The sequence below is a fragment of the Pseudomonadota bacterium genome, from assembly GCA_026388275.1.
Taxonomy (GTDB): Bacteria; Desulfobacterota; Syntrophorhabdia; order Syntrophorhabdales; family Syntrophorhabdaceae; genus JAPLKB01.
In genome coordinates, this window is sequence record JAPLKB010000015.1 from 57,672 (window position 1) to 98,919 (window position 41,248).

A 41,248-nucleotide genomic window follows, 5' to 3' on the forward strand; every position below is an offset into this window, starting at 1 on the left:
CCCTCAGGCAAAACCTCGGGGACAAATTTTGGCGTAACCTTTTCCCTGAATTCAAGACAGAAAGGGCAAAAGCCCTTAACCTCCGGAGTCGAGTACAGATCAAGGGGGAGACGCTGCGGTTTTATGGCTCCGAAATGGCAGAAGTGCCCAGATCTGTTGGTAAGGGGATCAAAACGCACCTGAAAACATTCTGTATGCGGCGCAAACTTTTTTCGCGGATCAAGAAAGGTGCTTTCAGATTCAACAATCCGGAATGGAATTTCAGAAGACATGCTTTAATACCTCTTTTATTGATGTATTTATGCTGGGATAACTATAACAAAAATTCATGAATCATTCATTATATAATGTTCTATCAAAGTCTCCTGAGTTTTTTCATGCAATATGTGTTATTGGCCGGAACACTTTTCTGTTCGCTGCTCAGTTGCGCTTCCCTACCCTTGCAACGGCTCACATCCATTCGGCCTTCGAACTTGCCTCTGGGCTTCGGACAGCTCAGGCCGGTCTGAACGCGGCACTGGCCGCAGTGCCACCCGCTGTCGCAGGTACCCGGCTCGAAGCAGGGGACCCAAGGAATGCTCAAATTCGCGTCTCACAGAAAGTTTTTCCGGCCTGTAAATGTTGTCATGGATAACAATAATATTCTGTTGCAAAAATATCCTGTTTTGCTATATAGTTATGAAAAACCATGGGGGGTTCAATAATTCAATCGGCACTTCCCGGAATACAAATACTTCTCGTTCATCATATTAAAACTGACCCATTGAAACCTAATAGAAGGCGGAGCGGCATAGTTAACCCATTACTATCTGAAAAGCCGGACTATAGCATCAGAAAAAAGCTTATATGTTGGATAGGTAAAAATGACTGATAATTTTACAGATCGTAAGAATTTTGTAAAACTCGATTCATACGGGAGTATACAAAAAAATTTCTGTATAACTTAATTGAGGTAGACGTCATAACACGTAAAGGAGCATTTGATGGTAGATGACATTGTTAGCAGCGAAGAACAGTTAATAACAGAGATTCGGAAGAATGCCCAGTATATTGAGTTTTATAATTCGCGCTTCAAGAATAAAATCGAGAGAGAACAGCAAACATGGGCTCTCATAGAAACGAATAAAGGCAAATACTCTACAGAACTGCTAAAGACTATTTTTCGTCTTGTTGATTATGAAAAAGGCAAAGGCTTTTGGTTCGGTACCATGCTTAACTCGAACATACCAAAAATACTCAAGAATACACCCATTGAACAACTCATAAAATTTATTGACTACGTATGCTTTTCTGGAGATGCCCCATCCATTATTATGGATCGTTGTGTTAATGGGGATATGCATATCAAGCATGCCCGTCAAGGTTTGGTGAGTATCTTGTTGTATCTGTCGGATCCTTCTATGCATGCAATCTGGGTCAATGCAACGAATAAAGGCTTGGTTGTCCTTGCAGGGAATAGAGTCTTTTCTTTCGAAGGATTTGGGGCACAATATCATGATTTTTCGAATAGAGCGCTGGAGTTCTGCCGTCATTATTCTTTTGATCCCCGCGAACTTGATTTCGTTTTATGGCTTATCGGCAAGAAAGTTACTTATGAAAAAGATCACTTCGCGATTGGCAAAGGGTTTAAGAACTTTCCTCTAAAGAAAATGGTAAACACAAATACTATAAAAGATAACAATATTATTGAATCGGCAAACGAAACAACTATGAGTATAGGTAAAGACAATGTTCATTTTAGCAATATATATGGCGATTTTATTAATTTCCGTGGTCTTCAACACGCACCCGTTAATGAACAGGGCGTCGTATTTTTATTTGGAATGATATGTCGTGAACTAGGATATGTCGTGGAAAGTGTAAAGTCAGGTTTTCCAGATTGTGAAGCAAAGCGTAACGTCAAAACAAACATGTGGCAACGGGTGCGGATTGAATTTGAGTATCAGGCTAAGTCGTTCAAGAATCATGGCCATGATTCTAAAGGTTGTGATTTGGTTGTGTGCTGGGAGAATGACTGGCCAGAGTGTCCGATCGAGGTGTTGGAACTTCGAACGGTATTAAAGAGGCTTCCAAGCGAGGTTGGCAAATAGGATATCCTTCCAACCATTGCATCCACCGGATCACCGATACATCCGGTTCCTGTTGATACTGTTGCTCGGTGAAGGAAACCAATGCAACTATTTAATATAAAAGGCGCTCTATTGGACCAGCAGGTTGATGCAATTGTTAACCCGTGGAACCGTAACATCATTCCCTGGTGGCTTCTATTGCCAAAGGGGTATAAGAAACCTAGACGGGATATTTTTTAAAAAATAAGAAACCTTTTGATGGCCCTCTTGAAAGCGTAAAGAAGGGAATATTTTCTTAAAACATTAAATAATATTGGGAAGAAATAGTCCTCCCATTCGCTTGGTAATTCTTACTTCCTGGAAACCACGAAGCCGCTTACTTTGGTGAATCTAATAATTTTCATAAAACACATTCTCAACTAACTTACCAGAAACTGGGAGGATGTGTAACGCCTGTCAGCCCATCAGAACGATCGGAAATGTCTTGACACATTGTTCTTAAATATCTACAATAAGTAACATCATCACGGGGAACTTCATAAGACAATTAAAAGAACACCAGGAGAGTGTCCCAAGAGCTAATATTTTACCCGCAGGGTGTGCGAGTTTGCCGGGATGAATCATTCTCTCAATTCCGGCAAAAGTTATATAAAACTCTGCGATCTCTGCGTACTCGAACGACCCTATGGGAGTAGGCGTGAGGATAGCAATAAGTTTTTTTGCAAAACCAATTAAAAGTTGAGGGGGAGATATTATGGCAACTAAGAAAACAAGTGCAAATTCTGAGTTTCTGTACATTCCCGTAGACAAGATTGTAGTGTTGGAACAGGTTCGATCAAATATTGATATTGAAACAGACTCATTCAAGTCGCTCATGCAATCAATCAAAGATAAGGGCATCTTAGAACCACTTATTGTAACCGCACAGGATGACGGGACATATGTCCTCATCTGCGGAGAGAGACGTCTTGTGGCTGCCCGGCAATTAGAGCTTGAATCCGTACCGGTGAGAGTTATTGAAGCAGGTAAAAAATTGGGTGACACTATAGCCATTCAACTTACTGAGAACCTCCAACGGGAAGACCTCAACCCTATTGATCAGGCCAAAGGAATTCTTACATATTTTCAGGCAAAACATCCCGATAAAGGGTATGATGTGGAGGGGGTGATGAGTGAATTAGTAAGGTATAATCTTAAGCCTGAAACCCTCCCGGAAGAAATCGTTCTCACAGTGAGAACGATTTTTGAAATCTCTGCAAAGTCAATACAGACGCTGCATCGCACAATTTCACTTTTAAAACTTTCTCCTGAAATTCAGGCGGCAATTTCGTCGGGAAATCTCCCTGTTTCCCAGGGATATCTCTTTGCCGCGAACCTTGATTGTCCTGATCTAAAAAACATATTCGATGCTGTTATAAGGACACAGGTAACCAATGCTACATTGGAGCGGATACTTACCGCATACAAAAAAGTCAAACCTGCCCCGAATAATACAAAGCCCAAATCCGTTAAGAAGCAAGTTAAAGGCCTTATATCCATAAAAACAGATTTTGATAAAGGCATTGGAACTTATATAAGGGAAGATGTTGAAAAATATCTCTATGAACTTCAGGTTTTCTGTATTTTGTACAGCAACAGATGTTTATAACCCCATACGGCAAGAAAAGACCACCACAGGTGTGAAAGACAGTGAATAGTTAACAGTGAATGGTGTACGGTTTAATCCCGCTTAATGCGGGACATGGCGAACAGTAGATGGATTTAGCAAGAGGGGATGTGTTTCAATAATTCAATAAATGTGCAAACGAAACATATAAAATTACACATGGCATTAAGTAATCGCATCATAACTTTTTACTTGCAAAATATTTTAGATAGCAGGACAATGTAAATAATATCGAACAGTTTGTGCAGTCAATCAGCGAAGTAGCCGACTCCGGTTGAGAGCCATGGTACGAATATCAGGATATACATTATTTTTGAGCGCATATTGGGATATACATAATTATTTCTGTATACTTAATTGTTATACAAAAGGAGGATAAATATGCCGACACATGAAATCTATATGACTATGCCCACTAAAATTGTGCTGAACAAGGATACAGATTTTGAGGTATATTCAGACGACGAGAAATTGGGTACATTAAGAATTAGCAAAGGAACAATTGAATGGGTACCGTCAACATATTCGTATGGGTACCATTTGTCATGGGAAGAGTTCAATGAGATCATGCAAAATCATGGGTATCGATAGGCAAAAAAAGGGCGCCCATGAAGAATGTTACACATTGTAGACACTGTGAAAAAGAGGTCGCAATTTCAGCTGAAAAATGCCCCCATTGTGGAGGCGACAGTCCTGGTCTTACAAAGGAGCAAGCCGATGCAGCAATAGCTATTCAACAGCGCGGCGGATGCCTGGTGTTAGTAGTTGGGATCGTTATGTTGGTGGTAATTATTATGTTTGCAAGGAGTTGTTGGAAGACTGGTGATGAATTAGAGAGGATAGGGAAAGATTTGATGAAATCCACTGAAGAAATGAAAAAATGATTTTAGTCAGTGTATAACGACTGCATGCAGCCGACACGGTTTCCCGTGTGGCTGATGCACATGTTCGACTTCGACAAACAAGATGAAATTCATCAGAGGAAATGGTATTTTTTAACCCTGTGAACGTAATGTGCAGCAAATAGCGCTTATAATTCAGAATACAGCCGAGGAGGATTATGAAAAAAAGCATTGAAAAATCATTTGCCGATTACCGTGAGGAGGGTCATTTGTGGATAACCCTTTCTACCGGTGAATATTATCCTGACGTACTCCCGCTCGCCTGTGAGCTATACAAACCAGTTCTCATAACATTTGGACAGCTTTTGAAAAGCGCCCATTCATCAACTGATCTTTTCCTATCAATAGCGGTCATCAACCAGCAGTGGATGAGAATCCAACTTTGCAGAGTATTCCGCAAATATGTCAGCCCTGAAACACCCGTAGAAATGTTAAAGAAGAAATCTGCTGCTAAGAATATATGTGACCGTTTTGGCAAAGGTTTTCGCACTGTGACTGAAGTGCAGGCGCATTTTAATTCCAGACCAATGCCGGATGAAGCGCTATGCGCTGTACTGTGGGAGTATAAGGACCGGGGACAGAAAGGCTATGACCTTACAGAGCGTTTATTTACAATCATCCGGGAAAAATTTCCTAGCTTACGGATAATCGGGCCTGAACGAGCAGGCAAAGACGTCATTATGGGTGAACTGTTTGACGACTATACGAAACCTGATCGTCCCGTTGACTTTGTTCTTTTTCACAAAGAGGCACCTGTTGCTGTAGGTCTTGCGAGGTATGATTCTGATAGGGGAGGAGCCCAAGAAGACGACAGGACTGGTCAATATCGAGATTGCGCCAACGAGGTTATTCAGTATTCAAAGGCAACGGGAAAGAATCTCAAGGTCATATTCCTTAACGACGGTCCTGGCCTACTATTGGGTTCCATGTGGCGCGATTATGCCTACATTGAGAATCTGTGGCAAGGCATAGTGAAGGTAGTGACCCTCAGGATGTTCCCGGAGCGAATAACAATCCCTTGGCTCTTATCAAAAGGGGCTAAGTAATGGCAACGGGAGTACCGGGCAAGGCCCCAAACAATAGCTATCATACAGTGCTACTTGAGTATGAAGGCAAGCGGTCCGCCGCCGAAATTATAACTACTCCGGCAAAGGGCTTCCAAAAAACCCACCACGGAGCGTCTCGCAATCGACTATATTATGGGGACAACTTCGATGCTCTCCTTTCTCTCGCCGCTGACCCCTTAGTATGCGGCAAAATAACGCTTGTATATATAGATCCCCCTTTCTCCACTCAAGGTGCATTCTTGTCACGAAGCCAACAGAAAGCATATGAAGATGTTATGGTTGGGGGACAGTATGTTGAGTTCCTACGAGAACGTCTATTTTTGCTTCATAAGCTTTTGGCAGACAGTGGTTCCATCTATCTGCATCTGGACGAAAAGATGGTGTTTGAGATGAAGCTGGTTTTGGACGAGATATTTGGCCCCGCTAATTACCGCAATCTAATTGTCAGGAAGAAGTGCAATCCAAAAAATTACACTCGGAAGGCCTACGGCAATATTGCTGACTTCATCCTTTTCTATACCAAGACCGCCAACTATGTCTGGAACCGTCCCGTTGAACAGCTGTCCAACGAAAGTGCCAAAGAATATCAGTACATCGAACCTGGTACCGGTCGCCTGTTCATGAAAGTGCCTATACACGCACCTGGGGTCAGGAATGGCGCGACTGGCGGCGCATGGCGTGGGATGTTGCCTCCTCCTGGGAAGCACTGGCAATACACACCTAAGACGCTTGATGAAATGGATGCCTGTGGGGAAATATTCTGGTCTAAGAACAAAAATCCGAGACGGAAGATATATCTTGATGAGCACCTCGGCGTTGGCGTCCAAGATATCTGGATGGACTTCAGGGACGCGCACAACCAAAATATAAGAATAACGGGATATCCAACCGAAAAGAACCCCGATCTTCTTCGCCGCATAATCGGTGCATCATCAAACCCCGGCGACTTGGTTCTTGACTGTTTCGCTGGGTCTGGAACAACCTTGGCCATAGCCAATGAAATGCAGCGTAACTGGATAGGGGTAGATAGCAGTCCTGAAGCCTTGAAGACGATATTGACGCGGTTCGAGAATGGTCTTTCACTGATGGGCGATTATGTAAAGAAGGCAGAAACATCTACGAGAAACAGCAAAGCCCAACAGACGCTATTTGAAAGCTTGGAGACCGAACACGCTAAAGTGACCAGTTTATCGAAGACTAGTCATGTCCCCATCAGAGATTTCAGTATATATGTTGCATCAAACAGTGATAATCGTGTCCATACTGCAATTCTGTCATGGCAAAAGAGGAATCTGGAATACTCGTTCAAGCAAGAGCAACAAAGCGCCGTTGTGTCTGAACCTCAAAATCTTGCCGATGTATGCTACCAACTCCATACAAGAGACAAGGTATTAGCCAAAATTATTGATACTGTGGGCACATATGTACTTACTCCCAGACGCTCTGGCTTTGAGTTCTTGGCCGATGCCATTATCAGCCAACAGTTGTCGAAGAGCGCGGCTGATACGATAATACGACGTTTCCGTGATTGTTTCTCCTCTGGTCGAGTAACTCCAAAATCATTTCTTTCTTTGCCACCAGATAAAATCTTGAAGTCTGGACTTTCCAGCCGGAAGTACGAGTGTCTCGTTGAACTTGCGAAGGCAATCGAAAACCGAGAGTTACGGTTGTCTGATCTTAGCGAGAAAGACGATGAGACTATCCGTGCGGGGCTTAAAAGAATAAAAGGCATTGGAGACTGGACCGTTGACATGTTTCTTCTATTTGGATTGGCAAAACTGGATGTTCTTCCCGTTCATGACCTCGCTCTTCGGAGGATTATTTCTAACATCTACGGATGTAGCCCAAACGAAACTGATCGCATAGAACACATTGCAGAACATTGGAAACCATTCCGCGGTGTGGCCTGCTGGTATCTATATAAGTATGGAAACATGAAAACCGAACAAGGCGCTGGAGCCAATCGCCCATAAATCTGGCTCAGCTTTTGTGTTGGAAGATGATGAAAAATATCAATTTCAAATCATTTGGTGCGATTACGGACACAGTTTCCATAGCATCTGTTCTCACAGTGAGAACAAAAAGTGAAATCTCTATAAAGCAAATACAGGCTTTGGTTTAAACAATTAAGTATTATTGGTATTCACTCTGAATACAATCTTGGAAACTGTTTGAAATATGTTTTATTTGGAGTACAGGGAAGTATGGAAGAAGGTTTTTGAAAATGGTATGTTTTCTTCTTAATGAACCTCCCCGCAGCAGAGCTGCGAGGTATCAGAGGAATGAGGAACATGATTATTCCCCCCTCGCCCGGCACTATAATTCAGGAGGCAGAAATGGCTGTTAGAATCGTCAGACTTGGCACGGCACGAATTGAAGGCGAAGGCACTCGCATCGGAACTGTGCGCCGGCCGCCAAGGGGGGTGCCAAAGTCCGAGTTCGCATCACAAAACTGGTACGATGTATGGTTTCCAAACCTCGCTCCGAGTGCTGAAACCATAAAGCTTGCACAAACGGCAAGTACACCCGCCCAGTGGGCCGCTTTTGCCAAGAAGTACCGTGCAGAGATGGCAGCTCCGGAAATCAGCCGAACACTTGATCTGTTGGCGGTCCTTTCCCATCAGTGTAATTTCTCTGTCGGATGCTACTGCGAAAATGAAGCACACTGCCATCGGTCTGTGCTAAGAGCACTATTAGCCGAGAGAGGCGCAAAGATTGAATAAGAAGCGCCACGACACTGACCAGTTCATCATTGTCAAAAGTTTGATGAAAAATTGATAAGAAGGTTGAGTAAAGATATGCCCTTACAATTCATAATAAGGGGGGGACAGGAAGTATGGGAAATGAAGAAATCCTTCTTCATTTCCGCCTGATTCACATAAACGTGTATGTGAATCAGGCTTGGGTGGGCAGCGGCATGGCAGGGATGTTTCAGATTCGGATGGGCTGTGAGCCTTGCAGGCCGTAATCGTACTGAACGTACGATGTAGGATCGCAAGTCGAAGCAGAGCGCCGAAGATGAATATCCCAATCATGCCGCTGACCGACCAGGAGAAAAGAACTAAAAATATTCAAGAAACAAAACAATTTGATGAATTTTTTTACAATACCCGATAAAACCAAAAGGGGTGCTTAATGGAAAAATTGAAACCTTATCTTAAAACTGCCCTGAAAAAGGAAGTAACCCATGCAGCTGTCATAGAGACATTTAAAGTTTTTACGGAACCCTGGGTGCGCATGCGTTGCCAATTCGGCTGCTCCATGTACGGCAAAAGTCTTTGCTGTCCTCCCCACACACCTACATACGAAGAGATGAGGAAGATACTCGATTCTTACAAATACGGCATCCTCCTGCACCGCCATATTCAAAAAGGATATAAATATATTGACGAATTCAATAAAATCTTAATCGACCTGGAGCGAACCATTTTCCTTGACGGCTATTACAAAACGTTGTCAATCGGCAGCGGCCCCTGCACGAGATGCAAGAAATGCGATGTTTCCGGCACCTGCCTCCATGCCGATAAGGCAAGACCGTCAATGGAGTCATGCGGGATCGATGTGTTCAGGATAGCAAGGGAGAACGGCCTTCCTATCATGGTAGTCCGGGATCATTCACAGGATAGAGACATATACGGATTGATTCTGGTGGAATAGTTGCTGTACAGGTGAATTGTACACAATCCTTTGAAAACACATATGTTGCGAAGAAGCATAGTTCAACTGTTTTTTTCTGAAACTGCACTGCAGCATCAGAAAAAAGCTTATATGAAAGACAGAAATATTTTTGTATACTTAATTGTTATGCGTACCATCTTTGCAATCGTCGCTTTTATAATAGCTGCCTGGGCGTTCTTTTACGGATTCATCACAGAATGGCGGCAGTCACGAGCTAACGGCCCCATAGCCATTGTCGCCACGCTGCCATTTGCCGTCGAGTCGGCGATGCTGGCCGTCCTGGGGCTGTCGATTAGCCCGTGGATTTTCCCGCTCTGGGTGTACCCGCTCATCTTCGTTGCACTTCTTGTTCTCCTTTGTTCGCTGATCATGCTGGCTGGTGCGCGAAGGAGAGAAGTGCGGTGACTTGTCGCGTGGTTGAGGGCGACCTTCTAAATCAGCAGGTAGATGTCATCGTCAACCCATGGAATCGCAACATCATCCCATGGTGGCTGCTGCTGCCCCAGGGGGTATCTGGTGCCATCAAACGGCGAGGCGGTCTGGCTCCATTTCAGGAGGTTTGGAAAGCAGGGCCGATTCCGCTCGGCGGAGCCGTCAGGACCACGGCTGGCCGGTTACCATTCAGGGCCATCATCCACGTCGCGGGCATTAATATGCTCTGGCGGGCATCCCGGCGTTCTGTGCAGGACTCTGTGCAGAATGCCCTGGCGCTCGCAGAAGAATGCGGCTTCACAAGCATCGCCTTTCCGTTGATCGGAGCAGGAGCAGGAGGCAAGAATGCTGAGGCCGTTGAGGCGTGGATACTGAAAGCAATCGAAGCGGCCGCCTTTCCGGGCGACATTGTTGTTGTCCGATTAAGGTGTGACGGGCAATAACTTCCGTGGTAAAAGAATGATCAGGAGGAAAAGAATGTCAGGAAAATATGGCGTAATTGTCGTTGATATGCAGGGTGATTTTACAAAATGGAAAAAAGGCAGTCTTTCCGTGCCCGGCTCGGACGAGGGTTATGTAAAGAGCGTCGAGGCGGCTACACGGCAGTTAAAGGATCTTGGCGTCCTTATTTTTGGTACCCAGGATTGGCATCCCCCTGATCACGTATCTTTTGCAACCAGCCATCCGGGGAAAAGACCTTTTGAAACAATAATAATCGATGGAAGAACGCAGGCTCTCTGGCCGCCCCATTGCATCCAGGGGACGGAGAACGCCCGGGTACTTATAGATAACAACCTCTTTCTTGCAATCATAAAGATGTCGCAAGACCCGTCTGTCGAAAACTATTCGGCCTTTCAGGATGGGAAAGGCACAAAAACTGAAATGGATGCCATACTGCGGGCAAACGGAGTTGAGGAGGTCATCCTCTACGGTATTGCTATTGAGTACTGCGTGAAGGCAACATCTTTGGATCTGCTTGCGGCCAACTACAAAACAACTGTCATAGAGGGTCTGTGTCGAGGCGTGTCTCCCGACGCTGCCGCGGACGCACTCGATGAGATGAGACATAAGGGTATAAGGGTAGTTTACATGCTCACCGAAATAATTGAGGAAATCCGCCGGAAATAATTAGAAACAAGGAGAGAGATTGAACAATAAAGCACTGGAAGTAAAGACCTCTGTCTCTTTATTTTCGAATTCACATATGCATGATAGAGGCTTATGTGAATTCGTGTTGACTGGGCAATGGCATGGAAGACATGTTCAGAGACGGATGGGCTGTGAGTCTTGCAGGCCGTAGACGTACTGAACGTACGTCGGAGGATCGCAAGGCGAAGCAGAGCGCGGGGTACCCACTTGTGGGTCATGGACATTGCAACATGCCATTGACCGACAAAGGGAAAATCAGAAAAAAGTTTACTAATATTTCAAATACAACAATAAACTTTTTCACAAAAACCAGGAAGGTAAATATGAAGAATAAAATTGGATTATTATTGACCTTAATACTGATGGCTTCTGCTGTTTTGACTGCTCTGGAAGCTCGGGGCGCCGAAACAGATTCCATCAAAATCGCTGCTTTGTATAACATTACCGGAGGCATGTCTTCAATTGATGAACCTGCTTTAAATGGGGCCAAACTTGCCGCAAAACTCATTAACCGGGGCGGCGGTTTGCTCGGAGGCAGATTTCTGGAGATTATTCCTTTTGATACAAAGACCGATGCCAGGAACACAATTGACAGTTCTTTGAAAGCGGCAGGCACAGACATCGCTGCAGGCATAGGATACGGGGACAGTACATACGTTCTGCTTGCAGCGCCCGCATTCCAGTCCAGGGGCATCCCTTTTGTGACTTCAGGAGCTACACTCCCGGATCTCCCGGAAAGGATCGGCGATTGCCTTTTCATGGCAGCTTTCGGCGATGATGCACAGGCTCATGCTATTGCAGATTTTGCATATAAGAACCTGAAGGCAAGGAATGTGGTCGTCTGGACTGATTCCACGATGGATTTCACTAAAGCCCTTTCCCGGTATTTCAAGGATTATTTCGCAAAGCTTGGGGGGCAGGTGCTGCATGAAACCTTTTTTAATGCAGGCGAAAAAGATTATTCAAAACTGGTTGCAACCCTCAGGACAATAAAACCTCAACCTGATACGATTTTCATATCAGCAATTCCATTTGAGGCCGGTCTTATTGTTAAACAAATACGCGAATCGGGTATAAATACCCCTATTATAAGCGGTGATGGTTTTGATACGGACCTTATTGTAACTATCCCGGGAAAAGAGCTTGCCTTCAATGTATATTTTACAACCCATATCTTCAGGGGAGAAAAAAGCAAAGATGTCAAAGACTTTATCCATGCATATACGGAGGAATATGGCCATGCGCCTGAAAACGCATTTGCGGCTCTCGGGTTTGACACTGTAAAGCTCCTTTCGGAATCTATACGGAAGGCTGGTACCATAGAGAAAAAGGCCCTTATTAAGACAATAGGTGATACCAGGGGATTCAAGGGGATTACTGGTAAGATTTCTTTTAAGAACCCGCAGAGGCCTCCTGATAAACCTGTCTCTATTATAGAAGTAAAAAAAGGTGAATACGAGGCAGTGGAAATATGGAGACCTTAAAATGGAAAAATGAAACCTTATCTTAATACTGTCCTGAACAGGGAAGTAACCCATGCATCGGTCGTAGAGACATTTTAAGTTTTTACGGAACCCCGGGTGCATAACCCCCAGGGGGTGTCTCCCTCCGTTTCTTTCCCTTGAATTTCCTTAAAAAAGATATATATTTTGTGATGTATAAAAACTCAAGGAGATCACATCATGTATGAACAGGGAGTTATCAGACCGCCGAGCGAGGCTTCGAGCCTGCTTTTAAGAGTAACCAGAAACTGCCCGTGGAATCAGTGCGTTTTCTGTCCGGCCTATAAAGGTGTAAAATTTTCCAGAAGAACTGTGGAAGAGGTAAAAAGTGATATCGACAGCATGGTCAAGGAATTTGCCGGCTATCCCGTCCGGACTGCATTTCTCCAGGATGCGGACAGCCTCCTGATGAAGACGGAAGCATTGCTGGAAATTATTCAGTATCTCCGTGAGAAGTTCCCTTCCATTGAAAGAATTACATCCTATGCGCGCGCACCGACTCTGAGAAGAAAAAGCGTAGAGGATTTAATAAAACTCAGAGAAGGGGGCATAACAAGAATCCATGCAGGCATGGAAAGCGGTTCTGAAAAGGTTTTAAAAATGATCAAAAAAGGTATTACGCCTGATGATATCGTTGAAGGCGGCAGGCACGTGAAAGAAGCAGGAATCGAGTTATCCGAATATATCATGCCCGGCATAGCAGGACGCACGTTAAGCGAGGAACATGCCCTGGAAACAGCAAGGCTGCTGAACCTCATCGAACCGGATTTCATAAGGGTCCGCACCTTTGCCATGCACCCTCAGTCGCCGATGAGAAAAATGGTTAAAGAGGGTATTTTTGTGCCCATGACTGAAGAGGAGATAGTGGCAGAGATACGCCTTCTCACGGCAACGCTTCGGGAGATGCACAGTTATTTTTCATGCGGCGATTTCAGCCTGAACCTCCTTATGCAGATAGACGGGTATCTCGATAAAAAGAAGGAATATATGCTCAATGAGCTTGATACATACCTTTCGCTGACAAAGGAACAGAAGCAGGCATACTCTTTATTGCGCCGCGGGTCCTTCGGGCATTACGCTCTAAACGTTGTACAGGATGAGGGGGTAATGAAAAAGATCCTTCCGGAGATAGAAAAGCTGGAAAGGGGTGAAGAGGACGGTTTTAATAAATATATTGAAACACTTATGTCATATCAACTCCCCCAGCCACAGACAGATGAATGGAACTAAGCTTTCTGTTAGGAGGATCTGAGTGAACGACAGCACCATGGAAGTTTCCGGAATACTTAAAGCAGGGACTGTAGTTGAAATTGGTATTTTAACGAGAGGCGGCGGGATAGTGGGCAGCTATCCGGGCTATATCAGGCAGTCTACAAAACATGAGCATATTGACATCGGCTTGCCTACTCTAATTGAGCAAGAGTGTCCTTTGATAAAAGGCCACCTTGTCAAAATCAAAATTACTGCACCGGATGGTGTTTACAGTTTTCAGGAAAAGGTACTGGAACGTAAAGAAGGTTTTTTTGCTGTCGGGCGCCCGGCTCAACTCGAATTATTACAGAGGCGTGAATATGCTCGGGTTTCTACGGGGGTACCGGTTGTTTTCCAGGTAAAAAGAGAATCATCGGTCTGCAAAGGATATACGATCAACCTGAGTGGAGGCGGGACTTTGATGAGATCGGACAGCGAGATAAATGTTGGTGATCAACTGGAACTGCAGTTTATTCTGCCGAGCGGAGTATTGGGCAATTCCATTTTCGGTGAAGTAAAGCGCAGAATGGTGATCTATCTTCCCGCGGGAGAAGGACGGAGTTACTTATATGGAGTTAGTTTTGTACAGATCAGCGATTATGAACGGGAGACCATCCTGACATATCTGTCGGAAACGATATGCACCACTCCTTAATACCTTGCGGCATTTAAAAAACACGGCTCACGATTAAACTGTTGCATAAGCAATTGTTACCTTGGGTATGCGGCATTTACGATGATTAACATCTCCTCATCGCCTGTATTTTTCAAACCATGGGGTTCACCCGCAGGCAGCCAGATGGCATCCCACTCCTTAACCTCTCTCTCTTCATTTCCTACCTTCATGATCCCCTTGCCCTTCACAACAAGATATATTTCCTCAACCTCGTCAACGTGTTCCTCAATAGAGTTGCCGGCGGGCAGCATTGCATAGGCAAGGAATTCCATACTCTGGAGAAAGTGGCTTGTCATGACCATCCTCGCCATAGCACCCCTGTGGGCAACATAAGTAGTTGCCAATACTTCCGGATCGTTAAAATTACGAACTATCATGTATTCATCCTCTTTTACTTTTAATTTTCACTCTTTTTGCAGAAGGTCAAAGTATCGGCAGGTAGGTATCCACCTCATACTTTGAAACATGTGTTCTGAACCTATCCCATTCAATTTTTTTGTTTTCTATCAGCTTTTCAAAAACATGGTCGCCGAGGGCATCTTTTATAAGCTTGCTCTTTTCCGCCTCTTCAATCGCTTCGTAGAGGCTTCCCGGTAGAGCCTCTATGCCCAGTTCTCTCCTCCTGCCTTCGGACATTTCATATACATCCTCTTCAATAGGGGCAGGCAACGGATACTTGTTTTTAATTCCTTCAAGGCCGGCTCTCAGCATACATGCAAAGGCAAGGTAGGGATTACAGGCAGGGTCAGGGCTTCGGTATTCCATCCTCGTTGCATTTTCCTTGCCGGGCTTATATAAAGGAACACGGACAAGTGTTGACCTGTTTCTCCTTGCCCAGGCAATATATACGGGCGCTTCGTATCCAGGAACAAGTCTTTTATATGAATTTACCCACTGACTTGTTACAAGGGTAAGCTCTCTCGCATGACGCAGCATACCTGCAATATAATGTTTTGCAATATTCGAGAGGAAATACTTATCTTTAGCATCATAAAAGGCGTTTTTCTTTCCTTTGAAAAGGGACTGATGTACGTGCATACCGCTTCCGTTTACTCCGAACATCGGTTTCGGCATGAAGGTTGCGTATACCCCGTTTTCCCTTGCCACTTCTTTTACTACAATCCTGTATGTGATGGTATTGTCCGCCATTTTCAGGGCATCATTATATCTCAGATCAATTTCATGCTGGGAAGGGGCTACTTCATGGTGACTGTATTCGACCTTTATGCCCATCTCTTCAAGCGTGAGGATCGTATCTCTCCTGAGGTCTGTGGCCTCATCAAGGGTTGTCAGATCGAAATATCCACCTTTATCCAGCGTTTCCGTATCCTGATCTGATTTAAAATAGAAATATTCGAGCTCAGGCCCCACATTGAAGGTGGTAAAACCCATATCTTCGGCAATTTTCAGATTTCTCTTCAGCACATATCTGGGATCTCCCTTATAATGTGTTCCGTCAGGCTCATAGATATCGCAGAACATCTTTGCCACAACTGCACTGTCCTTCGGTCTCCAGGGTAATATCGTGAAGGTTGAAGGATCGGGTTTGGCAATCATATCACTCTCATCTATACGGGCAAATCCCTGGATTGATGAACCGTCAAAACCCATACCTTCCGAAAGGGCACCTTCAAGCTCGGCTTTAGTAATGCTGAAGCTTTTTGCAAATCCAAGGATATCTGTAAACCATAGCTTTATGAATCTTACATTTTTGTCTCTGGCGATTTTTATAACATCATTTGCTGTCATTATATTATTCCCCCTTTTTCTTTACTTTATTGTCTGAACTTCCTGACTCAATTATGTGCCATCCCCTGATAAAAATCAATTTTTTTATAAATAGGCATAGTTGTGAGATACATTTAAGGCGTTGACCCGAATAAAGTTTGCATTGAATTTAAGTTAAGCCTGTGTGATACTTATAAGCAATAGCCTATGGGACTCATTGACCTCTTCTTTAAAAATCCTTTTTACTTTTTGTTGCTGGCCATACCCCTGCTGTACTCGATAATCCTTCATGAGCTTGCCCACGGATGGGTAGCCAATAAGATGGGCGATCCCACTGCAAAAATGCTCGGGAGACTTAGCCTGAACCCGATAAGGCACATTGATCCTATCGGCACAGTGATGCTCTTTGTCTTCGGATTTGGATGGGCGAAACCAGTACCGGTAAATTTTGAAAATTTTCGTGATTTTCGTAAAGGGCTTATATTCGTTTCTGCCGCAGGGATTGTGGCAAACATTATCCTTGCTTTTATCTCCCTTCTCCTTCTGCGGATTTTAGCTCCTTCACCTTTCGGAGCTCTTTCAACCGTGCTTTATAACTTTGCCAATATCAATATCATGCTTGCATCCTTTAATTTAATCCCCATTCCTCCACTTGACGGATCAAAAATCCTTATGGGTTTTGTATCAAGAAGATTTCAGTACACGCTCGCAAGCATAGAACCTTATGGCATGTTCATCATTATCGGGCTATTGTGGCTCAACATCCTAACCCCCCTGATTGTCTTTTTCAGATGGGCAATACTGGCAATAATAGGTCTGTTTATACCATAGTATTGGTTTAAAGCCTACGGCCTTTTCCCGTAATTTTCCGCCAGATAACCTTTTATGATCTTCGCCTCCTCATCAGTGATCTTTGCACCGCGAGATTTTATCATACGCATGACGGTCTTTTCCCATTCCGCAGGGGTCTTATTTTTTGATGTCGTTTTTTCAAGCTTGTGGCAAACACTGCACTTACTTTCAAAAATGGTCCTGGCATCCTTCACATTAATCTTTGTTTCGTTGGCACTATAAACAGGCATACCGGATACTGCCAGAAAAATAATCCCTGAAATACTCGTTGCAATCTTTTTCATAATCTGTGCCTCCCTGACTATAGTGCTGCTGACTTGTCCACACATATCTATCTTAATTGATAGACACACTATTTTCAATAAGATATAATGTTAAGCTACATAATTTTAACAGATTCAAATTACATTTTACAGGCTCATTCATGAAAAAAGACCTTGATATAGTAAATAAATTTTTGGAGCGCAGGCTCCAGCAGGCAGATGTACAAAACATATTGAGCACCCTTGACATCTCAACCCGTGAGGGATTCCTTGCGAAAATTACCGATGTGCTTGTAAAGCTTACAGCGCTTCTTGAAGTATCGAAAAAAGTTTCCGACAGCCTTGAACTCGATATCCTTCTTGACCGGATGATAGCTATTACTACCGAGGCAATAAACACAGACCGCGGCACGCTTTTTCTGAACGATAAAAACACGGAAGAACTTTTTTCAAGGATCGCTCAGGGTAATTTAAAAAACGAAATCAGATTTCCCAATCATCTTGGTATCGCAGGTGCTGTTTTTAAAAGCGGCGAAGGCATTATTATAAACGATGCCTACGCAGATCCGAGATTCAATAAAGAGGTAGACAAGAAAACCGGTTACAGGACAAAAAATATCCTTTGTGCCCCGATTAAGACCAAGCACAATGAGATCATAGGTGTTATCCAGCTTCTCAACAAGCATGACGGGGATTTTTGGGAAGATGATCTGGCTCTTTTAGAGGCCATTACATCCCAGGCATCTGCTGCCCTCCAGAATGCACAGCTTTTCGACGCAGTACAAAAAGCCAAAGCCGAGGAAAAACAGTTACTTGATATAACATCGGCAATCTCGTCAGAGCTTCATCTACAACCATTGCTTATCAAAATAATGGAAACAACAACGGACATCCTGAATGCAGACCGAAGTACTCTTTTTTTACACGACGGAAAGACAAACGAATTATGGTCGCAGGTTGCGCAGGGTCTTGAAATGAAAGAAATACGTTTTCCAAGCCACCTCGGCATCGCAGGCTCGGTATTCACTACAGGCAAAACAATAAATATACCTGATGCCTACGCAGACCCGAGATTCAATAAAGAGGTAGACAAAAAAACCGGATACACAACCAGATCAGTCCTGTGCATGCCTGTTAATAACAAGGCAGGGGAAACCCTCGGTGTTGTACAGGTTTTGAATAAAAAAACAGGGCCTTTCACAAGGACAGATGAGAACCGTCTCAGGGCCTTTTCTGCACAGGCATCCATTTCCATAGAAAATGCAAAGCTTTTCGATGATGTCCTGAACATGAAAAATTATAACGAGAGTATGCTTGAAAGCTTAAGCAACGGGGTAATTACACTTGATGTGGAAAAACGTATTGTTAAGTGTAATTCGGCTGCCCTGAGAATCTTAAACACGAAAGCCTCGAATATTATAGATAAAACTGCTGATGAATTTTTCTCCGACAACAATAAGTGGATTATAGAACATATTGATAGCCTCGTAAAAACCGGAAAACCCTATCTTGCCATGGACGCAGAGATGTTTCTTGCCAATGGCAATCCGGCATCAATAAATCTTATGATCGTCCCCCTCGTCAACATCAAGCAAGTACATATAGGATCGATGCTTATACTGGAAGACATCACAAAAGAGAAGCGCGTAAAAAGCACCATGGCGCGCTATATGACAAAAGAAGTTGCAGATAAGCTGCTTGAAACAGGCGACAACATTTTAGGCGGAAACGCTCAGGTTGCAACAATCCTTTTTTCTGATATAAGGAGTTTTACAACAATTTCTGAAAAACTCGGCGCTAACGAAACTGTGGGCATGCTTAATGAATACTTCACAAGGATGGTCGACATTATCTTCAATTATGGAGGCATCCTGGATAAATATATAGGAGACGCCATTATGGCTGTTTTCGGGACCCCTTTCACATGCCCCGACGATGCAGACCACTCAGTTAAGGCAGCGATCGATATGTTAAGGGCTCTGAGGAAATTGAATAACGAAAGGGCGGTAGCGGGCAAGATAGATATTGACATAGGGATCGGCATTAATACTGATGAGGTTATCGCAGGCAACATCGGCAGCCTGAAAAGAATGGACTATACCGTTATAGGCGACGGGGTCAATCTTGCTTCGCGGCTCGAAGGAGCTACCAAATATTACGGGACAAGAATTCTCATCAGTGAATTCACTTTCAGGCAACTCAAAGACGCTTACACTTACAGGGAGGTAGATAAGATAAGAGTTAAAGGAAAGCTGAAACCTGTTACCGTCTATGGCATAATGGATTATCATGATGATGAATCTTTCCAAAACATGGGAGATGTTGTTAAAGTATACAATGAGGGCATTACATGTTACCGTGAGTGCAGATGGGAAGACAGCATCGACAGGTTCAGAGAAGCTCTTTCATTAAACAAAAACGATAAGCTGTCCGGATTTTATCTTGAGCGCTGTCAGCATTTTGTCAAACACCCGCCCGACAAAGAATGGGACGGCGTCTGGGTAATGAAGGAAAAATAAAATGGGATGTGTGTATCGGTTGCATTTGCCGATAGATTTCATTTCTTGACAAAGGTGATATATATAATTAACTTATTCTATTCTATAAGAAGGTTATGATGGAAGTTCTGACCGAGAGAGAAAGAAAGGTACTTGTTTTAATAATTGAGGGTTATATTAACACTGCAGAGCCCATAGGTTCCAAAACAATATCAAATGCAAAGTCGATCATGGGCAGATGGGGTTCTGCTACGGTCAGAAATACCATGGCAGATCTTGAAAGGCTTGGGCTTTTATTTAAACCCCATGCTGTCGCCGGCAGGATCCCTACACATAAGGCGTTCCGTTATTATCTGGACAGCCTGGATATTCCGGTCTATCCCGGCAAAAGGGCGCTGCATACCCTTGACATCATGCTCAGATCCCGATATCCATATGTGGAAGGCATAATGGAAGATGCTTCCAGAGCCCTTGCTTCATTATCAAAACATACCGGCATTGTAGTTGAGCCAAGTGTAAATACAATGCTTTTTAAAGAAATAGAGTTTGTAAAATTAACAAACAACACCGTTTTAACAGTCTTTGTCACCTCATCGGGTACTGTTCATACAAGGCTCGTTGAAACAGATGAAACACTGGATACTGATACCCTTAACAAAATGAAGGGGTATATGAACGGAAAATTCGGTGGCATACCTTTCTATGCCCTGAAAAACGGAATACTTGAGGATATTGAAAAGGATAAGACAATATTCAATCAACTCCTCAAAAAGGTAAACGATACTCTTGAAACCATTATCGATGGCGAGGACAAGAGGGAGGTCTATCTTGACGGTGTTTCAAAGATTATAGGCGTTCCGGAATTTCTGGATATGGATAAGCTTAAAGAGCTTTTTAAGGCGCTTGAGAGAAAGGAAAAGCTGTTGCACCTTCTCGACAAATGCATGAAAGAAGAAGGCATCCACGTCATCATGGGAGATGAGAGCGACATTAAAGAATTAAGGGATATGAGTATTATAACATCAACATATAAGATCGGGGGAAAAAGCTACGGCATTCTTGGAGTCATAGGCCCTGTAAGGATGAACTATTCAAAGATTATCCCCATCGTTGATTATACGGCAAAAACAGTTACAGATATTTTAAAAATCATGTGAGGAACAAAATGGATCAAAAGGACGAAAAAGATATAAACCATAAAGCGGGGGAAGATAAAGGGACACACGAAGAGCCTAAAAAAAAGAAGAAAAAGGACGAGATCGTTGACGAACTTAATAACGTCCTCCAGGAAAAAGAAGAGGTGATCAAAACACTTCAGGAAAAACTACTCTATCTTCAGGCAGATTTTGATAATTTCAAAAAGCTTAAAATAAAAGAAAAACAGGACACTTTAAAATTCGGCAATGAAGTTCTCATAAAAGAATTACTCCCTGTTCTGGACAATCTTGAGCGGGCTCTTGATCATTCATCCAAAACCAAAGATTTTCAAGGTATTCATGAAGGGGTAAAGATTGTTTTCAATGAATTCCTGAAGGTACTTGAAAGGGCAGGCGTTGAGAGAGTTGATGCCCTTGGTAAAAAATTTGACCCTAACTTTCATGAAGCCTTTTTCCAGGAAGAAAAGGAGAATGTCGAGCCCGACACAGTTGTATCGGAAATGCAAAAAGGTTATATGCTGAACGGGAGACTCATAAGGCCTTCCATGGTTACAATTTCAAAAAAGCCTGAAATACAATAATAAAAAGGAAATACATGAAAAAAGATTATTACGAGATACTCTGTGTTTCGAGAAATGTCACAGATGAAGAACTAAAAAAGGCATACAGAAAACTCGCCTTAAAACACCATCCCGACAGGAACCCGGGCAACAAAGAGGCTGAGGACATGTTTAAGGAGATTAATGAGGCATATGAGGTGCTCAGCAACCCTGAAAAGAAATTGAGGTATGAGAGATTTGGTTCGGCAGATGATTCAGGCACTGTTTTTGATTTCGGATTCGGAGGAAATTTTGACAATGTTTTCAATGATCTTTTCAGCGACTTTTTCGGATCAACAAGGCAGCGACAGCGAACTCAAAAAGGCGATGACCTTCGGTACAACCTTGAAATAGAGTTTGAAGAAGCTGTGTTCGGGGTTGAGAAGGAACTTGAGATTCCCAAAAACGAACGTTGTCCGTCATGTAATGGCTCAAGGATTGAACCCGGACATCAGCCGGTTGGTTGCAGACATTGCGGGGGAAGAGGACAGGTAAGACAAAGTCATGGTTTTTTTACAATAAACCGGACATGCGAGTATTGCAACGGCGAAGGCTATATCATCAAAGACCCCTGTAAAACATGCAGGGGCAAGGGGCAGATTAAAACAAAAAAGAAAGTGAAGATAAAAATACCGCCCGGCGTTGATACAGGTTCACGTTTAAGGGTCAGGGGCGAAGGCATGCAGGGATATGCTGACACCCATCCCGGTGATCTGTATGTGGTTTTAAATGTCAAAGAACATCCTATATTCGAAAGACAAGGTGACGACATTATTGTACGTATCGATGTAAGCTTCCCGCTTTTGTGTCTCGGAGGCGATATATTGTTACCCACCCTCGAAGGGGACATAAAGATCAACATTTCTCCCGGAACACAGCCGGAAAAAATATTCAGGATGAAAGGGCTCGGTGTGACAAAATCTAACGGGTATGGAAAGGGCGATGAACTTGTCTATTTAAAGATTGTAATACCCGCAACACTTACAGAAAAACAGAAATTCCTGATAGAAGGGCTTTCGCAAGAATTTACCCAGGATATCGGGGGTTCGGACAGAGGCTTCAAGGACAAATTCAGACAATTTTTTGAGCGAAAAGAATAAATCTCCACGAACAAGGCGGATTGGTATAAACTACTTTCCCGCCGTAATTTTGAAACTTCCTCTCTTCATAGGTGTTTTGGAGTTTGGTCCGAACCATTTATTGAAAATCTTCTTTGCCTCGCCATTTTTCTCCATATCAAGGAGAGTCTTATTTACAAATTCAAGGAGTTTCTTCTCGCCTTTTCCAATGCCAAATCCATACAATTCATCAGCGATCCGGATATCGGGAATCTCAAACCGTTCCTTATCCGGTATTTCATTGAGTAAATTTACCAAAATCGGCTCATCAGTCGTTATGGCAAAGATATTGTCCTGCCGAAGTGCTAGAAGCGCCTGCGGATAATCATCAAAATACAGGACCTTTGCCCCTGGAAGCATCTTATTGACGCTCTGCCCTGAGGTAGAACCCTTTGCCGTTCCGATCTTCTTGTTGTTAAGGTCGGCAAGTTTCTTCATCGTTCCTTTTTTTACAATAAACTTTTGGCCGGTAAAAAAATATGTATAACTGAAATCAATCTGTTCAGTACGCTCTGCAGTCTTTGACATTGTTGCGGCTATAATATCAATATCGCCTCTATTGAGATACAATATGCGGTTTTCGGGTCTAACGGGCTGAAGTTGGAGCTTCACGCCAAGCTTATTTGCAATTGTCCTGATAAAATCAATATCATAGCCGACAATCTCTCCGGTTTTTTCATCGATGGAACCAAACCCCGGTGCAAATTCCCTGACGCCCGCTATAAGTACACCTTTTTTCTTAACCTCCTCCAATGTGTCGGCTGCGAGCAATGTTGTGCATAAGCCGGAAATAAATATCAACACTAAAATAAATGGTTTGATTTTTTTCATGAGCATTTATCCTTTGAACAATTATTGGTTGTTATAGATTATTATACCATAAGATATTTCTTTTTTACCTCTTCGTTCGTTTCAAGCTCATCAACGGTACCTTCAAAGCGAATCCTTCCGTTATCAATAACATAAACTCTTGAGATCATCTTAAGAGCGGATTTAATATTCTGCTCGGAGAGTAAAATGCTGATACCGGCATCTCTGAGTTTCAATATCTGCTCTTCAAGGTCACGTACAATCAGGGGCGCCAGCCCTTCTGTCGGTTCATCAAGAAGGAGGAGTTCCGGGCTTCCCATAAGGGCCCTTGCGATAGTCAGCATCTGTTGCTCCCCGCCGCTTAGGTTCCCTGCCCTGCGCGATTGTATTTCGCCAAGCGCAGGGAACAGATCGTATATTCTCTTTTTATTCCATCCTTCTGTACGGCGATGAACAATTTCAAGATTATCATCTACGGAAAGGTCTGCAAAAACTCTTCTGTCGTCAGGCACGTACCCGATGCCCTTCCTGAAGAGAAGATATGGCTTTTCCCCGGTAATATTCTCGTTATTGAAATGAATTTTGCCTTCTTTGGGCGGCGTCAGACCCATGATGCTCTTCATGGTTGTGCTCTTCCCTGCACCGTTTCTTCCGAGAAGGCCAACCGCCTCACCCTTTGCAACAGTGAGACTGACATCGAATAATATATGACTTAAGCCATAATATGTATGGATTTTTTTTACATTAAGCACGCGTCGCTCCTGCCAAGGTAGGCGTCCTGAACCGCCTGATTGCACCTCACATCTTCGCAGCACCCCTGTATAATGGTTGCGCCTCGCACCATCACCATGATCCGGTTGGCAATAGCAAATACAAGTTCCATGTCATGTTCACAGAAGAGGATTGTCAAACCCAGTTTTTCCGATAGGTGCCTTACTAAGTCTATGCAACGCGCTGTCTCTTCGGGGGACATTCCTGCAGTAGGTTCGTCAAGGATCAGAAACTCCGGGTCGCCGCCCAGGGCAATAGCAATCTCAAGGACTTTCCTGTCGCCGTGAGAAAGTAGAGCGCTTGTATGGTGCCGCTTTTTGACAAGCCCTACGTTCTCCAGGATCTCATTTGTTTCGTTAATAACCAGTTTTTTTGACGGGGTAAAAAAGTTGTGGGTCTTTTTCGTCTTGGCCAGTACTGCAACCTGGACATTTTCAAAGACATTTAGTCTCTGGAATACATTTACTACCTGAAATGAACGTGCTATGTGCTTTCTGCAAATTTCATAAGGGGGAAGTCCTGTAATGTCTTCGCCTTTAAAAATAACCTGTCCGCTGTCAGGCTTCAGGATTCCGGTAATAAGGTTAAAAAGGGTCGTCTTGCCGGCGCCGTTCGGGCCGATCACTGCGACAATCTCGCCCTTTTTTACATGAAGATTTGCATTACTGACTGCCTTAAATCCATCAAATGTCTTTATTAATGCCTTGACTTCCAGCACCGGCTACTCCTTAATCACAGGTTCAATCATTTTTTTATTCATTTTTTCTTCAATATATCCAAGAACCCCCGTGGGAAGATAGAAGATCGCAAACACCATAATTATGCCGAGCACAAGGGCCCAATAAACGGTGTATGTACTCACAAATGTTCTCAGTGCAATAATGATGGCAGCGCCGAGCATAGGGCCCAGGAAGGTAAACCAGCCGCCGAGCAGACACATGATAACTGCTTCAAGGGACAGTGTCCAGAAAAGCATGTCAGGGAATACCGTATTATCTACAACAACAAAAAGTGCACCCGCTACCCCTGCAAAGAAACCCGCTATGGTAAGCGCCATCACCTGGTGGCGCCTTACATTAATCCCGATCATCTCGCTTCTTATGGGATTGTCCCTGATACCCTGGAGAGCACTGCCAAAGGGTGATTTTATCATTCTGTACATAACAAAAAGGCACAGAAGGGTAACAACAAGGGTAAAATAGTATGCATTACCGTAGGATGAAATTATATCCGGCATAGTGATCCCGTGTATCCCGTCATCGCCTCCGGTAAAAGAATACCAGCGGTAAACAATAACCCATACGAGAGATCCGAGAGAGATCTGGAGCATCCCGAAATAGAGTTTTGAGAGCCTTACGCAGATAATTCCCATAATCAGACCCAATAAGGCAGATACGAATGGACCGACAATGAAGCTGATCCAGAGAGGAAATCCTCCTTTTGTTAACATGAGTGCCGTCCCGTAAGCACCGGCCCCGTAAAAAACACAATGGTGAAACTGGAATACCCCTCCGTAGCCAAGAACGAAGTTAAGGCTCGTTGCAAGCAATCCTGTAAGGAGGATAATGGATGCCATATACACATAAAACCGGGGCATAATTAATGGGAGGAAAAAAAGAAAAACGAGAAGCACGATGCCGGCAATGCGGCTCCTTCCTCCCAACATGTCTTTTATCATAACCAGCTCCTTGTCACCATGTTGACTTGAGAAGCCCTGTGGGCCTGAACAATAATACAATAATTACTGCAAGATAGGGAAATATAATGCCGAATTGTGGCCAGATAAGGATACCGAGAGACTGTGATAGACCAAAAATAAGTGCGCCCAGGAGGGCGCCCCAGATATTGCCCAGTCCGCCAATAATAACGATGAGGAACGCCTCCATAATGAGCGTATGATCCATGCCTAACGTTACGCTCACTGTCGGTGCAACAAGGGCTCCGCCCAGGCCTGCCAGAAGACAACCTATCATGAACACAACAGCGAAGACCCAGCTGACATTGATGCCCACTGCCCCGACCATTTCCCTGTCTACTGCGGCTGCTCGTGCAATCTTGCCTATTTTCGTCTTATTCACTATCAGCCAGAGTATAACCGCAACAACAGGGCCGACAATCAGAAGGAACATGTTGTACAGTGGGAAGGGTATGCCCCCGAAGAGCGGTACAAACCCCTGAAACATATGGGGCACCGGCACAGATTTATACTCAGCACCCCACACGAGTTTAACAAGATCGCCAAAAACAAGGGAACAAGCAAAAGTGAGCAAAAGGAGCATCAGATGCTCCCGCTCGTAAAGAAACTGGAAAAGACCGCGTTCCACGATAAGACTCAATACTGCAACCGCCACAGGAACCAAAACAAGGGCCATCCAGAACCCTGTGGCTCCGCCACCGAAAACCTTTGCAATCGTAAAAGACATAAAGGCGCCTATCATGTAAAGAGATCCGTGGGCAACATTGGGTATCCTGAGCACGCCCAGAATAAGGCTCATGCCGGAAGAAACGATGAAAAGGATCGTCGTCCTGCTTAAACCAACAAATATCTGATTTAAGACCTGAGGCGGTACTACGGCATATATGAAATCCAATCACTACCCCCGCTATTTCTATTACTGGAACACCCGCAAGCTGTTGAGAGCTTGCGGGTAGGAATTTATTTCTTGCGAAGCTTCAGAACCTCCTCGCATGTAGGCATATAATCATTTGGAGACACTATCTGATTATTCCCGGATACAAGAAAATCGTATTTCGGGTCCTTCTTTGTCACACCAAAATATGTCGGGAGCTCAAGCTGATGATCACATGCCCTTATTGATAAGGGTCCGATCGGACTGTCAAGCTTTAAACCTTCAAGAGCCTTTATCAATGCCTCATTGTCTATCTTCCCTGCCTTTTTAAAACCCTCTGCAATAAACTGGGCAGTCATGTATCCAACAAAGGCGCTTGATTTCGGGTATCTTTTGTAGGTTTTCATAAATTCTTCAGCAAAAGCCTTGTTCGCAGGTGATTCAGGGAAGTAGAAAAGATAGTGGGAAGTTCCATAAACACCCTCAGGCGCTTCCTTGCCCTGGGACAGAAGGGTTCCGAGTTCTGTGGCCGTATGTTGATAGAAGGGTATCTTCTGGCTTAATCCGGTTGCCTTTGCTGCCTTCTGGAAATTAACCATACTGGAGCCGCCGGTTGCAACGATGATAAAGTCGGGCTTAGCCCCCATAATCTGTGTAATATAAGGGGTAAAATCGGCTTCTCCTAATTTCCACCATGATTTCCCTATCAACTGTACTTTTGGATTCAGTTTCTGCAGATTGTTCCAGACAGCATCTGCAATAGCATGTCCATATTCGTAATCATCGCCGCAAATCCAGTATTTTACAAAGGGTTTTTTCGCAAGGGCAACTGCTGCTGCCCGGCCCGCCATCTCTGTATTTTCGTTCATGTTAAATACGTAGCGATGTCCTGCCTCACCGATGATTTTTTCGCTTTTCGCGTAAGTGACGAAAAAAGGTATCTTCTCTTTTCTTGCAAAATCAGAGACCGCCAGAGCTGTACCGCTGTTTATTGTCCCCACGAGAATATCCACCTTTTCTTTCATGACAAGCTCTTTGGCCATTGCCAAACCGATGTCCGGTTTAAACTTCTCGTCACGTGTGGCATATTCTATCTTCTTCCCGAGCACGCCGCCTTTGGCGTTTATCTTATTAACGGCAAGCACAAAACCGTCGAGCACATCCTGTGTATAGGTTGTCGCGGGCCCAGAATAAGTGTCTACTATGCCTACCTTTATCGTATCAGCCGAAAATGCCGGTGAAAATAAGCCAAAAAGACCAAGGATGAACATAAAACACATAGAAACATAGAATGCTTTTCTCATTTCATACCCCCTTAATTTATTTAATGCTTTGGTATAGAAATTTATAAAACAAAGCGCTCTGGTAATCAACAAAAACTTGTATCTATATTTCTATTTTCATAAAACAGACTGTATTAAGGCGGTTTTTTGCCAATAAGGAAAGTTTCCCCGAAGTGGACGATATTATTGCAGGAGAGTTGAGGCGGTTTTTCGCCTTCTTGACATAAAACCTGATGAATACGCGGTGATCGTCACAAGGGGGCATGCCCATGACGAATTTATACTGGAAGAGATCTTGAAAAAACCGTGCAGGTATCCGCATTTCCGAAAGGCGCAACGATAGAGATAGATATGGTTGCATGTAAATAAAAGTCTTTACTTTACAGATGAAGGTGGTTCTTACAGGGTATTGCTCTGAGCCTTAACCTCAATTTCACTGATCTGGCCATCTCTCATTTCGAGCATCCGGTCTGCGTAGCGGGCCAGTTCCTGATTGTGTGTCACCATGATAACTGTCAGGCCTTCACTTCGGCTGAGTCCCTGAAGAACCTTCACGATCTCTTCTGACCTTTTTGTATCAAGGTTCCCTGTCGGTTCGTCGGCAAGGAGTATTTTCGGTTTATTCACCATGGCCCTTGCTATTGCCACTCTCTGCATTTCACCGCCAGAGATCTGTCCCGGGAGATGGTCCTTCCGGTGGTCTATACCAAGAAGTGCCATCAGTTTTTCCGTCTCCTTTTCCGTGCCCGGCTTGCGGTAAAATGTAAGGGGAAGCATCACGTTTTCCGCGACGCTTAAGGTCGGGATGAGATAGAAATTCTGAAAAATATATCCGAATGTTTCCCTTCTTATTTTTGTCAATTCACGTTCGGAAAGGCGTTTTTTATTACCGAAAATTGACCGGCCATCGAGGTATAGCTCTCCTGACGTGGGATTATCGAGACAACCGAGAAGGTTGATCAGTGTCGTTTTGCCGGACCCTGAAGGCCCAATGATGGAAACAAAATCCCCGGCGTTGATCCGGAAAGAGACATTATTCACGGAAATTACTTCTTCAACTCCGCGGGAATATATCCTGGTAAGATTTATTGCTTCTATCACGTTCTGGCTCATCTGCCCGCCTCCCCTCTGATCGCTTCCAAAGGCCTGATCCTTCCTGCCCTCCATGCGGGATAAATACCGCTTAAGAGTCCGATACAAAGGATTCCAATCAGAGTGATTAAGATAAGCTTCAGATCAATGAGTACGAGACCGCCTCCAGGGGCGTAAGGCAGGATACGGCGCATTACAATGTCTGTTACCCTTGAAAGCGTAAGGGCAAAGACAATGCCGAGGACACCGCCTACAGCACAAAGCATGAGGGTTTCCATCCAGATCAGTTTAAATATGTCCCAGGGCATGGCGCCGATGGTTTTTAGAATGCCGATCTCCTGGAATCTTTCCCAGACTGACGTGAGGATTGTGTTTACCACCCCGACCATGGCAATCATAATAGCAATAATTGCTATGGAGAGAACCATCACCTTTGCTGTGGAAATCAGCTTCATAATGGTGTCTTTCACCTGTGCCAGACTCACTATCTGGACATCAGGGAGCTTATATAGCTTTTCTTCGAGGCGTCCGCTGTCAACACCCTTTTTCAATTTGATGCCTATGGTAGTAATTTCGTTAGGTTTGTTAAATATCTTCTGCAGTGTATTTAGGGGTACAAAGACTGTTCCGTCATCCTGTGTGCCTGTTCTGTCAAGTATGCCCACTACCTTGAACTGGACGTTCTTTTCCGGCATAAGGATCATATCGCCCACTTCGCGCTGTTCAAGTTCGGCCGCCTCAAAACCCATGACAGCCTCATGGCTGTTTGTATCAGTAAACCACTTGCCCTGTCTGAATTTGAGAAAGGGTTTCATTTCGGCAAAGCTTTTGGGTTCCACGCCGAAGTATCCGGCTATGCCGCCGTTTGCACCTTTATTCGGATCAAATACCGCTGACATAAGGATCGGCGTGATCTTCTCCACTTCAGATTCTTTCACGATGTCCTTCATGATGGACTCATCCATATAGCGCAATCCTGTTCCTCCCTTGAGCATCAGTGTAGCTGCTTCATAGGGACAGCCTTTGGCCATAATCATCAGTTGAAAACCCATGTTGTCAATATCCCTGTTGAGAGATGTCTCATAACCGCGGTTGAATCCCAGTAGGCTTACAAGGACCCATGCGGAAAGGGCGATGCCGACCATAGTCAAAAGACTCCGCACTTTTTTTCTGAAGAGATTTTTATAAGCTACCTGGAATATGGTGATCATTTATTTCGTGCCTCCTTCGGAAGATTGTACCGGTTGTACGGAAAGAACAAACTCATCCATAAGGATAAGGTTTTTTTTCGTGGCCCTGAGTGCCGCCCTGAAATCAGCCTCGGCCTCCGGTGCAGGATTCTTTATTGCATCTATCTTTCCTGAAGACTTGCCCGAAGCTACATCGTAATGGGCGAAATCTTTTAAGGTCAGGCCGACGAATTGCTTTCCGAACTTCTGATCCCGCAGCTTTCCGGCATACTGGCTCGTCATTTTTTGTATATAGAATCCCCTGATGGTTCCTTCGAGGTTCAGTACCAGGAATACCTGGATGCCCCCGAATTGGCCTTTCTGGTTTACCCCGTGGATGTAACCGATCTTCTTTTTATCAGCATAAATTTCATAGATCGTATAGGGGACATCTATGGTCTCGTAAATACCCTGGAATTTAACCCCAAGCCGTGTTTCCACTATTGTAAGGAGTTTTTCTCCTCCTTTTTTCTGAATTGAGGTGTAGATAGTCTTATACCCGGTTGATTCCGGGAAGAGTCTTGCCACATCACGGTCAGGGTCGTTCAGATCGCAGCCCACCGCGCCGAATACTGCCGTGCAACAGGTTAAAATAAGGAAAAAGGCTAAAACTATATGTTTTTTCATTGAAAAATCCTTTACTTTATTAATCATATCACCGGTATATAGAAATAAAATTGCAAAACAACGCTATTGTCGCTCCTGCTGTGGTCGTACTGATACATCATGCGGACTGTGAGATTAGACGTGACCAGACTTGAAACACAAAACGCCGCCAGCCAATTTTTATCGTCCCCGAACTTCCAATACGTCGGCTGTACCTCTATTTTGAGCCGTCCCTCGGGGTCGGCATTGAAGCCTAACCGGTACATCAGTGCATATGTGTCCTGATCAAGCCACGTTCCTGTGAGTACATCAAAACGATGTTCAAAGCGGTTCCTTAAAATTGTCAGGTCAGCCCCGGTAAGTCTCATCTCCTGAGGCTTCTGATCTCTCAGGCTGTAGCCCATGGTATCAAGCGTGTTCCCGTAACCGAGGGAAAAACCCAGGTTGAAATTATCCTGACTTAGGACACCATAGGAAATCCTGGTTGCAGCCATGGAATTGCCCTTCGTATATACTGGCATACCTGAACCAGTGGTGAGACTGGCTGAAACATCTCCCCAGGAGAAATCCTTGGAGAGCCCACCACCCCAGTCACGGTCATATCCAAAGCCCTGTACAGCAAGAGTGCGAAGCAGCAGACCGTGGCTGTCGAAGTAGGACCCGAGTCCGAAGGCAGGACGGTTATGCCCGACCCACACATAAGGCCCTGGGGTCTTCACCTTAAAATATGCGTTATATACCTGGGGCTCCCACTTTATACCGTTTGCCCCGTCCAACCCGTTGATAGTCAAAGCAGCGCGAGCCTGGAGGGCGAAGGTGCCCCAATCTCCGGACTCGCTTGAAAATCGTTTTAAATAATCGAAGCCCACACTCGGTTTCTGCATCTCTGCATCCGGGTTCATTGAATAGTAAACCGGCTTTCTCAGTTCGGAAGAATAGCCGGCAACTCCCTGGGCTTCGAAATAGAGAAGCTGATCCGCAGCCTGGACTGTATTAGTAACAAATAAAAGAACTGCGTATGCAATGAGGATTCTAAACGTTAAAATTGTATCTACCCCTTGCGACGACTTTTCCATCTCTCATGACAGTAAGTTTAATTTCCCAATCCCCGGGCATTACGATGTTTATAGGCAGGAGGTAGTCCCCTTTCTTTGAAAGCACAAACGGCCGGTCTCCCGTTGCATGGGCGCCTCTCATGGAAGGCATATCAGATTCAGCTTTCACTTCGAAAGAGGTATCTTTCTTGCCTTCCTTTGTAAATATTTCCACCTTCATAATCACTGTGCCGAGCTTTGGCGTTTTATCAAAGCCATATATTAGATAATAGCCGTTTCCTATCTGTACTTTTTTACCTGGTTCGGGCATGGCAGGATAAGCCGATGCCACTTCAGCGGCAGCATGGGCACTTTGGTATATAAACGGTAATAATACAACCAACGAGAGAAAAATAAAAAAGATGCTTTTTTTCATATAAATCATAAAATTACCTCCCTTATAGTAAAACGGTTTAGTGATATCCTCACAATTTTCATATATAAGCACAAATGCCTATTAAGTCAAGGAAGTCTATGGGAGTATCTGCCCCTCAGATAAATCATTTAAGGGTTATGATGTAGATGGGATAATGAGCGGCATTGTGAACGACGATCGATTTTCTGGAATAGTAGGAAATTCAATACGGACAGGGCACAACGTGATTTTACTTCTAAAAATATCTTCTGAGATTCAGGCAGCTATCCAGGCAAGAAATCTCTCTGTCTCGCAGGTATATATCTCCATATGATCTGGAAGGGAAGAGAGTTTAAAAAGTAGAATTCCTTCGTTTTATTAATCAGTAATTACTTGACAAACATTTTACCTTAAAGTATATTATTCATATAATATTTGTATGATATTAAATATCATAAAGAACAAGGAGCGTAAATACTATGAAAATCTCGACAAAAGGAAGGTATGGGCTTCGGGCAATGATTGATCTTGCAACACACGGAATACCAGGAACGCCTGTGTTTCTCTCGGATATTGCGAAAAGGCAGGGCTTATCCGACAAATATCTTGAGCACATATTCGGCGCTCTCCATAAAGCAGGCCTTGTAAAGGCCATGAGAGGGAGAAACGGCGGGTACCTGCTCAGCAGACTACCTGATGAGATTACATTGAATGAAATACTCACAATCCTGGAAGGCCCTTGCAGCCTTGTCGATTGTGTGAGCGATACCAAAGCGTGTCCTAAAACGGAGATGTGCGTTACAAGAGAGATATGGACAATGCTGGGTGCCAAAATTGAAGAGGTGTTGAATGGATTTACCCTTGCAGCGCTGGCAGATAGACAGAAGGAGATAAACCAGCAGGATGTTTTTATGTACAATATCTAAATAATAGTGAGGGACTATAGAGATTAGAGTAGATAATTTAAGGAGGATCAATGCATGACTAATAGGAGATTGGAAACATCGGCAATCCATGCAGGCCAGGAAAGTCCTGATCCGGCTACCGGCGCACGGGCGGTTCCCATATACCAGACAGCTTCATATGTATTCAACAACACAGAACATGCGGCAGACCTTTTTGCCTTGAAAGCCTGCGGGTAGGCAGCAAAGTCATTGTCGGGATTCCCAACTTTGCTTATATAAAAGCCAGATTCCAGATATGCCTCACGGGAAAGGTGCCAATAACACCTTCACTTCCTTATGAATGGCACAATACACCCAATCTTCATTTCCTGAGCCTTCTTGAGTTCATTGAATACTGTAAAAAGCAGGACATTAAGATTGAAAGCGCCTATATTCTTGGGAAAAATAGAAAAGTGCCTATATTCCTGAACCTTTTTGCCGAAGTCGGCATATTTGTTCTTAAAGGAAGTGGGCAGCAGAAAATACAGACATAGTCGCGAGGTTAATTTATGACAGACAACATGCTCTTCTCTCCCTATGTCTACTGAAACAGCACAGTGCTCAGATAACGTTCGCCCGTATCCGGCATTATCACTACAATCAGCTTGCCCTTATTCTCGGCCCGCTTTCCGATCTGGAGTGCGGCAAACGTGGCAGCGCCTGATGAGATACCCACAAGAAGACCTTCTTCTTTCGCAAGTCTTCTTGCGGTATCAAGGGCTTCTTCGTTCTTTACTTTAAAGATTTCATCTATAACCTTAAGATTCAGCACATCAGGTACAAAACCGGCACCGATTCCCTGTATTTTATGTGGGCCGGGATTCCCGCCTGAAAGTACAGGAGAATCATATGGCTCTACGGCAACTGCTTTGAATGAGGGTTTACGTGCTTTGATAATTTCGGCAACACCCGTTACGGTGCCGCCGGTACCCACGCCTGCTATAAGTATATCAATTTCACCATCCGTATCCTCCCATATCTCCTCAGCGGTAGTTGCTTTGTGTATGGCAGGGTTAGCAGGATTTTTGAACTGCTGAGGGATAAATGAGTTCGGTGTCTCTTTGGCAAGCTCTTCGGCCCTGGCTATTGCGCCTTTCATGCCTTGGGCACCCGGAGTTAACACTAATTCAGCTCCATATGCCTTCAGCAGACTTCTTCTTTCAACGCTCATCGTATCGGGCATTGTGAGAATAAGCCGGTATCCCTTTGCTGCAGAGACAAAGGCAAGAGCGATCCCTGTATTGCCGGATGTGGGTTCAATAAGAACCGTATCTTTTGTGATAAGTCCCTTATCTTCCGCATCTTTGATCATTGCATAGCCTATGCGGTCTTTTACGCTCCCCGCCGGGTTAAATGATTCGATCTTTCCTACAATTTTGGCGTCAATTCCGGCAGTTATCTTGTAAAGTCTTAGAAGCGGTGTCCTTCCGATTAATTCTGTTAAATTGTTTGCAATCTTTGACATAATTGATTCCTCCTATAAAAATATTTTTCTTCTTTAAAATCCAACTTGCAATCTTTTGACTCCGTTGTTTTAAAAACTTTTTAATGTAACATCATAATCATATATATCCTATATGATTAGTATACTATAACAAGTCTGTCTTATTGTCAACACCTGCTTATATATTTTTTATTTTTTCGTAAATAAAAATTATTCTAAAAAAGCAGATACCCATTGAGACTCAAAAAAATTCATTTTTCTTTGTAAATCATGTATACGTCTGATCGGTCCGGCATGAAGATTCGCAGATGAGGATTGTACTTGAAAACAAATAAACTTCACATAATCTAATGATTATTCGAAAGATTATAATTTTGCATAATTTAAACATTTGTAAATTTACCGGGGAGAACGGTTATTTCTCCACCTTCAAATACCTGGACAAATATGAACATCCCGTATTTTAATCAAAAAACGTCATATGCATCGAGTTATTGCTATGATGTTTTTTTGATTTTTGGTTTTGCAGCAGTTTTAACTGCCATTTTTGGTTTGGCTTCGCTCTTTTTTGTTACTGCTTTTGCTGCTGCCTTTTTTTTCGGTTTTAATGCTTCCGTATTGTTTTGTCCGGTTTTATCTTTGTTTTTATATCTCGTCTTTACAATTGTCTCTGCTTCAATCCAGTGGTCAAAATGTCTTCCATGCACCATGCCTTCTCTTTCAAAAATTTCATAGGCAATCTTTTCTATTTCATCATAATAATCCATAGGCACCTCTCAAAAAATTATTGTTTGATAACAATTAAAACAGAATGAATGATTCTGTTTTAAAACTATCTCAAACTATATATATACTAACTTACGTTTTTAAGCTTTGTCTATAATTATAGATCAAATTAATTCTGGAAGGCCATTTGGAGAATTAAGATGCGGTATGTTTCTTAAGGTTTTTTTGTCTCTTGAAAGGCAGGATTTTTCTGCATTTGAATTCAGTTGAAAATGTGCAAATCCTTTCTTTGGTCAGACAACGGTCCGGCGGGGACGTCGAGGTTTGCGCCGCCTCTTTCTTCTTTTTTCAGCAGGGATTTCATCTGCGGGCTGCTCCGAAGATAATACAGGAGGGGCCGCTAAAAGGAAGGTTTCCCACCATTCCAGGTGTATTCGGTCTTCCCTTCTCATCTCCGCTATAAGACGGAGATACACCAGAGATTCTCCAAATTCAGGCCTGCTGATAATGGAGGCCGGGCGTCTTGGTGGCATTCTGTGCAGAGAAGCCTGGAGAGCAAGAATAGCTCGCAGTCGACCGCCAACCCGTCCCGGAACGGATACGGTTCTGGAGATTTCTTCCATGAAAATTGCGCATATTTCATCCAGTGCCTGATGATGGGGAATGCCGTCACAGTGGCGTACAAAGGCTGCTTTTTCCAAACCAGGGCCAAAGAGGGCTGCAAGAAAGAGCGTCGGTGATGCAGGCGTACCATTCCGATATAGTTGATCGATGTACCCGAGATTTTCTTCCAGTAACACCATGCGATGGCTGTTTCCATAAATCCAGCGACCGAGATTGGGGAAAAGGGCTGCAAGAAGACCGGCCTTCTCCAGGAGATTAAAGGTTGGTCGGGCAGACCCAAGGAGGAAGAGTTTCTGTATCTCCTCATAAAGCCTTGCCGGAGAAACACGGGAAATAATGGAAGAGATCTCACAGATACTTTCCCAGGCATTGGGTTCTATAACAAAATCATGGGATGCTGCAAACCGGACTGCACGGAGCATTCGCACGGGGTCTTCCGTAAATCGGACACGAGGGTCGCCGATGGGATTAATTAACCGTTGCCGTAGGTCGCTCAGTCCGGTGCTGTAGTCAATAACTGAAAAATTTGCGATATTGTAAGCGAGGGCGTTGATGGTAAAATCACGGCGAAGAGCATCTTCCTCCGGCGTCCCAAAAACGTTGTCCACAAGAACCATGCCGTCCTCATCCTTAATGTGGCGTGGAAGACTTTTTTTATGGCCCGCCTCTTCCATATCCAGGGTATCGGATGGAACAGCAGCCCGTCGGAATGTAGATACCTCCACAATTTCATCCCGAAAATGAAGATGTGCCAATCTGAAACGGCGACCTATGAGACGACAATTACGAAAAAGTCTTTTGATCTGGCTGGGTGTGGCATTTGTACCTATGTCAAAGTCCTTGGGTGTTCGTCCCAGGAGCAAGTCACGGACACATCCGCCCACCAGGAAAGCAATAAAACCGCGCGAATGGAGCCGGTAGAGTGTGTACAAAGCATTCGGGCTCACATGTTTTCTTGATATGCGATGCTCTTTCCGGGGAATGATTTTTGGTTCCACGCCCTTCAACATAACATAACTGCTCGAAAAAGCAAAATCATCTTGCAATAGTATAATGACATATCCGGATTAATATTTTGTCTTTAGTCTGTCAAGTTTGATAATTGAATATTTTTTACAATATGCCTCCTTTATTTTACGTCATATTTCGAGGCCGGAAGAGCTTGATAATGCCGACTATAGTTTCCGAAAGAACCTTTTTTATTTGACAACTGGTGTCTTTTGTATAAACATTATTTAAAATAATGCATCACAAGGAGTGTGCCATGTATAAAAAAATTATTTTTAGTATGCTTGTTTTGTTTTTCTTTGTGCTTGCGGCCTCATCCTTTTCGATTGTCCAGGCAAAAATCGTTGTCAAATACGGACACGTAGGGCCTCCGATCCACCCCCAGCACCATGGGGCGCTTGCTTTTGCTAAATATGTCAACGAAAAGACAAATGGAGAGATTGAGGTTCAGGTTTTCCCTCTCGGCCAGCTTGGCGGTGAGCGTTCGATGACGGAGCAGGTCCAGTCAGGAACCCTTCATATGACAGCTGTTACCGCTGGCGTACTGGCTAATTTTGTACCGGAGATGGGTATAATAGAATTACCTTTCATATATCCAAACAGAGAAACTGCATATAAGGTGCTCGACGATAAAGATATCAGGGATAGATTTTACAAATATTGTGATCCGAAAGGTTTTGTCTTTATCGGTTATACGGAAAACGAGTTCAGGGACATTACAAATTCAAAACGTGTGATTAGAAAACCGGAAGACCTCAAGGGCTTAAAGATAAGGGTTATAGAAAGTCCTTTATTTATAGATACATTCAAAGCACTGGGCACCAACCCGACACCTCTTCCATTCCCAGAAATTTACAATGCCTTGCAGCAAAAGGTGATTGACGCACAGGATAATCCCCTCTATACTTCAATTTTGATGAAGTTTACAGAGGTCAATAAGTTTGCAACCATAACAAACCATATATTGACAGAATGCCCTGTGGTCATAAACAAGAAATTCTGGAATTCTCTCACCCCGGAACAACAAAAGATATTCAGAGAAGCATCGGATGTCCAGATTAAGGTAAACAGGGACAATAATGCAAAAAACAGAGTTGAGGCTGTGGGAAAGGCAAGGGCCCAGGGGGTTGACGTCGTAATATTGACTCCCGCTGAAAGAGCAGCCTTTAAAGATGCCGTTAAGGGTGTTCACGACAAGTACAGAGGGGTCTACGGCGCTGAATGGTATGATTTTTATATCAATAAGATAGATTTTTATTCCAAAAAACATTAGACTGCGTGCAAAAAGTATTTTGTGTAATGTAAGGGCAAGAGACCGGGATAAAGCCTTTCAGATATATTCCTGTCTCCTGCCCATTTGTCCCGGCTTTTAAAACATTTCATTATGAACGATTTTATCAATAAACTAAACAAGTTCGAGGAAGGATGTGCTACCCTTGCGCTTATCGGGATAGCCTGCCTCACCTTTGTGGAAACTGCCTTAAGGTACACAATGTCTTATACGTTTCCTTGGTTCGGTGAAGTCGCGAACTATACGATCATTTTCTCAACCTATCTCGGAGCATCCATCGGCGTAAAGTATGGAGCTCATTTTTCCATGGAAGCACTGACAGAATTTTGCCCGGACAAAATAAGTCATCTTATCAAAACGGCGGCTTATTTTATTTCGGCCTTTATGGCCCTTCTTTTTGTGTATTACGGATTTGTGCACCTTATTGCATTAAAAGGATTCGGCGTAAAAAGTCCTGCAATGCAGATACCGATGTTTATACCTTACATACCGATTCCTCTTTTCTCGATAACAATGGCTTTCAGGTTTTTTGCATTGTCTTATAAGCATTTTAACAGTTTCTTAAAGGGCAAGCCATTCAGGAGGGTAAGTAAAAAATAGATGACATTGACTGTCGTTCTTTTATGCTTTTTTGCGCTCCTTGCACTCAGTATGCCTATAGCGCTTCTTCTGGCAGCAACAACATCGGTGTATCTTGTATTTATTGCCCATATTCCGCTGACATCGCTGATACAACAATTATTTAACGGGCTTGACAACTTTGTTCTTCTCGGTGTGCCTTTTTTCATACTTGCCGGTAATATCATGGCTGAGGGGGCGATTTCCGACAGACTGGTAAACGTGATGAAGCTCTTTGTGGGCAGATTTACAGGGGGGCTTGCTATGGCCTCTGTTATGGCATGCATGTTTTTTGCCGCCATTTCAGGCTCTTCCCCTGCAACAGTCATAGCAATCGGGAGCATTATGATGCCGGCCTTGATAAAAGAGGGTTATGGAGATCGTTTTTCCATCGGGCTGCTTACCTCATCCGGGTCCCTTGGCATTCTTATACCGCCGAGTATTCCGATGATTTTATATGCTCTCGTTATGAATGTCTCCGTTGCAGAGATATTCATGGCTGGGTTTCTTCCTGGTATATTTATCGGATGTTGTCTTATGGGTTATTCATATTATATGTCCTCCAAACATGCATGGCGCTCAAGCGTACGTTATACCTTTAAAGAAGGTTTGGTTATTATCAAAGACGGGATTTGGGCGCTTTTCCTGCCTGTCCTTGTGCTCGGCGGCATATACGGGGGGATTTTCACACCGACTGAAGCGGCGGCAGTATCTGTTGTATACGCTCTCTTTGTAGAGCTCTTCATATATAAAGAATTAAAGTTCAATAAGCTCTTTTCTGTATGTAAAGACGCAGCCATATTATCCGGTTGTCTCCTCTTTATCCTCTCCTGTGCTATGAGTTTTATATGGCTTTTGACGGTGGAACAGATACCTGTAAAGCTTGCAGAGGTAATCGTAGCCAATATTCAAAGTAAGTGGCTTTTTCTCCTTGCAATAAACGGCGTGCTTCTTGTTATCGGGTGCTTGATGGACATCGTTACCGCCATTATCGTTATATCCCCGATTCTTGTGGAAACCCTGAACAGGTACGATATAGACTACATACATTACGGCATTATAATGATTGTAAATATAGAATGCGGTTTTTTAACCCCTCCCTTCGGGCTTAATCTGTTTGTCTCCATGGCTATTATGAAGCGCTCGCTTATTGAAATAGGAAAGGCCGTATTCCCATTTATCCTGTTGTTTATCGGATGCTTACTTGTTATAACTTATGTGCCCAAGCTTTCTTTGCTCCTGCCGGAACTTTTTTTAAGAAGATAATATCCATTTGCCTTCAATCATTCCCTCCTGTCCGTTGTTCACGTAGGACGTGCAGCTTCGTTGCCCGGTCATCCTCTGGGTGCTATCAATGAATCCGAAACGGAAAATCTCCAGAGAGAAGACTTAAATCCCATAGATCAGGCCAATGGCATACTTGCATATATTCAGGCAAAACATCCTGATAAAAACTATAATCTGGATGGGGTGATGAGTGAAATAGTAAGTTACAATCGAAGGATCGAAGATGTATCTGATGAAATTGCGGACACAGTGTCCGCAATTTCTGAAATCGTCGGGAAGTCAACACGGACGCTGCATCACACGATATCACTTTTAAAACTGGTTCCTAAAATTCAGGATGTAATTGTCTCTCCGCTGTCGTGATTAAACCGTACCAGTGGAAAACCCCCCCTTTCACAGGGATATCTCTTTACTGCTAACCTTGGAAGTCCTGACTTTTTTACCATATTTGATGAAATAATGGAGACCCCTGTAGCGAAACCTGAACTTCAGACATTCCTTGATGAACTGCGGGTCTTAGTCTCATTCATAGAAAAGCATGTTGAAACAGCCCCGGAGATTGTATTGGTTAAACAACCAGGTAAAAAGCCTGTTCCGCAAGTGTGAGGATTAATGCGTGCAAGTGGCTTTGCTGTCCCTTGAAAGGCAAGGATTATCAATAGAAATGTGTCTCTTATATCATTACCGGTACGGTTGTTTATAGCACGTACAAAGCAGCAACTGCGTGGTTTCCCAGAGGCAAAGACTACGGATTGAAATGCGCCCCTTCCGCCATTAACGGGATGACCTGTCTTTCACCTACCTATACGTAACAAAATTTATTGACCGTTAGACTGCTAAGGATCATTATTTATTCTGCTTTTTCTTAAAAGAAAAGGAGGAGAAATGA

Annotated in this window: 46 protein-coding genes and 3 pseudogenes (1 of these 49 running past the window's edge); 31 read left to right on the forward strand and 18 right to left on the reverse strand. The window is 43.7% G+C overall.

What is annotated here, in order from left to right; genetic code table 11:
• Nucleotides 1-272, reverse strand: the 5' end (the start) of a protein-coding gene (locus NT010_03985) for a hypothetical protein (GenBank protein ID MCX5805218.1). Its footprint begins 763 nt before the window's first position; the window shows 272 of its 1,035 coding nt (coding positions 1-272); it begins with the start codon at nt 270-272; the stop codon falls past the left edge of the window.
• 711 nt (nt 273-983) lie between these two features.
• Here NT010_03985 and NT010_03990 point away from each other — a divergent pair.
• From NT010_03990 to NT010_04070, 17 genes and pseudogenes are all read left to right on the forward strand, one after another.
• On the forward strand, nt 984-2,090 hold the full coding sequence (locus tag NT010_03990) for a hypothetical protein (GenBank protein ID MCX5805219.1): 1,107 nt from the start codon (nt 984-986) through the stop codon (nt 2,088-2,090).
• Between the two features lie 81 nt (nt 2,091-2,171).
• Nucleotides 2,172-2,279: pseudogene (locus NT010_03995) on the forward strand (Appr-1-p processing protein).
• A 544-nt stretch (nt 2,280-2,823) separates the two neighbouring features.
• A complete protein-coding gene (locus tag NT010_04000) occupies nt 2,824-3,717 on the forward strand; it encodes a ParB/RepB/Spo0J family partition protein (protein MCX5805220.1) in 894 nt (297 codons plus the stop codon).
• 399 nt (nt 3,718-4,116) lie between these two features.
• A complete protein-coding gene (locus tag NT010_04005) occupies nt 4,117-4,326 on the forward strand; it encodes a hypothetical protein (GenBank protein ID MCX5805221.1) in 210 nt (69 codons plus the stop codon).
• A 17-nt stretch (nt 4,327-4,343) separates the two neighbouring features.
• Nucleotides 4,344-4,619 (forward strand): hypothetical protein, encoded by a 276-nt coding sequence (locus NT010_04010; protein MCX5805222.1) that lies wholly within the window; start codon nt 4,344-4,346, stop codon nt 4,617-4,619.
• Nucleotides 4,620-4,795: 176 nt separating this feature from the next.
• Nucleotides 4,796-5,683, forward strand: a complete 888-nt coding sequence (locus tag NT010_04015) for a hypothetical protein (GenBank protein ID MCX5805223.1) — start codon at nt 4,796-4,798, stop codon at nt 5,681-5,683.
• A pseudogene (locus tag NT010_04020) lies at nt 5,683-6,825 on the forward strand (site-specific DNA-methyltransferase). The gene NT010_04015 and the pseudogene NT010_04020 overlap by 1 nt, the downstream one beginning before the upstream one ends.
• Nucleotides 6,826-7,116: 291 nt before the next feature.
• Nucleotides 7,117-7,677: a DNA-3-methyladenine glycosylase 2 family protein gene (locus tag NT010_04025; protein MCX5805224.1), complete on the forward strand. Its 561-nt coding sequence runs from the start codon at nt 7,117-7,119 to the stop codon at nt 7,675-7,677.
• 363 nt (nt 7,678-8,040) lie between these two features.
• Entirely contained in the window at nt 8,041-8,427 is a 387-nt protein-coding gene (locus NT010_04030) for a DUF488 family protein (protein ID MCX5805225.1), read from the forward strand.
• A gap of 113 nt (nt 8,428-8,540) precedes the next feature.
• Nucleotides 8,541-8,672 carry a hypothetical protein gene (locus tag NT010_04035; protein MCX5805226.1) on the forward strand — a complete coding sequence of 44 codons (132 nt, stop codon included), beginning with the start codon at nt 8,541-8,543 and terminating at the stop codon, nt 8,670-8,672.
• Between the two features lie 167 nt (nt 8,673-8,839).
• Nucleotides 8,840-9,361: a DUF2284 domain-containing protein gene (locus NT010_04040; protein MCX5805227.1), complete on the forward strand. Its 522-nt coding sequence runs from the start codon at nt 8,840-8,842 to the stop codon at nt 9,359-9,361.
• A 111-nt stretch (nt 9,362-9,472) separates the two neighbouring features.
• Nucleotides 9,473-9,787 (forward strand): hypothetical protein, encoded by a 315-nt coding sequence (locus tag NT010_04045; protein MCX5805228.1) that lies wholly within the window; start codon nt 9,473-9,475, stop codon nt 9,785-9,787.
• Nucleotides 9,784-10,257: a macro domain-containing protein gene (locus NT010_04050; protein ID MCX5805229.1), complete on the forward strand. Its 474-nt coding sequence runs from the start codon at nt 9,784-9,786 to the stop codon at nt 10,255-10,257. Before NT010_04045 ends, NT010_04050 begins: the two co-directional genes overlap by 4 nt.
• 34 nt (nt 10,258-10,291) lie before the next feature.
• Complete coding sequence (locus tag NT010_04055) at nt 10,292-10,942, forward strand: isochorismatase family protein (protein MCX5805230.1); 651 nt, start codon at nt 10,292-10,294, stop codon at nt 10,940-10,942.
• 344 nt (nt 10,943-11,286) lie between these two features.
• Nucleotides 11,287-12,447 (forward strand): ABC transporter substrate-binding protein, encoded by a 1,161-nt coding sequence (locus tag NT010_04060; GenBank protein ID MCX5805231.1) that lies wholly within the window; start codon nt 11,287-11,289, stop codon nt 12,445-12,447.
• Nucleotides 12,448-12,645: 198 nt separating this feature from the next.
• Complete coding sequence (locus tag NT010_04065) at nt 12,646-13,695, forward strand: radical SAM protein (protein MCX5805232.1); 1,050 nt, start codon at nt 12,646-12,648, stop codon at nt 13,693-13,695.
• Between the two features lie 22 nt (nt 13,696-13,717).
• The gene (locus NT010_04070; GenBank protein ID MCX5805233.1) at nt 13,718-14,371 is read left to right on the forward strand and encodes a PilZ domain-containing protein; all 654 of its coding nucleotides are present in this window, start codon (nt 13,718-13,720) and stop codon (nt 14,369-14,371) included.
• Between the two features lie 56 nt (nt 14,372-14,427).
• Here the strand turns inward: NT010_04070 and NT010_04075 are convergent, their stop codons facing one another.
• Together NT010_04075 and glnA are read right to left on the reverse strand one after the other, a co-directional pair.
• The gene (locus tag NT010_04075) at nt 14,428-14,769 is read right to left on the reverse strand and encodes a cupin domain-containing protein (GenBank protein MCX5805234.1); all 342 of its coding nucleotides are present in this window, start codon (nt 14,767-14,769) and stop codon (nt 14,428-14,430) included.
• 46 nt (nt 14,770-14,815) lie between these two features.
• A complete protein-coding gene (gene glnA / locus NT010_04080; GenBank protein ID MCX5805235.1) occupies nt 14,816-16,141 on the reverse strand; it encodes a type I glutamate--ammonia ligase in 1,326 nt (441 codons plus the stop codon).
• A gap of 186 nt (nt 16,142-16,327) precedes the next feature.
• Here glnA and NT010_04085 point away from each other — a divergent pair, with 186 nt between their 5' ends.
• Nucleotides 16,328-16,951 carry a site-2 protease family protein gene (locus NT010_04085; protein ID MCX5805236.1) on the forward strand — a complete coding sequence of 208 codons (624 nt, stop codon included), beginning with the start codon at nt 16,328-16,330 and terminating at the stop codon, nt 16,949-16,951.
• A 14-nt stretch (nt 16,952-16,965) separates the two neighbouring features.
• On the opposite strand, the gene NT010_04090 is transcribed toward NT010_04085, so the two are convergent.
• The gene (locus NT010_04090; GenBank protein ID MCX5805237.1) at nt 16,966-17,256 is read right to left on the reverse strand and encodes a hypothetical protein; all 291 of its coding nucleotides are present in this window, start codon (nt 17,254-17,256) and stop codon (nt 16,966-16,968) included.
• A 140-nt stretch (nt 17,257-17,396) separates the two neighbouring features.
• Between NT010_04090 and NT010_04095 the strand changes: the two genes are divergently transcribed.
• The 4 genes from NT010_04095 to dnaJ all read left to right on the forward strand — a co-directional run bounded on the left by NT010_04095 (nt 17,397) and on the right by dnaJ (nt 22,589).
• Nucleotides 17,397-19,754, forward strand: a complete 2,358-nt coding sequence (locus NT010_04095; protein ID MCX5805238.1) for a GAF domain-containing protein — start codon at nt 17,397-17,399, stop codon at nt 19,752-19,754.
• 95 nt (nt 19,755-19,849) lie between these two features.
• Entirely contained in the window at nt 19,850-20,890 is a 1,041-nt protein-coding gene (hrcA, locus tag NT010_04100) for a heat-inducible transcriptional repressor HrcA (GenBank protein MCX5805239.1), read from the forward strand.
• 8 nt (nt 20,891-20,898) lie between these two features.
• A complete protein-coding gene (grpE, locus tag NT010_04105) occupies nt 20,899-21,471 on the forward strand; it encodes a nucleotide exchange factor GrpE (GenBank protein MCX5805240.1) in 573 nt (190 codons plus the stop codon).
• Nucleotides 21,472-21,485: 14 nt separating this feature from the next.
• Nucleotides 21,486-22,589 (forward strand): molecular chaperone DnaJ, encoded by a 1,104-nt coding sequence (gene dnaJ, locus NT010_04110; protein ID MCX5805241.1) that lies wholly within the window; start codon nt 21,486-21,488, stop codon nt 22,587-22,589.
• 30 nt (nt 22,590-22,619) lie between these two features.
• Here the strand turns inward: dnaJ and NT010_04115 are convergent, their stop codons facing one another.
• From NT010_04115 to NT010_04165, 11 genes are all read right to left on the reverse strand, one after another.
• Nucleotides 22,620-23,438, reverse strand: a complete 819-nt coding sequence (locus tag NT010_04115) for an ABC transporter substrate-binding protein (GenBank protein ID MCX5805242.1) — start codon at nt 23,436-23,438, stop codon at nt 22,620-22,622.
• A 41-nt stretch (nt 23,439-23,479) separates the two neighbouring features.
• The gene (locus NT010_04120; protein ID MCX5805243.1) at nt 23,480-24,169 is read right to left on the reverse strand and encodes an ABC transporter ATP-binding protein; all 690 of its coding nucleotides are present in this window, start codon (nt 24,167-24,169) and stop codon (nt 23,480-23,482) included.
• On the reverse strand, nt 24,157-24,906 hold the full coding sequence (locus NT010_04125; GenBank protein ID MCX5805244.1) for an ABC transporter ATP-binding protein: 750 nt from the start codon (nt 24,904-24,906) through the stop codon (nt 24,157-24,159). The genes NT010_04120 and NT010_04125 overlap by 13 nt, the downstream gene beginning before the upstream one ends.
• Nucleotides 24,907-24,909: 3 nt before the next feature.
• Nucleotides 24,910-25,866 carry a branched-chain amino acid ABC transporter permease gene (locus tag NT010_04130; protein ID MCX5805245.1) on the reverse strand — a complete coding sequence of 319 codons (957 nt, stop codon included), beginning with the start codon at nt 25,864-25,866 and terminating at the stop codon, nt 24,910-24,912.
• A 13-nt stretch (nt 25,867-25,879) separates the two neighbouring features.
• Nucleotides 25,880-26,779, reverse strand: coding sequence for a branched-chain amino acid ABC transporter permease (locus tag NT010_04135; protein MCX5805246.1), 900 nt, complete (start codon nt 26,777-26,779; stop codon nt 25,880-25,882).
• A gap of 65 nt (nt 26,780-26,844) precedes the next feature.
• Nucleotides 26,845-28,062, reverse strand: a complete 1,218-nt coding sequence (locus NT010_04140; GenBank protein ID MCX5805247.1) for an ABC transporter substrate-binding protein — start codon at nt 28,060-28,062, stop codon at nt 26,845-26,847.
• A gap of 378 nt (nt 28,063-28,440) precedes the next feature.
• Complete coding sequence (locus tag NT010_04145; GenBank protein MCX5805248.1) at nt 28,441-29,154, reverse strand: ABC transporter ATP-binding protein; 714 nt, start codon at nt 29,152-29,154, stop codon at nt 28,441-28,443.
• A complete protein-coding gene (locus NT010_04150) occupies nt 29,151-30,344 on the reverse strand; it encodes an ABC transporter permease (GenBank protein ID MCX5805249.1) in 1,194 nt (397 codons plus the stop codon). The genes NT010_04145 and NT010_04150 overlap by 4 nt, the downstream gene beginning before the upstream one ends.
• Nucleotides 30,345-30,989, reverse strand: coding sequence for a hypothetical protein (locus NT010_04155; GenBank protein MCX5805250.1), 645 nt, complete (start codon nt 30,987-30,989; stop codon nt 30,345-30,347).
• A gap of 23 nt (nt 30,990-31,012) precedes the next feature.
• The gene (locus NT010_04160; protein ID MCX5805251.1) at nt 31,013-32,044 is read right to left on the reverse strand and encodes a hypothetical protein; all 1,032 of its coding nucleotides are present in this window, start codon (nt 32,042-32,044) and stop codon (nt 31,013-31,015) included.
• Nucleotides 32,001-32,447: a hypothetical protein gene (locus NT010_04165; protein MCX5805252.1), complete on the reverse strand. Its 447-nt coding sequence runs from the start codon at nt 32,445-32,447 to the stop codon at nt 32,001-32,003. Before NT010_04165 ends, NT010_04160 begins: the two co-directional genes overlap by 44 nt.
• 145 nt (nt 32,448-32,592) lie before the next feature.
• Between NT010_04165 and NT010_04170 the strand changes: the two genes are divergently transcribed.
• From NT010_04170 to NT010_04185, 4 genes and pseudogenes are all read left to right on the forward strand, one after another.
• Nucleotides 32,593-32,751 (forward strand): hypothetical protein, encoded by a 159-nt coding sequence (locus NT010_04170; protein ID MCX5805253.1) that lies wholly within the window; start codon nt 32,593-32,595, stop codon nt 32,749-32,751.
• A gap of 145 nt (nt 32,752-32,896) precedes the next feature.
• Entirely contained in the window at nt 32,897-33,343 is a 447-nt protein-coding gene (locus tag NT010_04175) for an RrF2 family transcriptional regulator (protein MCX5805254.1), read from the forward strand.
• 54 nt (nt 33,344-33,397) lie between these two features.
• Nucleotides 33,398-33,547, forward strand: a pseudogene (locus NT010_04180) (PLP-dependent transferase).
• 50 nt (nt 33,548-33,597) lie between these two features.
• Complete coding sequence (locus tag NT010_04185) at nt 33,598-33,855, forward strand: hypothetical protein (GenBank protein MCX5805255.1); 258 nt, start codon at nt 33,598-33,600, stop codon at nt 33,853-33,855.
• 47 nt (nt 33,856-33,902) lie between these two features.
• Here the strand turns inward: NT010_04185 and cysK are convergent, their stop codons facing one another.
• The 3 genes from cysK to pcnB form a co-directional block, all read right to left on the reverse strand.
• Nucleotides 33,903-34,826 carry a cysteine synthase A gene (cysK, locus tag NT010_04190; GenBank protein ID MCX5805256.1) on the reverse strand — a complete coding sequence of 308 codons (924 nt, stop codon included), beginning with the start codon at nt 34,824-34,826 and terminating at the stop codon, nt 33,903-33,905.
• Between the two features lie 476 nt (nt 34,827-35,302).
• On the reverse strand, nt 35,303-35,572 hold the full coding sequence (locus NT010_04195; GenBank protein ID MCX5805257.1) for a DUF2934 domain-containing protein: 270 nt from the start codon (nt 35,570-35,572) through the stop codon (nt 35,303-35,305).
• A gap of 252 nt (nt 35,573-35,824) precedes the next feature.
• Nucleotides 35,825-37,165: a polynucleotide adenylyltransferase PcnB gene (pcnB, locus tag NT010_04200; GenBank protein ID MCX5805258.1), complete on the reverse strand. Its 1,341-nt coding sequence runs from the start codon at nt 37,163-37,165 to the stop codon at nt 35,825-35,827.
• Between the two features lie 254 nt (nt 37,166-37,419).
• On the opposite strand from pcnB, the gene NT010_04205 reads away from it, so the two are divergent.
• The 5 genes from NT010_04205 to NT010_04225 all read left to right on the forward strand — a co-directional run bounded on the left by NT010_04205 (nt 37,420) and on the right by NT010_04225 (nt 40,965).
• The gene (locus NT010_04205) at nt 37,420-38,436 is read left to right on the forward strand and encodes a DctP family TRAP transporter solute-binding subunit (GenBank protein ID MCX5805259.1); all 1,017 of its coding nucleotides are present in this window, start codon (nt 37,420-37,422) and stop codon (nt 38,434-38,436) included.
• Nucleotides 38,437-38,547: 111 nt separating this feature from the next.
• On the forward strand, nt 38,548-39,054 hold the full coding sequence (locus tag NT010_04210; GenBank protein MCX5805260.1) for a TRAP transporter small permease: 507 nt from the start codon (nt 38,548-38,550) through the stop codon (nt 39,052-39,054).
• Nucleotides 39,055-40,338: a TRAP transporter large permease subunit gene (locus NT010_04215; GenBank protein ID MCX5805261.1), complete on the forward strand. Its 1,284-nt coding sequence runs from the start codon at nt 39,055-39,057 to the stop codon at nt 40,336-40,338.
• Nucleotides 40,339-40,398: 60 nt separating this feature from the next.
• The gene (locus tag NT010_04220; protein MCX5805262.1) at nt 40,399-40,722 is read left to right on the forward strand and encodes a hypothetical protein; all 324 of its coding nucleotides are present in this window, start codon (nt 40,399-40,401) and stop codon (nt 40,720-40,722) included.
• A gap of 96 nt (nt 40,723-40,818) precedes the next feature.
• Complete coding sequence (locus tag NT010_04225; protein MCX5805263.1) at nt 40,819-40,965, forward strand: hypothetical protein; 147 nt, start codon at nt 40,819-40,821, stop codon at nt 40,963-40,965.
• The last annotated feature ends 283 nt before the right edge of the window (nt 40,966-41,248 follow it).

Excerpts from the sequence above, each read along its gene's own strand:
- NT010_03990 (MCX5805219.1), top strand. The coding sequence starts at position 984 with ATGGTAGATGACATTGTTAGCAGCGAAGAACAGTTAATAACAGAGATT.
- NT010_04000 (MCX5805220.1), top strand. The coding sequence starts at position 2,824 with ATGGCAACTAAGAAAACAAGTGCAAATTCTGAGTTTCTGTACATTCCC.
- NT010_04005 (MCX5805221.1), top strand. The coding sequence starts at position 4,117 with ATGCCGACACATGAAATCTATATGACTATGCCCACTAAAATTGTGCTG.
- NT010_04010 (MCX5805222.1), top strand. The coding sequence starts at position 4,344 with ATGAAGAATGTTACACATTGTAGACACTGTGAAAAAGAGGTCGCAATT.
- NT010_04015 (MCX5805223.1), top strand. The coding sequence starts at position 4,796 with ATGAAAAAAAGCATTGAAAAATCATTTGCCGATTACCGTGAGGAGGGT.
- NT010_04030 (MCX5805225.1), top strand. The coding sequence starts at position 8,041 with ATGGCTGTTAGAATCGTCAGACTTGGCACGGCACGAATTGAAGGCGAA.
- NT010_04035 (MCX5805226.1), top strand. The coding sequence starts at position 8,541 with ATGGGAAATGAAGAAATCCTTCTTCATTTCCGCCTGATTCACATAAAC.
- NT010_04040 (MCX5805227.1), top strand. The coding sequence starts at position 8,840 with ATGGAAAAATTGAAACCTTATCTTAAAACTGCCCTGAAAAAGGAAGTA.
- NT010_04045 (MCX5805228.1), top strand. The coding sequence starts at position 9,473 with ATGAAAGACAGAAATATTTTTGTATACTTAATTGTTATGCGTACCATC.
- NT010_04055 (MCX5805230.1), top strand. The coding sequence starts at position 10,292 with ATGTCAGGAAAATATGGCGTAATTGTCGTTGATATGCAGGGTGATTTT.
- NT010_04060 (MCX5805231.1), top strand. The coding sequence starts at position 11,287 with ATGAAGAATAAAATTGGATTATTATTGACCTTAATACTGATGGCTTCT.
- NT010_04065 (MCX5805232.1), top strand. The coding sequence starts at position 12,646 with ATGTATGAACAGGGAGTTATCAGACCGCCGAGCGAGGCTTCGAGCCTG.
- NT010_04075 (MCX5805234.1), bottom strand. The coding sequence starts at position 14,769 with ATGATAGTTCGTAATTTTAACGATCCGGAAGTATTGGCAACTACTTAT.
- glnA (MCX5805235.1), bottom strand. The coding sequence starts at position 16,141 with ATGACAGCAAATGATGTTATAAAAATCGCCAGAGACAAAAATGTAAGA.
- NT010_04085 (MCX5805236.1), top strand. The coding sequence starts at position 16,328 with ATGGGACTCATTGACCTCTTCTTTAAAAATCCTTTTTACTTTTTGTTG.
- NT010_04090 (MCX5805237.1), bottom strand. The coding sequence starts at position 17,256 with ATGAAAAAGATTGCAACGAGTATTTCAGGGATTATTTTTCTGGCAGTA.
- NT010_04095 (MCX5805238.1), top strand. The coding sequence starts at position 17,397 with ATGAAAAAAGACCTTGATATAGTAAATAAATTTTTGGAGCGCAGGCTC.
- hrcA (MCX5805239.1), top strand. The coding sequence starts at position 19,850 with ATGATGGAAGTTCTGACCGAGAGAGAAAGAAAGGTACTTGTTTTAATA.
- grpE (MCX5805240.1), top strand. The coding sequence starts at position 20,899 with ATGGATCAAAAGGACGAAAAAGATATAAACCATAAAGCGGGGGAAGAT.
- dnaJ (MCX5805241.1), top strand. The coding sequence starts at position 21,486 with ATGAAAAAAGATTATTACGAGATACTCTGTGTTTCGAGAAATGTCACA.
- NT010_04115 (MCX5805242.1), bottom strand. The coding sequence starts at position 23,438 with ATGAAAAAAATCAAACCATTTATTTTAGTGTTGATATTTATTTCCGGC.
- NT010_04130 (MCX5805245.1), bottom strand. The coding sequence starts at position 25,866 with ATGATAAAAGACATGTTGGGAGGAAGGAGCCGCATTGCCGGCATCGTG.
- NT010_04140 (MCX5805247.1), bottom strand. The coding sequence starts at position 28,062 with ATGAGAAAAGCATTCTATGTTTCTATGTGTTTTATGTTCATCCTTGGT.
- NT010_04145 (MCX5805248.1), bottom strand. The coding sequence starts at position 29,154 with ATGAGCCAGAACGTGATAGAAGCAATAAATCTTACCAGGATATATTCC.
- NT010_04150 (MCX5805249.1), bottom strand. The coding sequence starts at position 30,344 with ATGATCACCATATTCCAGGTAGCTTATAAAAATCTCTTCAGAAAAAAA.
- NT010_04155 (MCX5805250.1), bottom strand. The coding sequence starts at position 30,989 with ATGAAAAAACATATAGTTTTAGCCTTTTTCCTTATTTTAACCTGTTGC.
- NT010_04160 (MCX5805251.1), bottom strand. The coding sequence starts at position 32,044 with ATGGAAAAGTCGTCGCAAGGGGTAGATACAATTTTAACGTTTAGAATC.
- NT010_04165 (MCX5805252.1), bottom strand. The coding sequence starts at position 32,447 with ATGATTTATATGAAAAAAAGCATCTTTTTTATTTTTCTCTCGTTGGTT.
- NT010_04170 (MCX5805253.1), top strand. The coding sequence starts at position 32,593 with ATGAGCGGCATTGTGAACGACGATCGATTTTCTGGAATAGTAGGAAAT.
- NT010_04175 (MCX5805254.1), top strand. The coding sequence starts at position 32,897 with ATGAAAATCTCGACAAAAGGAAGGTATGGGCTTCGGGCAATGATTGAT.
- cysK (MCX5805256.1), bottom strand. The coding sequence starts at position 34,826 with ATGTCAAAGATTGCAAACAATTTAACAGAATTAATCGGAAGGACACCG.
- NT010_04195 (MCX5805257.1), bottom strand. The coding sequence starts at position 35,572 with ATGGATTATTATGATGAAATAGAAAAGATTGCCTATGAAATTTTTGAA.
- pcnB (MCX5805258.1), bottom strand. The coding sequence starts at position 37,165 with ATGTTGAAGGGCGTGGAACCAAAAATCATTCCCCGGAAAGAGCATCGC.
- NT010_04205 (MCX5805259.1), top strand. The coding sequence starts at position 37,420 with ATGTATAAAAAAATTATTTTTAGTATGCTTGTTTTGTTTTTCTTTGTG.
- NT010_04210 (MCX5805260.1), top strand. The coding sequence starts at position 38,548 with ATGAACGATTTTATCAATAAACTAAACAAGTTCGAGGAAGGATGTGCT.
- NT010_04215 (MCX5805261.1), top strand. The coding sequence starts at position 39,055 with ATGACATTGACTGTCGTTCTTTTATGCTTTTTTGCGCTCCTTGCACTC.
- NT010_04225 (MCX5805263.1), top strand. The coding sequence starts at position 40,819 with ATGGAGACCCCTGTAGCGAAACCTGAACTTCAGACATTCCTTGATGAA.